This window comes from Oceanobacillus sp. B139/18 (assembly GCF_055524595.1).
Genome location: NZ_JBVFXI010000011.1, coordinates 1 through 57,671 on the forward strand (window position 1 = coordinate 1; position 57,671 = coordinate 57,671).

General features: G+C 39.9%; 56 protein-coding genes, 8 tRNA genes and 1 pseudogene (1 of these 65 running past the window's edge). 15 read left to right on the forward strand and 50 right to left on the reverse strand.

Annotation, left to right across the window (positions count from 1 at the left end; genetic code table 11):
* Nucleotides 1-711 precede the first annotated feature (711 nt).
* The 3 genes from ACZSMY_RS21235 to ACZSMY_RS21245 are packed head-to-tail and all read left to right on the forward strand — an operon-like array spanning nt 712 to nt 2,550.
* Nucleotides 712-1,032 (forward strand): PadR family transcriptional regulator, encoded by a 321-nt coding sequence (locus ACZSMY_RS21235; RefSeq protein ID WP_465148273.1) that lies wholly within the window; start codon nt 712-714, stop codon nt 1,030-1,032.
* Nucleotides 1,025-1,582 (forward strand): DUF1700 domain-containing protein, encoded by a 558-nt coding sequence (locus ACZSMY_RS21240; protein ID WP_465148274.1) that lies wholly within the window; start codon nt 1,025-1,027, stop codon nt 1,580-1,582. Before ACZSMY_RS21235 ends, ACZSMY_RS21240 begins: the two co-directional genes overlap by 8 nt.
* Entirely contained in the window at nt 1,579-2,550 is a 972-nt protein-coding gene (locus tag ACZSMY_RS21245) for a DUF4097 family beta strand repeat-containing protein (RefSeq protein WP_193065056.1), read from the forward strand. Before ACZSMY_RS21240 ends, ACZSMY_RS21245 begins: the two co-directional genes overlap by 4 nt.
* A 255-nt stretch (nt 2,551-2,805) precedes the next feature.
* Here ACZSMY_RS21245 and nikC read toward each other — a convergent pair whose 3' ends face one another.
* From nikC to ACZSMY_RS21280, 7 genes are all read right to left on the reverse strand, one after another.
* On the reverse strand, nt 2,806-3,741 hold the full coding sequence (nikC, locus tag ACZSMY_RS21250) for a nickel transporter permease (RefSeq protein WP_042532501.1): 936 nt from the start codon (nt 3,739-3,741) through the stop codon (nt 2,806-2,808).
* Nucleotides 3,742-3,754: 13 nt separating this feature from the next.
* Nucleotides 3,755-4,756, reverse strand: coding sequence for an ABC transporter permease (locus ACZSMY_RS21255; protein ID WP_042532499.1), 1,002 nt, complete (start codon nt 4,754-4,756; stop codon nt 3,755-3,757).
* A 172-nt stretch (nt 4,757-4,928) separates the two neighbouring features.
* Nucleotides 4,929-6,605 (reverse strand): ABC transporter substrate-binding protein, encoded by a 1,677-nt coding sequence (locus tag ACZSMY_RS21260; protein ID WP_256705818.1) that lies wholly within the window; start codon nt 6,603-6,605, stop codon nt 4,929-4,931.
* Between the two features lie 235 nt (nt 6,606-6,840).
* Nucleotides 6,841-7,809, reverse strand: a complete 969-nt coding sequence (locus ACZSMY_RS21265; protein WP_256705817.1) for an ABC transporter ATP-binding protein — start codon at nt 7,807-7,809, stop codon at nt 6,841-6,843.
* Entirely contained in the window at nt 7,784-8,800 is a 1,017-nt protein-coding gene (locus ACZSMY_RS21270) for an ABC transporter ATP-binding protein (RefSeq protein WP_256705816.1), read from the reverse strand. Before ACZSMY_RS21270 ends, ACZSMY_RS21265 begins: the two co-directional genes overlap by 26 nt.
* Before the next feature lie 405 nt (nt 8,801-9,205).
* Entirely contained in the window at nt 9,206-10,099 is an 894-nt protein-coding gene (locus tag ACZSMY_RS21275; protein WP_193065060.1) for a ribokinase, read from the reverse strand.
* 172 nt (nt 10,100-10,271) lie between these two features.
* Nucleotides 10,272-11,168: a DMT family transporter gene (locus ACZSMY_RS21280; protein WP_042532489.1), complete on the reverse strand. Its 897-nt coding sequence runs from the start codon at nt 11,166-11,168 to the stop codon at nt 10,272-10,274.
* A 489-nt stretch (nt 11,169-11,657) separates the two neighbouring features.
* Here ACZSMY_RS21280 and ACZSMY_RS21285 point away from each other — a divergent pair, with 489 nt between their 5' ends.
* Nucleotides 11,658-12,401 (forward strand): SDR family NAD(P)-dependent oxidoreductase, encoded by a 744-nt coding sequence (locus ACZSMY_RS21285; protein WP_465148275.1) that lies wholly within the window; start codon nt 11,658-11,660, stop codon nt 12,399-12,401.
* 173 nt (nt 12,402-12,574) lie between these two features.
* Here ACZSMY_RS21285 and ACZSMY_RS21290 read toward each other — a convergent pair whose 3' ends face one another.
* Nucleotides 12,575-13,783, reverse strand: a complete 1,209-nt coding sequence (locus ACZSMY_RS21290; protein WP_042532486.1) for an iron-containing alcohol dehydrogenase — start codon at nt 13,781-13,783, stop codon at nt 12,575-12,577.
* A 63-nt stretch (nt 13,784-13,846) separates the two neighbouring features.
* Complete coding sequence (gene betB / locus ACZSMY_RS21295) at nt 13,847-15,316, reverse strand: betaine-aldehyde dehydrogenase (protein WP_042532484.1); 1,470 nt, start codon at nt 15,314-15,316, stop codon at nt 13,847-13,849.
* 236 nt (nt 15,317-15,552) lie between these two features.
* Between betB and cudC the strand changes: the two genes are divergently transcribed.
* Together cudC and ACZSMY_RS21305 are read left to right on the forward strand one after the other, a co-directional pair.
* Nucleotides 15,553-16,113 carry a choline uptake/conversion transcriptional regulator CudC gene (gene cudC, locus ACZSMY_RS21300; protein WP_042532482.1) on the forward strand — a complete coding sequence of 187 codons (561 nt, stop codon included), beginning with the start codon at nt 15,553-15,555 and terminating at the stop codon, nt 16,111-16,113.
* Nucleotides 16,076-17,032 (forward strand): glycine betaine ABC transporter substrate-binding protein, encoded by a 957-nt coding sequence (locus ACZSMY_RS21305; RefSeq protein ID WP_226895164.1) that lies wholly within the window; start codon nt 16,076-16,078, stop codon nt 17,030-17,032. The genes cudC and ACZSMY_RS21305 overlap by 38 nt, the downstream gene beginning before the upstream one ends.
* A 68-nt stretch (nt 17,033-17,100) precedes the next feature.
* Here ACZSMY_RS21305 and ACZSMY_RS21310 read toward each other — a convergent pair whose 3' ends face one another.
* From ACZSMY_RS21310 to ACZSMY_RS21325, 4 genes are all read right to left on the reverse strand, one after another.
* Complete coding sequence (locus ACZSMY_RS21310) at nt 17,101-17,604, reverse strand: GNAT family N-acetyltransferase (RefSeq protein WP_042532480.1); 504 nt, start codon at nt 17,602-17,604, stop codon at nt 17,101-17,103.
* Between the two features lie 220 nt (nt 17,605-17,824).
* Nucleotides 17,825-17,992 (reverse strand): hypothetical protein, encoded by a 168-nt coding sequence (locus ACZSMY_RS21315; RefSeq protein WP_175297038.1) that lies wholly within the window; start codon nt 17,990-17,992, stop codon nt 17,825-17,827.
* A gap of 14 nt (nt 17,993-18,006) precedes the next feature.
* A complete protein-coding gene (locus ACZSMY_RS21320) occupies nt 18,007-19,941 on the reverse strand; it encodes an aconitate hydratase (protein ID WP_212929474.1) in 1,935 nt (644 codons plus the stop codon).
* A 191-nt stretch (nt 19,942-20,132) separates the two neighbouring features.
* Nucleotides 20,133-20,315, reverse strand: coding sequence for a hypothetical protein (locus ACZSMY_RS21325; RefSeq protein WP_042532476.1), 183 nt, complete (start codon nt 20,313-20,315; stop codon nt 20,133-20,135).
* Between the two features lie 392 nt (nt 20,316-20,707).
* Here ACZSMY_RS21325 and ACZSMY_RS21330 point away from each other — a divergent pair, with 392 nt between their 5' ends.
* Together ACZSMY_RS21330 and ACZSMY_RS21335 are read left to right on the forward strand one after the other, a co-directional pair.
* Entirely contained in the window at nt 20,708-20,833 is a 126-nt protein-coding gene (locus ACZSMY_RS21330; protein ID WP_256705811.1) for a hypothetical protein, read from the forward strand.
* Complete coding sequence (locus tag ACZSMY_RS21335; protein ID WP_193065065.1) at nt 20,833-21,465, forward strand: protein kinase family protein; 633 nt, start codon at nt 20,833-20,835, stop codon at nt 21,463-21,465. Before ACZSMY_RS21330 ends, ACZSMY_RS21335 begins: the two co-directional genes overlap by 1 nt.
* Before the next feature lie 78 nt (nt 21,466-21,543).
* On the opposite strand, the gene larC2 is transcribed toward ACZSMY_RS21335, so the two are convergent.
* From larC2 to ACZSMY_RS21370, 7 genes are all read right to left on the reverse strand, one after another.
* On the reverse strand, nt 21,544-22,008 hold the full coding sequence (gene larC2, locus ACZSMY_RS21340; protein ID WP_465148276.1) for a nickel pincer cofactor biosynthesis protein LarC2: 465 nt from the start codon (nt 22,006-22,008) through the stop codon (nt 21,544-21,546).
* 29 nt (nt 22,009-22,037) lie between these two features.
* Nucleotides 22,038-22,784 (reverse strand): nickel pincer cofactor biosynthesis protein LarB, encoded by a 747-nt coding sequence (gene larB / locus ACZSMY_RS21345; RefSeq protein WP_042532467.1) that lies wholly within the window; start codon nt 22,782-22,784, stop codon nt 22,038-22,040.
* Between the two features lie 33 nt (nt 22,785-22,817).
* Nucleotides 22,818-23,708, reverse strand: coding sequence for a nickel pincer cofactor biosynthesis protein LarC (gene larC / locus ACZSMY_RS21350; protein WP_465148277.1), 891 nt, complete (start codon nt 23,706-23,708; stop codon nt 22,818-22,820).
* Between the two features lie 248 nt (nt 23,709-23,956).
* Nucleotides 23,957-24,796: an ATP-dependent sacrificial sulfur transferase LarE gene (gene larE, locus ACZSMY_RS21355; RefSeq protein WP_042532465.1), complete on the reverse strand. Its 840-nt coding sequence runs from the start codon at nt 24,794-24,796 to the stop codon at nt 23,957-23,959.
* Nucleotides 24,797-24,914: 118 nt separating this feature from the next.
* The gene (gene larA / locus ACZSMY_RS21360) at nt 24,915-26,189 is read right to left on the reverse strand and encodes a nickel-dependent lactate racemase (RefSeq protein ID WP_332093826.1); all 1,275 of its coding nucleotides are present in this window, start codon (nt 26,187-26,189) and stop codon (nt 24,915-24,917) included.
* A gap of 168 nt (nt 26,190-26,357) precedes the next feature.
* A complete protein-coding gene (locus ACZSMY_RS21365) occupies nt 26,358-27,482 on the reverse strand; it encodes a 2-keto-3-deoxygluconate permease (RefSeq protein ID WP_256705808.1) in 1,125 nt (374 codons plus the stop codon).
* Nucleotides 27,472-28,638, reverse strand: coding sequence for a glycerate kinase (locus ACZSMY_RS21370; RefSeq protein WP_193065069.1), 1,167 nt, complete (start codon nt 28,636-28,638; stop codon nt 27,472-27,474). Before ACZSMY_RS21370 ends, ACZSMY_RS21365 begins: the two co-directional genes overlap by 11 nt.
* Nucleotides 28,639-28,786: 148 nt before the next feature.
* Here ACZSMY_RS21370 and ACZSMY_RS21375 point away from each other — a divergent pair, with 148 nt between their 5' ends.
* Nucleotides 28,787-29,881 carry a CdaR family transcriptional regulator gene (locus ACZSMY_RS21375; protein WP_042532457.1) on the forward strand — a complete coding sequence of 365 codons (1,095 nt, stop codon included), beginning with the start codon at nt 28,787-28,789 and terminating at the stop codon, nt 29,879-29,881.
* A gap of 56 nt (nt 29,882-29,937) precedes the next feature.
* Here ACZSMY_RS21375 and ACZSMY_RS21380 read toward each other — a convergent pair whose 3' ends face one another.
* Nucleotides 29,938-31,035 (reverse strand): hypothetical protein, encoded by a 1,098-nt coding sequence (locus tag ACZSMY_RS21380; protein ID WP_465148278.1) that lies wholly within the window; start codon nt 31,033-31,035, stop codon nt 29,938-29,940.
* 700 nt (nt 31,036-31,735) lie between these two features.
* Here ACZSMY_RS21380 and ACZSMY_RS21385 point away from each other — a divergent pair.
* Nucleotides 31,736-32,908 carry an MFS transporter gene (locus tag ACZSMY_RS21385; RefSeq protein ID WP_465148279.1) on the forward strand — a complete coding sequence of 391 codons (1,173 nt, stop codon included), beginning with the start codon at nt 31,736-31,738 and terminating at the stop codon, nt 32,906-32,908.
* Between the two features lie 217 nt (nt 32,909-33,125).
* Here the strand turns inward: ACZSMY_RS21385 and ACZSMY_RS21390 are convergent, their stop codons facing one another.
* Both ACZSMY_RS21390 and ACZSMY_RS21395 read right to left on the reverse strand, forming a co-directional pair.
* Nucleotides 33,126-33,986: an SDR family oxidoreductase gene (locus ACZSMY_RS21390; RefSeq protein ID WP_042532451.1), complete on the reverse strand. Its 861-nt coding sequence runs from the start codon at nt 33,984-33,986 to the stop codon at nt 33,126-33,128.
* A 332-nt stretch (nt 33,987-34,318) separates the two neighbouring features.
* Entirely contained in the window at nt 34,319-34,684 is a 366-nt protein-coding gene (locus ACZSMY_RS21395) for a winged helix-turn-helix transcriptional regulator (protein ID WP_042536035.1), read from the reverse strand.
* 200 nt (nt 34,685-34,884) lie between these two features.
* Here ACZSMY_RS21395 and ACZSMY_RS21400 point away from each other — a divergent pair, with 200 nt between their 5' ends.
* A complete protein-coding gene (locus ACZSMY_RS21400) occupies nt 34,885-35,466 on the forward strand; it encodes an NADPH-dependent FMN reductase (RefSeq protein WP_042532449.1) in 582 nt (193 codons plus the stop codon).
* A 123-nt stretch (nt 35,467-35,589) separates the two neighbouring features.
* On the opposite strand, the gene ACZSMY_RS21405 is transcribed toward ACZSMY_RS21400, so the two are convergent.
* The 11 genes and pseudogenes from ACZSMY_RS21405 to ACZSMY_RS21455 all read right to left on the reverse strand — a co-directional run bounded on the left by ACZSMY_RS21405 (nt 35,590) and on the right by ACZSMY_RS21455 (nt 38,620).
* Nucleotides 35,590-35,799 (reverse strand): hypothetical protein, encoded by a 210-nt coding sequence (locus tag ACZSMY_RS21405; RefSeq protein ID WP_465148280.1) that lies wholly within the window; start codon nt 35,797-35,799, stop codon nt 35,590-35,592.
* 143 nt (nt 35,800-35,942) lie between these two features.
* Nucleotides 35,943-36,532: pseudogene (locus ACZSMY_RS21410) on the reverse strand (type 1 glutamine amidotransferase family protein).
* 560 nt (nt 36,533-37,092) lie between these two features.
* Nucleotides 37,093-37,176 (reverse strand) — tRNA-Leu (locus ACZSMY_RS21415).
* A 14-nt stretch (nt 37,177-37,190) separates the two neighbouring features.
* Nucleotides 37,191-37,278, reverse strand: a tRNA-Leu gene (locus ACZSMY_RS21420).
* A 10-nt stretch (nt 37,279-37,288) separates the two neighbouring features.
* Nucleotides 37,289-37,364, reverse strand: a tRNA-Lys gene (locus ACZSMY_RS21425).
* Between the two features lie 93 nt (nt 37,365-37,457).
* Nucleotides 37,458-37,532: transfer RNA gene (locus ACZSMY_RS21430), tRNA-Gln, on the reverse strand.
* 7 nt (nt 37,533-37,539) lie between these two features.
* A tRNA-Asp gene (locus ACZSMY_RS21435) sits at nt 37,540-37,616 on the reverse strand.
* A gap of 28 nt (nt 37,617-37,644) precedes the next feature.
* Nucleotides 37,645-37,716 (reverse strand) — tRNA-Glu (locus ACZSMY_RS21440).
* Between the two features lie 16 nt (nt 37,717-37,732).
* A tRNA-Ser gene (locus ACZSMY_RS21445) sits at nt 37,733-37,823 on the reverse strand.
* Nucleotides 37,824-37,829: 6 nt separating this feature from the next.
* A tRNA-Asn gene (locus ACZSMY_RS21450) sits at nt 37,830-37,904 on the reverse strand.
* 263 nt (nt 37,905-38,167) lie between these two features.
* On the reverse strand, nt 38,168-38,620 hold the full coding sequence (locus ACZSMY_RS21455) for a SprT family protein (RefSeq protein WP_042532445.1): 453 nt from the start codon (nt 38,618-38,620) through the stop codon (nt 38,168-38,170).
* 445 nt (nt 38,621-39,065) lie between these two features.
* On the opposite strand from ACZSMY_RS21455, the gene ACZSMY_RS21460 reads away from it, so the two are divergent.
* The gene (locus ACZSMY_RS21460) at nt 39,066-40,559 is read left to right on the forward strand and encodes a catalase (protein WP_042532443.1); all 1,494 of its coding nucleotides are present in this window, start codon (nt 39,066-39,068) and stop codon (nt 40,557-40,559) included.
* Nucleotides 40,560-40,666: 107 nt separating this feature from the next.
* On the opposite strand, the gene ACZSMY_RS21465 is transcribed toward ACZSMY_RS21460, so the two are convergent.
* The 16 genes from ACZSMY_RS21465 to acpS form a co-directional block, all read right to left on the reverse strand.
* The gene (locus ACZSMY_RS21465) at nt 40,667-42,826 is read right to left on the reverse strand and encodes a Tex family protein (RefSeq protein ID WP_193065073.1); all 2,160 of its coding nucleotides are present in this window, start codon (nt 42,824-42,826) and stop codon (nt 40,667-40,669) included.
* Between the two features lie 131 nt (nt 42,827-42,957).
* Entirely contained in the window at nt 42,958-43,563 is a 606-nt protein-coding gene (locus tag ACZSMY_RS21470) for a PP2C family serine/threonine-protein phosphatase (RefSeq protein WP_042532440.1), read from the reverse strand.
* Nucleotides 43,560-44,351, reverse strand: coding sequence for an RNA polymerase sigma factor SigB (sigB, locus tag ACZSMY_RS21475; RefSeq protein WP_042532438.1), 792 nt, complete (start codon nt 44,349-44,351; stop codon nt 43,560-43,562). The genes ACZSMY_RS21470 and sigB overlap by 4 nt, the downstream gene beginning before the upstream one ends.
* A complete protein-coding gene (rsbW, locus tag ACZSMY_RS21480) occupies nt 44,323-44,799 on the reverse strand; it encodes an anti-sigma B factor RsbW (protein ID WP_042532436.1) in 477 nt (158 codons plus the stop codon). Before rsbW ends, sigB begins: the two co-directional genes overlap by 29 nt.
* Nucleotides 44,799-45,131, reverse strand: coding sequence for an STAS domain-containing protein (locus tag ACZSMY_RS21485; RefSeq protein ID WP_042532434.1), 333 nt, complete (start codon nt 45,129-45,131; stop codon nt 44,799-44,801). The genes rsbW and ACZSMY_RS21485 overlap by 1 nt, the downstream gene beginning before the upstream one ends.
* 132 nt (nt 45,132-45,263) lie before the next feature.
* Nucleotides 45,264-46,277: a PP2C family protein-serine/threonine phosphatase gene (locus tag ACZSMY_RS21490; protein ID WP_193065074.1), complete on the reverse strand. Its 1,014-nt coding sequence runs from the start codon at nt 46,275-46,277 to the stop codon at nt 45,264-45,266.
* Between the two features lie 183 nt (nt 46,278-46,460).
* Nucleotides 46,461-46,862 carry an anti-sigma regulatory factor gene (locus ACZSMY_RS21495; protein WP_042532430.1) on the reverse strand — a complete coding sequence of 134 codons (402 nt, stop codon included), beginning with the start codon at nt 46,860-46,862 and terminating at the stop codon, nt 46,461-46,463.
* A 3-nt stretch (nt 46,863-46,865) separates the two neighbouring features.
* Entirely contained in the window at nt 46,866-47,222 is a 357-nt protein-coding gene (locus tag ACZSMY_RS21500; RefSeq protein ID WP_042532428.1) for an STAS domain-containing protein, read from the reverse strand.
* A 5-nt stretch (nt 47,223-47,227) separates the two neighbouring features.
* On the reverse strand, nt 47,228-48,097 hold the full coding sequence (locus ACZSMY_RS21505; protein ID WP_042532426.1) for an RsbT co-antagonist protein RsbRA: 870 nt from the start codon (nt 48,095-48,097) through the stop codon (nt 47,228-47,230).
* Between the two features lie 288 nt (nt 48,098-48,385).
* Nucleotides 48,386-48,922, reverse strand: a complete 537-nt coding sequence (ssuE, locus tag ACZSMY_RS21510) for an NADPH-dependent FMN reductase (RefSeq protein ID WP_042532425.1) — start codon at nt 48,920-48,922, stop codon at nt 48,386-48,388.
* 613 nt (nt 48,923-49,535) lie between these two features.
* Nucleotides 49,536-50,249 carry an HAD family hydrolase gene (locus ACZSMY_RS21515; RefSeq protein ID WP_042532423.1) on the reverse strand — a complete coding sequence of 238 codons (714 nt, stop codon included), beginning with the start codon at nt 50,247-50,249 and terminating at the stop codon, nt 49,536-49,538.
* Nucleotides 50,250-50,748: 499 nt separating this feature from the next.
* The gene (locus ACZSMY_RS21520; RefSeq protein ID WP_042532419.1) at nt 50,749-51,111 is read right to left on the reverse strand and encodes a type II toxin-antitoxin system PemK/MazF family toxin; all 363 of its coding nucleotides are present in this window, start codon (nt 51,109-51,111) and stop codon (nt 50,749-50,751) included.
* 5 nt (nt 51,112-51,116) lie between these two features.
* Entirely contained in the window at nt 51,117-51,335 is a 219-nt protein-coding gene (locus ACZSMY_RS21525) for an antitoxin (RefSeq protein WP_374705761.1), read from the reverse strand.
* A 535-nt stretch (nt 51,336-51,870) separates the two neighbouring features.
* Nucleotides 51,871-52,908, reverse strand: coding sequence for a LolA family protein (locus ACZSMY_RS21530; protein WP_465148281.1), 1,038 nt, complete (start codon nt 52,906-52,908; stop codon nt 51,871-51,873).
* 63 nt (nt 52,909-52,971) lie between these two features.
* Complete coding sequence (locus ACZSMY_RS21535; protein WP_042532412.1) at nt 52,972-54,489, reverse strand: bifunctional ADP-dependent NAD(P)H-hydrate dehydratase/NAD(P)H-hydrate epimerase; 1,518 nt, start codon at nt 54,487-54,489, stop codon at nt 52,972-52,974.
* An 83-nt stretch (nt 54,490-54,572) separates the two neighbouring features.
* Nucleotides 54,573-54,929 carry a holo-ACP synthase gene (acpS, locus tag ACZSMY_RS21540; RefSeq protein WP_193064389.1) on the reverse strand — a complete coding sequence of 119 codons (357 nt, stop codon included), beginning with the start codon at nt 54,927-54,929 and terminating at the stop codon, nt 54,573-54,575.
* Nucleotides 54,930-55,060: 131 nt separating this feature from the next.
* Between acpS and ACZSMY_RS21545 the strand changes: the two genes are divergently transcribed.
* The 3 genes from ACZSMY_RS21545 to nagE all read left to right on the forward strand — a co-directional run.
* Nucleotides 55,061-55,846 (forward strand): rhomboid family intramembrane serine protease, encoded by a 786-nt coding sequence (locus ACZSMY_RS21545; RefSeq protein WP_042532408.1) that lies wholly within the window; start codon nt 55,061-55,063, stop codon nt 55,844-55,846.
* Between the two features lie 139 nt (nt 55,847-55,985).
* Nucleotides 55,986-56,741, forward strand: a complete 756-nt coding sequence (locus ACZSMY_RS21550; RefSeq protein WP_368901101.1) for an A24 family peptidase — start codon at nt 55,986-55,988, stop codon at nt 56,739-56,741.
* A 343-nt stretch (nt 56,742-57,084) separates the two neighbouring features.
* Nucleotides 57,085-57,671: the 5' end (the start) of an N-acetylglucosamine-specific PTS transporter subunit IIBC gene (nagE, locus tag ACZSMY_RS21555; protein WP_042532404.1), read on the forward strand. The gene runs 880 nt beyond the window's last position; 587 of the gene's 1,467 nt are visible here — the first part of the coding sequence; it begins with the start codon at nt 57,085-57,087; the stop codon falls past the right edge of the window.

The following is a 57,671-nucleotide window of genomic DNA, read 5'->3' on the forward strand; positions in this document are numbered from 1 at the left end:
TATAAGCGAACTTTTATATAGTAACACATCTTTTAAATCGATGCAATTACTTTTTTAAATATATTTTTCAATCAATCTCTCAATCGCTCGTGCAATCAATCGACTTTTAATACTATAGCATGTCCTTTTCATTGTTGCAAGAAAAAATCATCCAAAAATTATAATCAAACTATTCTTTATAAATATAAGCACTTGTTCTTTCATTAATACAGATAACTTCTGTTCCCCATCGCAGCGAAGTCACTTACCCTCCATTCATCAATTCAGCTATCTTCTATATATAGATAGTAATTTCTCCCCAAAGGAAGATTTGAAAATCTTTTATTTTTTAATACTAGTTTTTCAGAAAATGCCTTATTTGAGACCAAAAGCGCAGTAACTCGTCCCGTCAAGACCGTTGGGACTGCGATTACTCGCCCCATCAAGGTCGTTTCTATTTGAAATGGAGAGGACGATTACCGGCTGTAAAGTTTTCTGTTTAAAAACGGGGCATTCTTTTTCCTTAAACGAAGTGCCCTAAAGCCAGTTACACTGCGATTAAAAATCTATCACATCAAATTCCTTTCTATAATAAGATAATTAAAGCACTACTTGTTATTGAATAGTACTAAACAACATGCTATAGTTAAATTTATCACGGAGAATTGTCCGTAAAAAACTCGCTGAATGAAGGTTCGTTTTATCAGCTTACCTATAAAGAAGGTGACTTTATTGAATGCACAATTTAAAAAAGGGGTTCTTGAACTTTGTGTACTAGTGCTCCTTGATAAGCAAGATTTCTATGGCTATGAATTGATTAAACGGATTACGAATAAAATTGAAATATCAGAAGGATCGGTTTATCCCGTATTACGCCGGATATTGAAACAGGGGTACTGTACAACCTATCTTAAAGAGTCTACAGAAGGACCAAGCAGAAAATATTATCATTTAACGGATGAAGGCAAAGGTTATCTCCTGGAGCTTAAAGAAGCATACGAGAATTTTACACGAGGCGTTGATTCGTTAATGAAGGAGGAAAGTAATGAATAAGTTAGACTTTTTAAAGGAACTCACGGTTTATTTACAAGACTTATCGTCACAAGAACAAGAAGAAATCATTCAAGACTTTGAAGAACATTTTGAAATGGGAAGAGCAGAAGGAAAAACGGATGAGGAAATAGTTCGCTCTCTGGGTTCTCCACAGCAGATTGCGAATGAACTACAATTCACGCAGCAATTTGAAAAAGTGCAAGTAAATCATAGTGAACAGAGTCACCTCCGGAGAACAGGCATCATCATAGGACTCTTTTTCTTCAATCTGATTATTGTCCTTGGTCCTTCTGTGGGTATTGCCGGAATTATTCTGGCTGCATGGGTAACTGCTTTTTCTTTTGTTGCCCAATTGCTGATAGCGGGCGTGCAATGGATTATCCACCCTGAATCATTTTATTTATTTGAATTATTTACTTCCATTACATTTGCCGGTTCTGGATTATTCATTTTTATAGCTGCAAATTATATTACAAATGCTTTTATCCGTCTATTTTCTAAATATATCGGGTTCAATGTCCGCCTGGCGAAAGGAGAAAGCCATTCATGATAAATGTAAAACGAATTATTATTTTAGCTGTTATCCTGCTTCTTATTGGAATTATCGGGATGGCTGCTACTTTTTCCTCTTACAAGGAATCTGCTTTCAATGAAGAATCAGAATCTATCCCTTTCGATGCTGATGAAATTACTGAGATTGAAGTCGATGCAGAAAATACACAAATCCGTCTCCAGCCGGCTCATGTCGAAGAGCCAATCGCTGAATATACGACAACGGGGAGAAAGAGTGAAACGCAAGAACTCAGCACCTCAGTTAATGGAGAAAAGCTAACGATTCAAATCAAAGAAACCTCCTTTCCCTTCTTTGATTTCGATTTTATGTTTCATTCAAATGCTGCATTAGATATTTTTGTTCCTGATGACATGATGGAGAAAATGGAAGTAAAAACAACGAATAGCAAAATAAATGCTGCTGATTTACAAATCGATGCGTTACAGCTTCATACAAGCAATGGAAAAATCGAAGGAGAGAACATAGAAACTTCCTTCCTCGATATACAATCATCTAATGGAAAGATAGAACTTCAAAATGTGCAGGGCGATACTAATTTAAACACCTCCAACGGGAAGATTACTTTAGAAAATATCGTTGGTGAGGTAACAGCAAATACGAATAACGGAAAAATCGAGCTTGCTTCTATACAAGGAAATACGAATGTGGAAACTACAAATGGAAAAGTAGAAGCGCAAGATATTTCCGGGGAAATGAAAGCCAAAACGAATAACGCAGCTATCCATATCGATACTGAAAGCTTCGATACTCCAATGGACCTGCAAACCAGTAATGGAAAAATCACGATTATTTCTGAACAGAAGCCTGAAAATGCCACCTTCGATTTACGGACGAATAACGGAAGAATTCGTGTATTCGATTCAAAGGATTGGGATGTCACGTACGGTGATGGAGAAACACTGATTAAAGCACGTACAAGTAATGGCGGAATCAACATTGAATAGAACTGCTCAGTTTAAATAAAAGCCCTCCTCTGCAAGGAAAGTCACATTTTCTAGAGCAGAGGAGGGCTTTTATTATACTTTTTATAAAACGAAATTTCACTCAGTGAGAGTTTTACGAACGGTTCTCCGCATAAACATTCTTCTCAAAGGCAGCTTATATATAGCAAAAACGATAACATAATGCCTGTCATAAAATACTTCTGCTTTACACATTACCAAGCATCGTTCTTAAACAAACACGAGCAAACAGCAGCATCAATTCCTCATTTTAGGATCCAGGACATCGCGCAAGCCATCCCCAACCAAGTTAAAACCAAGAACAACAAGCATAATAGAAACTCCTGGCATAATAAGCGTCCATGGGGCCAGCTGAATAAACTCTCTGGAACTGGCAAGCATTTGCCCCCATTCCGGTGTCGGAGGTTGGGCGCCGAGTCCGAGGAAACCAAGTGCTGCCGCTTCCAATATGGCAGTTCCAAATCCAAGCGTTGCCTGCACAATAATCGGCGTGATGCTATTCGGTAAAATATGATGAAAAATAATTCTGCCATTCTTCATTCCCTGTGCCTTAGCAGCCATAATGTACTCCTCTGCCCGTAAACTAATTACTCGGGAGCGCACAATCCTTCCGAATATAGGTATATTAATAATGGCAATCGCAATCAATGCATTTTGCAAAGAAGCACCAAGAATAGCAACAATGGCAATTGCAAGTAAAATACTTGGGAAGGCCAGCAGAATATCAAATATTCTGGAGATAATCATATCCACCCAGCGGCCGAAATAGCCGGCAATAATTCCAAGAAATGTCCCAAAAACCAGAGCACCTATTACTGCAAAAAAGCCAACCTGCAACGAAACCCTTGCTCCATATGCTATTCTGGTAAGTATATCTCTCCCCAAATCATCGGTCCCCATCCAATGCTCGCCAGAAGGAGGCAGCAGCCGGTTGGCCAGGTTTTGTTCATAATAAGAGTAGGAAGTAAGAAGCGGCGCAATAAGCGCAAGTATAAGAAAAAAGAGAATAATAATCATACCAGCCATGGCAAAACGATTTTTTCTCAAGCGCCTCCATGCATCTCTCCAAGGCGAGACAGTTTCTATCTGCTCCACATCCGGTCGGTCGTCTCTATTAACGGGGCTTGTTATTTGCTGTTCGATTTCTTCCGGCTTTCGTTCATCTAATTTCATCACAGCTTCCCCCCTAATAATTAATCCTTGGATCAATGATTTTATATAGAATATCTACAACAAGGTTAATGATGACGAAAATAAATGCAACAACTAAAATGCCAGATTGAATTACCGGGTAGTCTCGATAGCTTATTGCTTCAAATACATATCTCCCTATACCGGGCCAGCTGAAAATCGTTTCGGTTAAAATAGCTCCGCCTAATAAAACTCCTGTCTGTAAGCCAATAACCGTTAACACTGGTATCAATGCATTCTTTAATGCATGCTTGTATATGACAAGAAATTGTCCGGAGCCTTTTGCACGCACTGTACGAATATAATCCGACTTCATCACCTCCAGCATGCTCGACCTCGTCATTCTGGCAATAATCGCCATCGGAATGGTACCAAGCGCGATACTCGGCAGAATTAAATGCTTCAATATCGTCCCTGCTCTGGAAAAATCCAAATGAATGAAAGAATCAAGTACATATAAATAAGTTATAGGAGCAATCGGGTCCCTGTTGTCCTGCCTGCCATAAGCCGGAAACCATCCAAGTTCCTGCGCGAAAATCCATTGCTCCATTAGCGCAAGCCAAAAAACAGGTATAGAAACGCCAATTAAAGCAAATAACATCGCAAGAAAGTCAAACCAGGAATTCTGTTTCCAAGCGCTGATAATGCCTGCATTGACTCCTATAAAAATAGCAAAAAGCATAGCGAAAATAGTTAATTCAAATGTAGCAGCGATATACGGCCAGATTTCTGTAGATATTTCCGCATTGGAGCGCAGAGAAGTTCCCAAATCCCCCTGCAGCAGGTCTTTGACATATATTCCATATTGCGTCAGATAAGGTTCATTCAGTCCCATGCTTTCTTCCAAATTTGCGATGGCTGTTTGGTTAGCGGTTTCTCCGAGTATCACCTGAGCCGGGTTTCCTGGAATCAAATGAACAATGGAGAAGGTGATTAATGTCATTCCAATCAACACGGGAACCATCATTAATAATCGTCGGATAATATAGGAAACCATTATTTCACCTCTATTCTTCTTTATGTATGTGAAATGTAAACAGGAGACTCTCTCCAGAAAAATCTGGCCTCTTTTCCAATGAATCAGAAATACCATTATGATTGCTACCTGCTGATTGTAGGAAGAGGACAGAACGTTGACTGGCGAAAGAGTCTCCTTCATTTACTGCTAATTAATTTGCTAGCTCTACTTCTGCTAACGATTCACTTGTCGATGGATGCGGTACATAATTTTCTACAGCATTTGTTGTGGCAAGCACCGGTCTGGAATGCACTAAAGGAACCATTGGTGCGTCATCAGCAATAAGTTCCTGTGCCTGCTGGTAAAAGGACGCCCGTTCATCCTGGTCAATGGATAATTTCGCTTGATTTAAAAATTCATCCACTTCATCATTATCATAGAATTCCCGGTTGCTGCTTCCGACATTATCTCCATGCAATAAGCTGCTAAGGAAGTAATCCGGATCTCCATTTGTTCCTGACCAGCCCAGCATATACATTTGATGTTCGCCATTCATTGTTTTTTCCAAATATGGAGCCCACTCTTCTCTGACAATCGTAACGGTAATACCTACTTCCTCCAGGTTGTTCTGAATAATTTCCGAAACGGTCTCTGGATCAGGCATGTACGGTCTAGCTACAGGCATCGTCCATAATTCGATTTCCAATCCATCTGCATAACCGGCATCCTCCAACAGTTCCCTAGCCGTGTCCGGATCGTACTCAAAGCTCTCTACTTCATCGTTATATCCCATATAGCTAGGCGGTAGCGGAACGGACGCAGGAGTCGCATAGCCAGCATATAAAGCCTCCGCAATAGCCTCTTTATCGATGGCATGACTGACTGCATGTCTTAAATCTTTATTATCGAATGGCTCTTTTTGAACATTAAACCCTACATAGCCAATATTATTCTCAGCCCGCTCATAAAGCTCCAGCCCTTCATCTGCTTCCACGCCTGCTGCATCATCTGGATTCAATCCATCCATAATGTCGATTTCACCAGAACGCAGCGCAATCAAACGGGCAGCATTATCTGGAATGACTTCAAATACAACGCGATCGAGCTTCGGAAGTCCCTCTATACGATAATCATCAAATTTATCAAGTACAATGGAATCATCTTTTGCCCAGCTGACAAATTCAAATGGTCCTGTCCCAACAGGATTTTCGTTAATGGCTGGACCATATTCCTCCAGTGCCGCCGGGGAAGTAATCGGAAAATAAGTCATCGCCATATTCTGCAGGAAGAATCCCAGAGGCTGGCTTAACACAAATTCGATTTCATGATCATTTACTACATTGATCTCTTCAACAACATGATTCTCATCACCTAGAAACCCGCCAAACATCGTACCGTACATGGAATAGACATAGCCGTCATCAGCAAAAGCATACTCATGATCAGGATCTGCCCAGCGTTCAAAATTGACCTTGACTGCCTCGGCGTTAAACTCTGTTCCATCATGGAAGGTTACGCCCTCCTCTAAATAGAAAGTATAGCTTAACCCATCCTCAGAAACCTCCCAGTCATGGGCTAGTCCAGGCAGAACTTCAAAGGACTCCTTATCAAATTCCAAAAGGCTTTCGTAAATTTGCTTGGTAATACGTGAGGATTCTCCATCCGTGGTGCTTGCCGGGTCAAGACTTTCTGAATCTCCGCCCCGGGCGAATATCAACACCTGATCTCCTTCCGCATCTCCAGTATCCGCTTCTGCTTCTTCTGCAGCATCTGGATCACTGCCTTCTTCCGATTCTCCCCCATTTTGTCCGCCATCACCTGAACATGCTGCCAGTACCAAGAAAATGGCAAGCAGCCAGACAATAAAAATTGAGAACTTCAACTTCATTGCTTTCCCCCCTCATATTTTGTTAATTTATCATGAAGAATCGTCCGTAAAACTCCCGCTTCAAAATAAAAAGTAAAAATAAATTTGTTCAGGCGGTAATTCACGGCCGCTAACTCCCTGGATCAATCCACTCACAGCGATTTTCGATGGAACGAGTAATTGCTGTCCCATGCAGAAGAAAAACCTCCCGCTGCATGAAGTTTCGTTTTATAAGATTCATATTTTGTCATCCCGTTTATTTATATAAATGACAGGCAACAAAATGATTATCTTCCACAGGCTGAAAAGCCGGCCTTACTTCTTTGCAGATATCCATCGCTTGCGGACACCTTGTATGAAAAGCACACCCAGAAGGCGGGTTGGCAGGACTTGGTACATCCCCCTTCAAAATAATCCTGTTCCTCGGCATATCTGGATCAGGAAGCGGCACGGCAGAAAGCAGCGCCTGCGTATAAGGGTGTTTCGGATTATCATAGAGCTTGTTTTTCTCTGTAAGCTCAACCATTCTCCCTAAATACATCACACCGATGCGATCACTGATATGCTTGACCACACTTAAATCATGCGCAATAAAAATATAAGTCAAGTTAAATTCATCCCGCAGTTTTTCCATTAAATTAAGTATTTGTGATTGAATCGATACATCCAATGCGGAAACCGGCTCATCGCATATAACCAGTTTAGGATTGTTGGCAAGCGCCCTCGCGATGCCGATCCGCTGCCTTTGCCCTCCGCTGAATTGATGCGGATATCTTTTCGCATGATAAGGACTCAAGCCTACTACTTCTAAAAGTTCGCCTACTCTGTCCAGCCGCTGCTTTGCAGATGTCATTCCATGCACCAGCAATGGCTCACTAATTATTTTTTCTACCGTATGCCTCGGATTCAGAGAAGCGTAAGGGTCCTGAAATATAATTTGCATATCTTTTCGCAAACGGCGCATTTCGCTGTTCGTTAAGCTGGTTATATCCTGATCCTGAAATTTCACTTTGCCTTCTGTCGGTTCAATCAGGCGCAAAATGGACTTTCCTGTGGTGGATTTTCCACAGCCTGATTCTCCTACGATACCCAGGATTTCCCCTTCCATCACCGTAAAAGATACATCATCGACCGCCTTTACCTCGCCGACTTTTCTCCCTATAGGTCCACCTTTAATATCAAAATATTTCTTCAGACCATCAACTTCCAATATCGGCTTTTGCATGCTTTTTTACCTTCCCTTCTGTATCCTCATGTAAAAAGCATCTGCTCTGACGTTGATTACCCAAAGCATAAAGACCTGGATTCTCCTGAAAACAACGTTCAAAAGCAAATTCGCATCTTGGCGCAAAATGACATCCGACGCTGTTCATTTTTGGCTTCGGCACCACACCTGGAATGGAATATAATTGCTGTTCTCTTTCATGCATGTTAGGAAGTGACTTAATCAGTCCTTGCGTGTAGGGATGCTCGGGGTCTTTTAATATTTCTCTGGTTGTCCCTTCTTCAACTATTTGTCCGGCGTACATCACCACTACTCTGTCGCAGATTTCTGCAACAACGCCTAAATCGTGCGTAATCAGCAAAATAGCTGTATCTTCTTCCTTATTTAAATTTCGCATTAAATCTAAGATTTGCGCTTGAATCGTTACATCAAGCGCCGTGGTGGGCTCGTCTGCAATCAATAATTCCGGATCACAGGACATCGCCATCGCAATCATCACCCGCTGCCTCATCCCGCCGGATAACTGATGCGGGTACTCCCCTGCAACCTCGTCCGCTCTGGGTATGCCAACAAGCTGCAACATATCGACCGCTTTTTTTCGTGCTTCTTTTTTTGTTATTTTTTGATGCAGCCGAATCGCTTCAATAAGCTGATTCCCTATTGTAAATAATGGGTTGAGAGATGTCATTGGTTCTTGGAAGATCATGGATATTTCATTTCCCCGCAGCTTTTTCATTCGTTTCTCGGAAGCTTTTACAAGATTTTCTCCTTTAAAATTCATTTCCCCGCTTACAATTTTTCCTGGCGGGCTGGGAATCAGGTTCATTACCGAAAGTGAAGTGACACTTTTTCCGCTGCCTGATTCTCCAACAATCCCGACGACCTCCCCCTTATGGACTTTAATACTTACGCCGTTGACAGCAGGTATTTCTCCGCTCTCCGTAAAAAAATGGGTATGCAGCTCTTTTAGTTCGAGGACGATTTCTGCCATTCGTGTTCCTCCCGTTCTCATTTATAAAGTAAAACGACATTTATTTAGCTCTCTATAAGGAATGAAAATTTGATAAATGAATTAATAAAAATTTGAAGTTGTTCAAACTCGTGGAATTATTTATACTTTTTGGAATATTGCTATCACTAATTATACTGAAAAAAGATGTTTTTGCAAGCGTTTTCAAAAAATAAAATTAATATCTTTATTTACACATTAGAAAACTTGGCTGTCACCACGCCTTTAGATGACAACCTTAGTTACACTTATGCAGTAGGAAAGTTTATACTTTTTTAACTGTCAAAAAAAGCTGTCAGCATTTTACACTAAACAGCTCGATGATCGCTTCTTCCATAGAAGAAAATAACCTCTATTCTTTTTCACTCAATCGATTGAAATTTTCGCTTACCTGTCTGCTTCCTGCATTCTTTGGACAACTGCTGCCCTGGCAGGCATCCCTTCCTGCGCACCGCGTTTTTCTACTGCCAATGATGCGGCTGCATTCGCAAACAGAATGGCTTTTTCAATATTCTTTTCTTTTGCATATTCCGTAACAAAAGCACCATTAAACGTATCTCCTGCTCCGGTCGTATCTTTCACCTCTGCTTTAAAGGAAGGAACTTTTTTCTCTTCTCCATCTGACAGGGTAAATACAACACCATGCTCTCCTCTTGTTTCAATGATTTTCCCTTTTATCAAGGAAGTATCTATCGACTGCTTCATTTCCGAGAGTTCCAAATTATTAGGTGTTAAAAATGCTGCCTTCTCTGCCACTGTCTCTGAAATATCAGCAAATGGCGCCGGATTAATAACTACAGGAATCTGATGCTCATACGCAAGGTTTACCGTAAATTCAATGGTTTCCATCGGTATTTCAAATTGCATTAAAATAATATCGCTGGACAGAATTATATCTTGTTTCTCTTGTATCAGATCAGGTGTGACATATTTATTGGCACCCGGGGCAACAATAATTCGATTATCCCCGTCCGAAACAATAATGGAGGCAACGCCGGTAGATTCATGAGGAACAGCAATAATTGCTTCGTTATCTGCACCTTCGTTTCGGAAACGTTCTTTTAAGCTTTTTCCAAAAGCATCCTCACCAACGGCTCCTACCATAACAACATCTGCTCCCAGTCTGGCTGCTGCAATCGCTTGGTTTGCTCCTTTGCCGCCGGGATAGGTTGTAAACGATTCACCAAGAACCGTTTCCCCCTGTTCAGGTACTTTATCTGTTGTTGTCACCATGTCCATATTGATGCTTCCAACAACACAGACTCTTGGACTTCTTTTCATCTCATTCACTCCTCGTATCAAAACTTCCTCGTTAGGGCGGATAAACGAAATGAAAGACTATCCGCTCACTCATTTTACCGTAGATTAACTGGTTATAAAAGCCGCGGGAAGGAAATGACACCCTATCTATCATGGTGAACCGATCGTAACCTCCGCCGAGCGAAGTTTGACTTTACAGGCTTTCCGGTTCTTTTGGTACTGCTTGTTTCGAACCGCCCTGTAATCGCAGGAAGTAAAATATTCCGGCAATAATTAGTACGCCGCCTATCATTTCCACCGAAGTAAGCACCTCATTCAAAAGAATAACAGCCAGTATGGAAGCACCGATTGGCTCTCCTAATGTACTCATTGAAACTGTTGTTGTATTAACATAGTTTAATAGCAGATTAAAAATAATATGTGCCCCGGTCGGAAAAATAGCAAGCATCAGGAAAACCATCCAATCATTCCCACTATAGCCAGTGAAAGCTATTCCGCCTATCAGATTAAACACGGCTACAGTAATCCCTGCCACCAAAAATACTAAAAAGCTGTACACCCAGTGATTGATAGATTTTACATTTCGTTGACCGATCATTAAATACAGCACTACAGAAACGACAGCAAGAAAAGATAAAATATTTCCTAGCAAGGCTCCGCTGCCGCCGCCAAAACTTCCGCCTCCGACAACAACCACGCCGGCAAATGCAATCCCCATTGCTGCCACGGTACGGATATCTATTTTTTCTTTAAAGAAAACCAGACCTCCAACCAAAGCAATTGCAGGCTGCAGTGCCAATATCAAGGTAGAGCTTGCCACCGTCGTATGATTTAATGATTCGAACCATAATCCAAAGTGACCCGCTAGAAAGATTCCGGCAAAGGAAATAGCTGCCCATTCTTTTCTTTTAATCTTTAAAAAGGATTTTCGGTATTTGTACACGATAGGAAGAATTAACAAACAAGCTAAAAACATCCGATACATTACCATAATGGTAGAAGGTGCATCCGATAATTTTACAAAGATCGCTGATAAGGATATGCAAATAATTGATACTACTAAAAGGATATTAATGGTTCCTTGTTTCAATGATTATCCCTCCTCTGAGAGTGATTTTTATTTTGTTAAGAAGAGATTCGAGTATTTCTATTTCGAAGCCGGCTCTTATATTTACAACAAAAATGAAACAATTACCGGATAATGCTAGCATGATGACATAGATATTTACTAACTACTCAACCACATAAAGTAATACATGTTTTTTTATTGACATACCTAATAAAATCAGGCGACGATTAAGTACATATCACCTGATTTTTTATAGTATTTCATATTAATAAAATTATTTAAAAACTTCGTGTTAGTATTTTCCTATACTTTATCTTATAAATAAATATTTTAAAACCTTTTTATAAAAAATTCAATAAAATTCAAAATAACGGTTAGGATTCTGCTAATATAAAGGATTCGTCTATCTGATTATTAGCCCCATCTCTCTCGGCTAAGTAGATGCATTTTTACTAATAGACAAACTGTGATAAATTCAAATAGAAAGCAATCAACATTAAAGGAGAAATTATGCCAAATTTAAAAGATCAAGTTGTATTAATAACTGGAGCAAATCGTGGGCAAGGGAAAGGTATCGTCCAACACTTCGCTTCTCTTGGTGCAAAAGTTATCGTAGGGGCAAGAAACTTTGAGGATGCGAAGGCTCTCTCCTGCGAAATGGGGCAAAGCAAGAGTCTTCCTGTCCAATTAGATGTAACAAAAGAAACAGATTGGGCAGCAGCCATTGAAACTGTTATTCAAGCCTATAATAAAATAGATGTACTGGTGAACAATGCAGGTATATTCATTAAAAAACCTTTATTAGAGACGACTGCAGAGGATTTTCATCAGTTGATCCAGGTGAATCAGCTCGGTGTCTTTATGGGGATAAAGGCAGTCGCACCCTACATGGAGACACAGCAAAAAGGATCCATTATTAATAATGGATCTATCTCTGCTTTTTCTCCAATCAATGATGCAGCGGCTTATGCAGCTTCCAAAGCAGCAGTGTCCAATCTTTCACAATCTGCTGCCATCGAATTAGGACCAAAAGGAATCAGAGTTAATTCGATTCATCCAGGTGTTATTCAAACAAATATGGTGAGTGACAGCAATCTAGAGGTGAACGAAGCTGAGGCTATCCCATTAAAAAGACTCGGTCACCCCAACGATATCGCAAAGGTAGCTGCTTTTCTCGCTTCGGATGAAAGTGCTTATTGTAATGGTGCTGAAATTGTGGTAGATGGAGGGCTTACACTGGGAACCAATATTTAACCGTTGGCTTGCAAGGAGTAATTTAAAGGGTAATGATGTCGCTTCATTCCATATAAAAACAGAGAGACTTTTCAGCTCTCTCTGTTTTCTTCAAATTACTCTAAAATATTCTGTTTTCTATGTAAAACCTCCAACGTAATCCTGCTGCTGTTGGAGGTTCTTCTTAAAAAATATTATATTGTTTTTTCAACCTGGTTGAAGCAGCGGCCATAAATCCATTTATAACCTTCTTCATTCAAGTCTCTCGGATTCCCAATTGTTTGCGGATCTTTCATTGCTTCTTTCGCAAGACGGTCGGTCATATCTGGTGATACGCCTTGTTCTTCTAGGCTGGGAACCTCTAAATCTTCTACCAATTGATAAACTTCATTCACAGCTGCTTTAGCTGCCTCTTCCTCCGTCAAATTAAATGTATTGATACCTAGCCCTTTAGCAATACGTGCAAATTTCGCTGGGTGACCTTTCCAATTATATTCCATAACAGGGCCCATCATCGCTGCGACAGCCTGACCATGCGCTACTGGAATGATTCCTCCAAGTGTTTGCGACATCGCATGTGCTGCCCCTGCTGATTCACTGCCATAGGATAACCCTGCTAACATCGCAGCTTGTGCCATCCCGTAGCGTGCTTCCAGATCATTTCCATCTGAATACGCTCGTCGAATATATTTACCGACGTATTCTATCGCAAGTAATGCTGCAGCATCTGTCACCGGCTGGGCATAATGCATGGTATAACACTCGATGGCATGTGCTAACGCGTCAATCCCAGTCATTGCTGTTACATGCGGTGGCATCGAAACATGCAGCTCTGGATCAATAATTGTTAAATAAGCAGCAATCAATGGTCCGCCTGTATTAAATTTAAATTCTCTTTCTTCATCTGTAATAACAGCCCATTGCGTTACTTCCGAGCCTGTTCCAGCTGTTGTTGGAATTGTTGTTAGCGGAGGTATGCGATTTTCTAACGGTTTTTTCCCATCCGCTGCTTCGTAATCCAGTACGCTTCCATCATGGGTCGCTTCTACACCGATTCCTTTAGCAGTATCCATTGAGCTGCCTCCGCCCACTGCTACAAGTCCATTACAGTCTTCCGATTTATATAAACTGGACCCTTCTGCAATCAAACGCACTGGAGGATTCGGCTCTACTTTGTTGAATAGAACAACTTCTATGCCGGCATTCTTCAAAGATGCTTCAATCGGCGCAGTCACACCTGCCTGATAAATCCCCGGGTCTGTTACTAATAAAGCTTTTGTAACTCCCAAGTTTTTTACCTCTTCCCCAACATGTTTTATCGCGCCGATTCCATGTTTTATCGCTGTTGGTAATTCAAATTGATGAAATTTATGCATATGCTCTACTTTCATATGAAGACTCATTGTACATTCCTCCAAAAACGTATTTAATATCTATTTCATTATCAAAATCATATTCTACTATCCTCAAAACCAATTTATCGGTTCTGGATTTATATTATGGTAAACATGCTTTGTTTCCTGATATTCTTCTAGGCCAAGTTTGCCTAATTCCCTGCCGATGCCTGACTGCTTGAAGCCTCCCCATGGAGCATGCGGAAAGTATACATTAAAATCATTAATCCATACTGTACCCATCCGCATGTTAGCAACACATCGCTCTGCTTTCGCAATATCTTTTGTCCAGACCCCGCCAGCTAATCCATAAATAGAATCATTTGCGAGACGGATAGCTTCTTCCTCATTACGAAATGTTTCTATCGTAATAACCGGACCGAACCCTTCATGCTGTACAACATTCATTTCCGTTGTACATCCAGTCAAGACGGTTGGTAAATAGAAAAAGCCATTTTGCAGTGCTGGTTCATCAGGACGAGTTCCTCCAACCGCAACCTTTGCGCCTTCTTTCACGCCATTATTTACATAGGCCATCACTTTTTCTAAATGTATTTTTGAAATTAACGGTCCCATTTGCGTATTCTTATCAAAACCACTGCCTAACCGAATCTTTCTCACACGTTCCACCAATTCCTCAACAAACGCATCGTGAATACTTTCCTCCACAATAATGCGTGTTCCTGCTGAGCATATTTGTCCTGCATGGAAGAATACCGCATTCAATGCCTGATCAACTGCGGTTTCAAAATTTGCATCAGCAAAAATAACATTGGGATTTTTTCCGCCAAGCTCTAAAGCTAACTTTTTCACATTGGAGCTGGCTGACCGCATAATACGTTTCCCTGTTTCAATCCCGCCTGTAAAAGAAATCAAGTCCACATCTTCATTGATGGCTAACTCCTCTCCAACCGTTGCTCCAGCTCCCAATACAAGATTAACCACTCCTTTTGGCACGCCTGCTTCTTCCATGAGTTCAAATACTTTAATGGTTGTTAAAGGAGTAATTTCACTCGGCTTCATAATTAATGTATTTCCTGCAACAAGCGCAGGAGCTAATTTCCAGGAAGCCTGTAATAAAGGATAGTTCCACGGAGTAATTTGTCCACATACACCGACAGGTTCTTTGACTACCTTGCTGATGGTATGCGGGACGGGTGAATCAATTATTTCACCGCCATCTTTATCTGCTGATTCTGCATAATACCGAAATACGCCGGCAATATCATCCATATCGCCTCTGCTCTCTTCCACTGTTTTTCCAGTATCGAGCGATTCTAATTCTGCTAATTCTTCCTTATCTCTTTCTATCAGTGCTGCAATATCACGAACGATATTTCCCCGTTCAGTTGCTGAAGTCGCTGACCAATCACCTTGGTCAAAAACATTTCTAGCTGCAGCAACGGCCATTTTAGCATCTTCTTCATTACCTTCTGCAACAAGCGCAATGACTTCCTGATTAAAAGGGTTAATTATTTCTCTTGTCTCTCCAGAGAGGGCAAGCACCCATTCCCCATTGATATATTGTTTGCTGGTATCCAAATGAGTTCCTCCTAACTTACGTTAACTTTGTTAAGAAAAAATTTAACGTTTTGAACAAATTTAATAATAACGAATAAAATTAATCCTGTCAAACGAACCCATTTTCTTCTTATATGTAAAAATTATATTGCTTCTGAATCCACGAATCATTTGACAAATTTATTTATTTTACTATCATTAAGTTTGTTAAGAAAAAATTTAACTTTATGGACATTGATCTGTAGGAGGTCATTATTTTGAACAATCCCCATGACGAGAGGGCAAGAGAACAAATAGAAGAGGCAAAAGATCAGGTTATTCAATCGATATCGGAAACGATGGACTTATACGGTGTAACACCAGCTGCCGGTAAAATATATGCAACGATGTATTTTGAAAATCAAATGAATTTGGATGAAATGCGGGAAGAGCTTGGTATGAGCAAGCCTAGTATGAGCACCAATGTACGCCATCTCCAGCAAATTGGAATGGTAAAAAAGAAATTCCAGCGTGGTTCCAGAAAACATACCTATACTGCGGAGAAAAATTTCTTTCATTCCTTTATGGCCTACTTCTGCCAAATGTGGGAACGGGAAGCAAATACAAATATGGAAGCTATCCATCAGGCTGAAAAACCACTTCTTGAAATTATTCATGATGAGCATGTTTCTGACAGCTTCAAAGAAGAAGCTAGACATCATTATGAATTATTAAACCAGTCCAAGGTTTATTACAACTGGCTGGATCAGTTGGTACACAGTATTCGATCCGAAGAAATTTTTGAGTTTTTACCAAAGGACACATCCCAAAAAGACTAAGAGGAGAGATACCATCTTTAACTTTCAAAAACAACCTATAAATATTCTCATTATCACAGCAATTTCGATTCTATTATTAAGTGCATGCGGCGGAAATACATCGAACGAATCCGCGGCAGAAGATGATAACCCCAACAGCCTCGATATGGGCCAAATCAGCTGGGAAGAAAATATCGCAATTACAAATATGTGGAAATTCATTCTAGAAGAAGAAGGTTATGAAGTAAACTTGCATTTATTAGATATCGGGACGCAAATGGCGGCACTTGAAAATGATGAGCTGGATATCAGTCCTGAAATATGGCTGCCTGTTCAAGATGCAGAATATGTAGCACAATATGAAGATGCTATTAATTTCTCAGAAGAAACTTGGTATGATAATGCAAAAGTTGGTTTAGTCGTACCGGCTTATATGGATTATTTGGATAGTATAGAAGATTTAAATGCGAATAAGGAAAGTTTAAATGGAGAAATAACTGGATTCGATGCCGGAGCAGGCACGATGTTAGTAGTGGAAGAAGCAATGGAAGCATACGAGCTGGATTATGAGCTCACGGCCAGCTCCGAACCCGCTATGCTGACCGCGTTACAACAGGCCATCACTAATGAAGAGGATATTGTTGTGCCGTTATGGAACCCACATCGTGTATTTTCAGAAATGGACTTAAAATATTTAGACGACCCTCAAAATATCTTTGGAGAGGCTGAAAAAATTCATCACGCAACCCGCCAAAATTTTCATGAGGATTATCCAGAAGTCGATCAATGGTTGAAAAATTGGAAAATGGATGATGAACAAATTGGTGAATTGATGAGCTACGTCAGTGAGGCTGAAAATGAAGGAAAAGAAGCGCTGGAAGGTGCTGAAAAATGGGTGAATGATAATCGAAATCTTGTGAATCAATGGCTGGAAAAATAACTCGATATGAAGCAGTCTGATGGGAATTCCAATCAGACTGCTTCATTTTATCAATGCAACTATTGATTTTAAAAGCTTAATTGATAATAAACAAAAGTAAGAGGCTTTCCTTCATAAGCCGTGTCTTCCCTGTTTATTTCCTCAAACCCTTTCTTTTCCAACACTTTCTGAGAAGCTATATTCTCTGCGGTGGTTTGCGCCTTGATCCCCTTTAATCTTAATGTTTTCTCTGCCTCCACTTTGAGAAGCTCAACTGCCTTTCCTGCTATCCCTTTTCCTGTATGAGCTTCACCAACTCGATATCCTAAAAAGCCGATTTTCTGTGAAGGACAAATATCTGTTAAGTTAACTCTCCCCAAAATTTCTCCGTCCGCATCCTTGATCAGAAAAAAATAAGATTTACTATCTGCCTGTTCCTTCAGCAATTCACGTAGTCTGTCATGAAAGTAATCCTTTTGGTAAAACGCTTCTCCACGGGAAGGAACAAATTTTTCAAAGTACTTTCTATTATGTAATTCAAATGTATAAAGCTTATCCTCATCTTCTATTTGCAGCGGAGCAATATGTATCATCTAACAGACACCCTCTTCTGTATCCGACGGTATATATGACCTAGATACTTTTTTCATATATTATTTCACACGAACACCATGTTGTCGACAGGATATGAAATCTTGTTATTCCTGAGTGGAAAGAAATATATTTTAAAATAACCGGGCTGATGATTTTATATACAAAAACAGTCGAAGCAGTGGCTGTATCAAGAAACAGCACTGCTCCGACTGTTTATTATTAATCAATGACCCTGTGGTTCTCATCGACTTGAAGCTTTTCCGTCTTCTCCACAGCGGCAACAAATCCATCACCATGACAAACGGTGCAAGTATACTGCCACTGCTCATCATCTCTTAATAAACCTGTTCCTTCACAAGCTTTACAAGCATGTTCCTGAGATCCCATTGCTGACTTCCTTTCTATTGTTTTTCTTTAATCCAATTAATAATTCCGCCGGCCAGCAGAATTTCAAGATGACGTTTAGTAAGGTCATGCTGCACAGCAATCGTACGTTCTGTCCCTTTCAGCTTAATATCAAAGGTGTGCTGATTTTGAATCGTTTGATGGATTTGGCGAAATTCGAGCACATCCTCCTGCCGAACCAAATCATAGTCTTCCTCATTGACAAACGTTAATGGTAAAATACCGAAATTAATCAAGTTCTGCAGATGAATACGGGCAAAGTCTTTAACAAGTACGACCTTTAATCCTAGATAACGCGGTGCGAGCGCCGCATGCTCCCGGCTCGAACCTTGTCCGTAGTTAAAACCTGCAACAACCATATGACCGCCGTCATCACGTTGTTTCATTGCCGTTTCGTAATAATCATCATCAATGATTTCAAATGCAAAGGTACTGATTTTTTGAATATTACTGCGGTATGGCAAGACGCGTGAACCGCCGGCAAGGATTTCATCTGTTGAGATGTTATCATTCATTTTCAGTAATATAGGAACATCAAAGTTATCCTCAATCGGATCAAAATCTGGGATAGTCGTGATATTTGGCCCTTTTTCTAAATCAATTTGACTATTATCCTTCGGCGGCACTTCCAGCATACCCTTTGTGGAAAAAGTAGTCGGTTCTTTTATTTTCGGATAAGACATATCCAATGTTCTTGGGTCTGTAATAACTCCCGTTAATACAGAAGCAGCAGCTGTTTCCGGACTGCATAGGAACACACTGTCTTCTCTTGTCCCGGACCGTCCTGGGAAATTTCGGGGTGTCGTCCGTAAACTATTCTTACCCGTAGCCGGAGCCTGCCCCATACCAATACAGCCGTTGCATCCTGCCTGATGCATACGGGCACCGGCTGCCAGCAGATTCGCAATATGCCCGTTTTCAACAAGCTGCTCCAGCAGTTGACGGGAAGTTGGATTAATATCCAGAGAAGTACCGTTTGCGATTTGCTTTCCCTTCACAATTTCACTGGCAATCGCAAAATCGCGGTATCCCGGGTTAGCAGAAGAACCGATGTAAGACTGATAGATGTCTTCTCCGGCAACTTCCATAACAGGCACTACATTCCCCGGACTGGACGGTTTTGCAATTAACGGTTCCAACGCAGATAAATCAATTTCTTCATGTTCATCGTAATCCGCTCCATCATCTGCTTTTAATTCAATCCATTCGTCTTCGCGCCCTTGTGTTTTTAGAAAATGTTTAATTTCTTTATCTGACGGAAATACTGTGGCGGTCGCTCCAAGCTCTGCTCCCATATTGGCAATCACATGCCGATCCATAGCAGATAATTCCTTCACACCTGGTCCATAATATTCAAGGATTTTTCCGACACCGCCTTTTACGCCATGGCGGCGCAGCATTTCTAAAATAACGTCCTTGGCGCTGACCCAATCAGGCAATTTTCCTGTTAATTCAATTCCCATAACCCGCGGCATTTTCACATAATAAGGTTCACCGGCCATTGCCATCGTGACGTCAATTCCGCCCGCTCCCATAGCCAGCATGCCCATACATCCATTGGCACATGTATGACTGTCTGAACCTAATAAGGTTTTCCCGGGGCGTGCCAGCTGCTGCATATGGACAGGATGACTGACACCGTTTCCAGGCCTGCTGTAATAAATGCCGAATTTCTGTGCCGCACTCCGTAAAAATAGATGGTCATCTGCATTCCGAAAATCTTCCTGAATCAGGTTATGGTCCACGTACTGTGCCGATGCCTCTGTCTTCACTTTATCAATGCCCATCGCTTCCAATTCCAGCATCACCATGGTACCTGTCGCGTCCTGTGTCAACGTCTGGTCAATTTTTAAACCAATCTCTTCTCCGGGCTTCATCTCTCCTGACAGCAAATGATCTTGAATTAATTTTTGCGCTGCATTAAGCTGCATGTTGCTTCCTCCTTATAATATACTGTCCTGATTAGAATATGCTTATATAGTAATTATTACACGTAGCAAATGAAGTTAAACTTGATGTTCCTTCCTCAAAACCTCCGATTCATACCATCTGTGAGGCGTTAACAGGCAAACACATCCTCCTTCCCTCTCTGCATATACGATTTTTGAAGCATACCCATCCTTTATTTTGATTTCATTTTCTTTTCCATCACTGGACGAAAAAATGCCCCATAAGTAAACCCTCCCATCAGAAAACCAATTATTCCATTCCAATAAGGCTCTCCTCCAAGAAGGATACTGACCATAAACATGATGACGGAGCCCGTTAAAGCATATAAAAGTCCACTGACCCAACGGTTTTTCACGGTTCGCCGCTCCTTCCAAAGTGCTTTATACGTGTTTACCCTTGAATAAAAGCCGGAAAACGATGAATTAAGGTATATAAGAAGGCTTTTATTAGCGCTGTATCACACCTATTCCTGCATAGCAAACGTATTAAAAAAAGAGAAACATGCGTGGATAATTTAAGTACGTTAAAATTTGCGCTTACGAAACAAGCCCTCTATAATAAATGTACATTCAAATTAATCCCAAAGGGGAGTAGCATAATAGCAGCTGTCGTCATTACAGGAGAAATCCTCGGCACTGCTGGCAACCGTTTCATTTCGTTGCTTGCGAGACCTTTGTCCAAAAAATATGTGGGCAAAGGTCTCTTTTTTATTAGCTTTTGCCGCACATAAGCCAAGGAGGAAAAGAAATGTCTAAACTTACGAAGCTTCTCAAGTCTAAAATGGTAAAAGAAGGAATAAAACAAGCGCAAAAACATGCCTTGCCTGTGATCAAAAAGGAATTAACCAAAAGAAAAGGCAGTTTTAAAAAATAATGAAACAATCCATGTACAATCACTATGTAACCACCGTTTTATTTACGAAGAAACACAGACGTATAAAAATACTCGGGCATCATAGTGACTTAGAGCTCTATGGGGCGGGGAGGAGTGCCGCTGTATTCAGAATAAAAAATGAGCATAAAGTGATTAAAATTTTCTACCCGTCTTTTGAAAAAACAGCAATGGAAGAAAAGCTAAATTACGAAAAGCTACATGGCAGTCCTTACTACCCAACGATATATGAAGCAGGAAGTAACTATTTAGTAATGGATTTTATTGAGGGCAAAACATTTTTTGAATGTCTGGCAGAAGGTATTCCGCTGACATCTCAACATATCAAGGATGTGGATAATGGATTAAATGCTGCGAGAGAGGCGGGATTAAATCCTTCAGATATTCATCTGCATAACCTTATCCTGACCAAAGAAGGCGCTGTGCGTCTGATTGATACAGCCCGTTTTTCTCAGGAGAAAAAATGTACGCAATGGGAAGATTTAAAATGGGCTTATGCACGATATTATCAGCGTACGAATTTCCCAAAAAAGATTCCAAGATGGGTCATGTATGCCGTATCAAAGCTTTACCGATTCTATCAGTATCTTCCTGTCAGAAAGGAAAAAAATTAGATGCGAGTTCTTTCCCTTTTTAATCACTAAATTTTAATAAAAAATACACAAACCAATTCAAATTGGTCTGTGTATTTTTTATAATTGCTTCCAAACTGACTGATATACTTGTTTCAATGGAATTCCATGTTCTTCAGCTATCGCTTTACAGTCTGCATACTCTGGTGAGCTTTGAAAGACCTCTCCATTCGAGGTCCCCTGTTTCACTGTTACTGGCCCCCATGCTGTATCCACTTGAATAAACTTTCTTTCCATGCGGTGGACAGTTAGCGGATAATAACGGATGCCTAGCGTCGTAGTTTCCTGCAACAGGATTTCCTTCATTTCAGGAAGTGCTTGATTGGAACAGAGCAATTGCAGTAATACCCCCGGCCGATTTTTTTTCATATAAATGGGGGTGTAAAATACATCATTTGCCCCAGCTTCAAATAAGCGGTCCATTACAAATCCAAGCCATTCCCCTGAAATATCATCCAAATTGACTTCCACTTTTATCATATTATCATCAATATGTTCCTGATTCGGAGGATGTTTTGGTGCCATCTAGACAACTCCCTTCTTATTGCGAAATGCTACTCCTCTTTTCCTTGAGCCAGCCGGTCAATCAATACGGCATTATATGCACCGCCGAAGCCATTATCAATATTGACCACGCTGATTCCGCTCGCACAGGAGTTCAGCATTGTCAGTAATGCCGACAGGCCTTGGAAGTTCGCACCATAGCCTACACTTGTCGGCACCGCAATGACCGGATGCGAAACAAGACCGCCGACCACACTTGGGAGCGCCCCTTCCATTCCTGCGATGACGACCGAAACCGTTGCGTCCTGAATCGCTGGAGCCTGATCTAATAACCGGTGAATTCCAGCAACTCCGACATCATAAAATCGGCGTACATTACTGCCCAATGCTTCAGCAGTAACGGCTGCTTCTTCAGCGATCCGCAAGTCAGAGGTTCCGGCACAGAGAATAGCGATATATCCTTCTTTTTTTTCTCTTTTCTCTTCTACCTTTAAGGATAGGATTTGTGCCATATCATGGTACGTCAATTCAGGATGAACCCCTAAAATTTTATCTGCCTTATCCGGTGAAATCCTAGTAATTAAAATATCATTCTGCTTCGCTTTGATTGCTTGCAGGATAGCTATGATTTGCTCCACGGTTTTTCCTTCTCCGTAAATCACTTCCGGAAAACCCTGCCGTTGTTTCCTGTGATGATCTACTTTGGCAAAACCTAAATCTTCATAAGTCGCTAGCTTCTTTTTCGCGTCCTCTATGCTTAATGTTCCATTTTGGACTTCCTTTAAAATTTCTTCCATTTACTTGTCCTACTCTCCAAACTTTTTCAATGTTTATGCCTCTTCGCCAATGATAACCCGGAGTACATTGGGGTGATTCGGAAATGTTTTCGTACCGGCACCATATCCCACTTTCACCACTTTCATAGACGGCATATCACAAAACTCCTCCGCTAACACCGCAGCAAAAGCAGCCCCAGTCGGCGTTGTCAATTCTGCTTTCAAGTCACTTTGCGCAATCGGTACTCCACGCAAAATCTCCAGCGTAGCCGGTGCCGGGACAGGATACACGCCATGATCAATATGAATTTTTCCGGATCCTGTTGGAACAGCTGCTGACTTGATTTCATCAATCTCAAGCTCTTCCAATAAAATCGCTGTCCCTACAATATCAATAATCGAATCAACAGCGCCTACTTCATGAAAATGGACATCCTCCAGCGGCACACCGTGAATATGCCCTTCTGCTTCACCAATTTTTTTAAAGATCCTCAACGCCATATCTTTCACGTCTTCTGATAAATCTGCTTCTTGAATCATATTTACAATATCACGATAGGAACGATGATGATGGCTATGATCGTGATGGTGATGATGTCCCTCATCGTGACTGTGACCATGATGGTGCTCATGATGATGGTCGTGGCTATGCCCGTGATGATGCTCATGAACATGCTTATGGCTATGCCCGTGCTCATGGTCGTCCTGTTCAGAATGATCATGGTGGGAATGTCCATGCTCCTCATTCTTCAGCACAACATCAAATTTTGTGCTTGTAATCCCATTCTTCACTACTTTATAAACATTTAATTCGTATTCATCCACTAAAGGAAGCTTCTGCAACTCGTTTTGCAAATGAGAAAAACTCCCTCCCGCGTCAAGCAGCGCTCCTATTGTCATATCACCGCTTATTCCTGAAAAACAATCCAAATATAACATCTTCATGAAAATTACTCCTTTGTTTATCTTCTTTATACTCTTTTCACGCGAAAAAGCAGTTTTTTCAACTGCTTTCCCGTAAAAGATCATGTTTAAATTTATCCGGAGAATCATCCGTAAAACTCCATCTCTAAATAGAGAGTAAAAATAAATTTATTCAGAGAGGAGATAGCGGGTGCTAACTCCCCCCCCTGAGGCACTCAGGCTAATTCCGGGGGAGAAAGGAAACAACTCCCACGGAATGAAGTTGTGTTTTAAGCATTGGCAGCGATTTGCTGTTTTGACGAAGCTGCTGGCAATACTTCATTCATGCTGCCTGTACGGTAACCGCGTAAGTCTATCGATACATAGTCAAAACCAAGAGATACCAGTTTATGTTGAACCTCTGTACGTTTTTCCAGTAATTCCACCATTTTATCAGCTGCTACTTCGATACGCGCCACATTATCATGATAACGTACACGCACTTCTTCAAAACCGGCACGTTTTAAATAAAGCTCCGCCTGATTAACCTGATTTACTTTTTGTTTGTCCAGTTTTGTACCATACGGAAATCTGGATGCTAAGCTGCAGGAAGCTAATTTATTCCATACTGGAAGCTCCAATTCCTTCGCAAGCTCGCGGACTTCCGGTTTATATAGATTTGCTTCCTGAAGGACACTGCGGATGCCTTCTTCCGTTCTTGCCTTTAGCCCCGGGCGGAAATCTGCTTCATCATCCATAATCATTCCGTCTAACACATACGGATAATCCCATTCCTCCGCCAGCTGATTCAGGCGGGTGTAAAGCAATTTTTTACTGTAATACCAGCTGTCTGGGTTATTCGCTGTAATTTGAGGCTGGTTCAATTCTTTTATTTCTGTTTGGTGCACCTTCACACCCAGATCCTCTGCTAATTGAACCGCAGCCTGAAATTCGGATTCACGGAATAATTCTGATGCAACAACAACTGCCAGCACGTTATCTCCTAACTCCTGCTGCGCTCTTTTCAAAACAACTGTACTGTCTACACCGCCTGAAAATGCCACCATGACACGTCCCATTTCCTTCAGTGTTTTCCCTAAATAACGATTTTTCTCATTGATTTCCATCATTTTATTCACCTCATTTCCCCTGACTGAAGGGGGGATTTTACTAACAAAAGGATATAAAAAACTTTCCCATTTATTGACTAAATACATTTCATTCTATTACCAGTATACTACGCTCAGCTCAGGATTTCACTTTTTCTTCAACATAAGGTATCGTCAATGGCCCTAAAGGCATCACAGCAACGGTCATCGATTCCCCATACTTTTCCTTTAACTCTTCTAACGTCTGTTCTATATCATGAGTCGGCTCTAACATGGCATTGGTTACTTGTTCGTCCGTCAGCTTGGAATAAACATAAACATCCGCCCAGACCTGAATGACAGCCTGTTTCTGAACCTGCCACTGATCAAACATTTTAAATTCCGGATTATTAATCATATCCAGCAGATCCTGCGGGCTCTTTGCCATATCAAAAATTTTCGCATAGTTTCCATGGTCAGGTAAGCCATCTGAACACTCGGATGCTACAATAATCGAACCGCCCTCTTTGACAATTTTATGGGCAGCGCTCATCCCTTTTACGGCCTGATATAAATTTTGGTCCAGCGGATAGCCGGAATTAGATGTAATCACGACATCAAACCGCTCTTCACAATGGAACATCGCGTGCTCTTTTGCATACGCACATCCTTCATCATGTGCCTGATAAAGCTCGCCAGCAAACACATTCGTAATTTCTTTCTCCCGATTTAATGTAACATTTAACATAAATTCGGGCTTACACATCCCGTTAATTTCACGGGTCATATCCTGAACCGGATTATTCTCCATATTCCCCCACGTGGAGAGCGGATCTCCAATCATCCGCGCATTATGGAAGGTCATAATCGTTTCAATCCCCGCTATTCCGGGCATGATTCCTTTTGGACCTCCAGAAAAGCCTGCGAAAAAATGCGGCTCTATAAAACCGGTTACAATTCTAAAATCAGATTCTACATAATCTTTATTCAGGTAGACATCGCAGCCAAATTTACTTTTCCCGAGATTAACAAGTGTATCCTTTTCATGACAGTGATTGTTTACAATTCGAATATTGTCTACAACCCAGCTTCCTAACATTTGAACAAATTCTTCCCTTGTCTGGTCGCGGTGTGTTCCAGTTCCATTAATAATAACAAAATTCTCTAAAGGAACATGGCTTAACTCCTCAATTAATACCGGAACCAGGATATGATTTGGTGTCGGTCTGGTAATATCACTAATGACAATCGATACCGTATCGGTAGCCTTGACAGATTCTTTCAAGGGCGCGCTGCCAATCGGATTTCGCAAAGCCTGACGGACTGCTTCCTTTTCATCTTCCATCTTTGGCAGATTGGTCGGTTCAATAAGTAAAGCGTTTTCTGGCAAATCTAAAGAAATTCCATTCTTTCCATATAGTAAATCCGTCCTCATATTCAAAAACCTCATTTCATTTAATAGCTTATATCCTGTACTTTTTTAGGTTTAAACGACATTTGCAGCAAACCGTTACTGCTGAAAAGCATTTATTTGTAAAATAACATATCATTCTATCATCAGAATAACATGATTTGTCGAATAAAACCTGCTTCTTATAACCTATCAGTCATTAACCGCATATTTCGTTTCCTGTTTATCCTCTTTTAACCCCAAATCTTCTTTTGTACCATCGATTCCTTTTTTCCGCTGATACTTGTCTATTAAAATAACACCTAAAGGACAAAGCAGCGAAGTCGTGATGGTGGATATGGAAATCTGAGCGGTCGCCATCGGAACAATACTCTGAATCGCTTCAAATTCTGCTTGTGTCATGGCTCCTGCACCAACGGCTACTGACGCTGCTGCGGCTACTGCGGCAGGTGTTGCGGCGGCGTTTCCTGCTGTGGAAGCCTCTGAGATAGGAGCAATAAAGCTTTTTTCTCTAAATAATTTAAATACAAGAATACCTGCCCCAGCTGAACAGAAAAAGGTAAGAAAAGCAAGTGTTAATCCGCCTGTAAGTACAGAGGGATTGAAGAAGTTCGCCAAATCCATGCCAGCTCCCAGAGCAAAGGCGAAAAATGGAATCGTAACCGCTTCTCCCGGCTTTAAAAACTCTCGTATTTTTGGATCCAGGTTTCCTAAAATCATTCCAATCCCGATTGGCAAAAGAACTGCAATAAATGAAATCATCGGAAATGCTGTACCTAATACCCCAAGTGCAGCTAATGTCAAAAATGGCCCGTCATTGATAGCCAGAATAGAGAGACCGCCCACATCGGATCTATTTCCAAATTTTCCTGTCAATGCAGCATACATCCCGCTATTGCTGTTTGTCATACCAGCAATTAATGCAAGGGTGGACAATCCAAATAGTCCGCTCATCGGGTCAAAGAAGAATCCAAAAGCCATCCCGACGGCTAAGCCGGCTCCATACTTCGAACCTGTAATTAAAATCCCTTTCTTTAATGCTTTTCCGCCGACTTTCAAATTCATCTGGCTTCCCACACAGAATAAGAATAAAGCAATCAATACAAGGGCACTATCCTTAAATAATTCTTGTGAAAATCCGCCAATTCTTAAAAATTCATAGTAGCCTTCCTCTGTTTGCGGTGCTCCGAGAAATTCAAGAACTCTCATCACTGCCGGTATATGCATTTGGTCAATCGTGTTTAAAGAAGCTCCTAATAGAAGTGGAACTACCATTAACCCTCCAGGTACTTTTTCAATTGTATCCTTAATTCTCATAAATCGCTCCCCCTTTGATGTGATTAAAAGCGTAAAAATAAGAACGAACCACCTGTTCAGCACTTAATTCCAATAGGATAGATGCATTTCGCATAGACTCTTCTAACGTCATTGGTTTATTGACAATACTGTGGATACTGACAACGCCAAAATCATGGAGCACTGCCGTATCGTCACCTGCCGATCCTGCTAAAATAATCGTTGGAACTCCTTGCCTTTGCGCTGTTTGCGCTACTCCCAGCGGCGTTTTACCAGAAGCAGTCTGCCCGTCTACTTTTCCCTCGCCGGTAATGACTAAATCTGTTCCTGTTAAAAATTGGTTGATGTTACTATACTCCAGGACAACATCAATTCCTCTTTCCAGTTCACATGGAAAGAAGGCCTGAAAAGCTCCTCCGATGCCGCCTGCAGCTCCTGCACCCGGCATATCATGCAGCTTGATACCTGTAACCTTTGCAACCTGATCCGCAAAATGTGCGAGATTTTGATCCAGCCGCTCTATCATTTCCGATGTTGCACCTTTTTGCGGGCCAAAAATATGAGATGCCCCATTTAATCCAATCAACGGATTCTCTACATCAGAGGCGATTAAAAATTGACAATCTTTAATTCTGGGATCAAATGAATCGATTTCTATGGAAGCAATTTTACCTAATGCGTCTCCTCCATAACCGATTTCATTTCCTTCTGCATCTAAAATCCTTAGCCCCAGCGCCTGCAGCATGCCGGCACCTCCGTCATTCGTAGCGGAGCCTCCTAATCCCACAACAAAAGAAGTAAAACCATCATCCAGAGCCTGTTTAATCAGCTGCCCTGTCCCATAGGTTGTTGCTGCCAATGGGGAAAGTTCTTCTTCAGATAGTAAAGTGAGTCCTGAGGCTGCTGCCATTTCAATGACACATGTTTTCTTATCTCCTAAAATTCCATATCCAGCTTCGACCTTATTCCCCAATGGATCTGTGACAATGACATGCTTCATCTCTCCTTCTGTAGCAGTAACAAGTGTTTCTAATGTTCCTTCGCCTCCATCAGCAACAGGGATCAAGACGGTTTCTGCGTCTGGAAAAGCTTTTTTGATTCCTTTATCTATGGCATTAGCTGCTTCGACTGCACTTAAACTTCCTTTAAATGAGTCTGGAGCAACGATAATCTTCATTCCATCACATCCTTTAGTAAGCGTTTTCTTTTTTATCTGTAGTTTAAATTATACGAATATTGACTTATATTGTATATGGCTATATCATACAAAAATAAGAGGAATATATAGTTTAATATTGTAGGGTATAAACAAAGGAGCTTGAATTATGGATATGTTGACAAAAGAAATTGCGAATGCCATCGTCAGAGAAACCTCCCTCCGTTTAAATCGAAACGTAAATATTATGGATATGAACGGAGAGATTATTGCCGCTCTGGATGAAACTAGACTGCATACTGTTCATGAAGGGGCTGTAGAAGTGCTGAGCAGCGGAGAAACACTCTCTATTTATCCTGAACAAGGGGATTCCTGGCAAGGCTCGGAGCCTGGAATCAATTTACCTATCGTCTTTCAGGACACTATCATCGGGGTGATTGGGGTTACCGGCAATCCGGATGAGATGGAGGATATCGGGGAGCTGGTGAAAATGACTACAGAGCTGATGATTGACCAAGAATTTATTACTTCACAGCTGGAATGGAAACAGCGTACAAAAGAGATGGTTATTGACCAGCTGTTAAAAAGCAATGCCTCTTATAAAACGATCCAGCAAGGGCTTGATATGCTGAAAATAGAATTAACGCCTCCATTCATGGCATTCGTCATTCAAATAGATACGCTCACTATCCAAAAACAAGAATTGATTCAAAAAATAGAGCGGTTATTTGGTAAGCGTCCTGCTATTGCCGGATTTATAAACCTTAATCAGCTGTTTATTGCCGTGTCTGAAATGGAAGAGACCGAAGCCGTGCGAAAAGTAGAAGCGCTGCAAGCACTATTTCATAAGCTGGGTATTACCTTCAGAATAGCCAATAGTCTGGCTTTTCATGAACTGAAACATTTTTATCAGGCTTATTCCGATTGCGAGCTCGCTTTAAAAATCAGTGCACCGGAAATCGAAGTAATTTCATTCAGCCAGATTGAAGTACGGGCATTGCTTTATCAGCTTGACCAGACGCTGAGAGAAAGGTTCTCCAGGCGAATTCTGAACGGTTTAGATGAAACGCAGGCAATGACATTAAAAGCATTTTTTGCACATGATTTAAATATCCAAAAAACAGCTGATGCCCTATTTTTACATCGGAATACATTGCTTTACCGGTTAAATAATATCACAAGGGAAACAGGATATAATCCGAAAATTTTCAATGATTCTCTTATTTTGCAGGTGGCCTTATGGATTCAGGAACAAAATAAATAAGGCAAGGGAAGTTTGATACACTGCTTATCAAACTCCCTTGCCTTTCAATCCATTCTCTACTCTTCGCTTTCCACATCCGTGTGCCGGTATCCGCTGATCTCATTTTCACGATTCACATATACAATGATGGATGCCGGCTGTTCCGAAAACTCCACATCATATACAAACGAATAATTTCCAGCAGAAGGACCATAATAGTCTTTTTCATGATTCAACTCAAAACGAACCCATTCTCCATACTCCCGCTCAACATTATTACGCCACCTTTCCAAATCTTCAGGAGAGGCCTCTGCTTCAGCATCATCTAAGAGATCTGCCGCCCCTTCATAATCTTCAGCAGCAATAAATGTTAAAAAATCCTCGGCTGTCTGATGCGCTTCTTCCGGATAGATGTAATTCTCTTCTTCATCATAGCTGCGGGAATAATAACCTGTAATTGCATTGTCCTCATTTACATAGATATTAAAAAGAACCAGCTGTTCCCCAAACGTTGCAGCATAAATAAGAGAAGAATCTCTGGAAAACGTCTGTTCATCATAAAGATGAATATCTGCGAATTCCCCATTCGTTTCCTCCAGCCGGCTCCAATCAGACGCAATATCTGCCGGTGCTATATCTGATTCCATATCATCTTCCACTAAGTCAGCCGCTTCTTCAAAGGCACCCTCCCTCGCAAATTCTAAAAATCCTTCCGCAACGTCATGGGTCTTTTCTGAAAACTGTAATTCTGGATCAATGTTTGTCCGAAAATTAAATACTTCATTATTTCTGTTAATACCGATATAAAAGAGCGCCTTACGCGCACCAAATTTGCCTTCATAAACAAAATTAAAGATGGACGAATATGTATCTTCCTCTTCCTCCATTAAATCAATACTACTTAATCCACCATAAATTTCAGCTGTTGGAACAAATAAATCTTCAAAATCTTTTGATGTCCATTCACTGATAGAATTATCACTCAGAGAGGATGCCGCTTCTTCAAATTCTTCCTCGCTTAAAAAGGATAAAAATTCTTCTGCTGTTTGCATCGCTTCATCTCTGGCTTCCTCTCTAGTCTCTCCTTCTGATTCAGAATCAGTTTCCCCACATGCAGAGAGTATCAAACCAAGTAAACTGACTGTTAATAGAATGGTTAACTGTTTGAACTTCAAATTTTATGCTCCTTTACCCTGATTATTTCCTTGCCGGTTAGCAGCGGATTCCTCCCTGCACAACGATGTTTTTCAAAATCGACTTATTATGTATCTATTAAACTCCATTTGCGAAAATACGCTTAATCTTTTCATATCGTACCATATGCCAGGGAAGCTTGCTAGTACTCTAATAGATGAGAAAGTTTCTATCAGAATTTCACTTTCATATCCCTTCAAACAAGGTTCATCGTGTCATCTTTTCAACTGCATTGGAAATGCTGCTTCGTATTAATCTTGTTTAACAACAATGAGGAAGAAACTACAGCCTTAAAGAAAGGTTATTATCGAAAATTTTCACCTGCTATGAAGTGAGAAAACAACAAAAAATAGCAATACCAAAGACGTTTTACCCAATGGCAGTGCCATTTTTGGTGTATATTTTTTACAGCGTGCATATCATCGGATATTTCCAATTGTTCTTTCTGTCATTACTTTATGACTCCCCCGCTTAATTCCTGTCATAATCTCTAAAAACACATGAATGCATAGCCTGTAAAATGACTCAGCCTGATAGCTCCCATTCTCCAGTTAGATCACTAATTCATCACCATTTTACAATTCATTCACTATCCTTTCGTTCAACCTCTTTACATCTGCCCCGTATCAGATATAATGTCCTTTGTATCAAAATGCACCAACATAGAAGGAGTTTCGAAAAATGCATGATTCAAACACCAAAATATGGTCATTATCCTTTATCTTTATCGTGGTTTCCAACGGTTTAGTTTTTATGATTTTCGAGATGCTGCTTCCCACGCTTCCTCTCTTTATTACTGCAATTGGAGGCGGCGCCAGCCAAGTCGGCATCGTCACAGGAATATTTATGTTATCTGCTATTCTGACTCGTCCTTTTGCTGGTCTTCTAGCAAGTAAAATGGACAAAAAATTCCTCTTAATCCTAGGTATTTTAATTAATGCCTTGGCGACTGGAGCCTATTATCTTTCAAGTGATATCACTACGCTATTGATTATTCGGCTTTTTCATGGAGCAGGGTTTGGGTTGATTACGACATATTTCGCTACATTAGCAGCCGAAATCATTCCTAAAAAGCGGCTCGGAGAAGGAATTGGATATTTTGGTCTGGGTGAAACGATTGCTATTTCTGTCGGTCCCATGATAGGTATCTTAACGCTGGAATTATATGACTTTCAGCGCTTATTCTTAGGCGGAATGGCAGTATTGATACTGGCTGTAATCATGGCCATATTGATTAAACGCGCACCAAATGGAAGAGAATTAGATAGAACAGCCAGTGTAAAGACAAAAATTCTTGAAAAGAAAGTTCTCTTCCCTGCCCTTCTGATTTTATTAGTCGGAACGGCAGCAGGAGGAATCATGTCATTCTTTTCTTTATATGCCTTGGAAAAGGATTTTTCTCATGTAGGATTGTTTTTCTTCGTTATAGCGGCAGCCAGCTTTGCAGTACGATTGGTTTCTGGCAGGCTGTTTGACTTGCACGAACCAGCCGTCATCTTGATTCCAGGTTCTATCTTTGCAATCATTGGATTAGGTCTTTTATATATTGCCAATACAGACACGGTCTTTTTTACAGCAGCAATATTTTACGGTCTAGGTTTCGGAGCATTGCTTCCTGCTATACAAACCTGGTGTATCAACCTAGTCGATAAACAGGAGCATGAAGATGCCATGGCCTCTTTCTTCAATTTTTTCGATATTGGGATAGGCGGCGGCTCATTGGTACTGGGATTAATAGCAGAAGCAGCGTCTTATCAGACTATCTATATTGTATCTGCCTTCGTATACGTCTTATTTTTCATTATGTATGTAGTTTATTTACTTATAAAAAAACGTTCAAAAGAATTAGTTTAAGTGGAATATCAAGGGTTTAATACCCTTGATATGATTAATTGAAAAAGCAGCCATGCACTTACTTTTTTCTGCTGCTGCACATGCCAGGAAGTATTTTTAGATTCCCGCTTTGATTCTCAGAAAACCGCTTATACCCCGGTTTCTCGATTTCATAGATGGCAATTTTGCCTTCTTTATTAAAATGAAAACTTCTTCAGTAAAGCAGAAGCTCATAAAGTTAATTACTTTCTATAAAGGGAGATTCCTCTAAACCCGTCCACTGAAGACTTTTAATATATAAATCTTTTTGGCGTTCTTCATTATACGAAACAGGGGAAGTCTGTTCTATTTTATTATCTTTAAAAAACTTCCCTGTAACATCTTTCACTTCATTGGATGAAGCCAAATAAGCAGGCAAAGTGGCACCTTGCTCTGGATTTTTTGAAAATAACTTCATAACTGGTCTTAAAAACTTCGGTGCCATTCGGGTTGCCTGAGGGGTATAAATAAATCCTGGGTGCAGTGCATTGACGGTCACACCGCTGTTTGACAAGCGCTCACTCAGATAATACGTCATCATCAGAACAGCGGTTTTTGCAGTTTTATATGCCTGCATTCCCGAATAATCAGAAGCAGTTTGATTTACTGCATTATCCGGCTCAAACTCTTTGTCTTCCATGACAGATGCGATATTAACCACTCTTCCTGAACCGGAAGCCTTCAATTGATCAAGCAGCAGATGAGTTAATAAAAACGGTGCTAAATAATTAACCGCAAAAGTCATTTCAAAGCCGTCGTTATTGACTTGATACTGACCGAATACACCGCCGGCATTGTTTATGAGAACATCTAATTTGGAATAGCGCTTCTGAACCTGCTCTGCCAGCTTTCTAATCTCCTGCTGTGAGGACAAATCAGCGATCAGTAAATCTATATCCTTATTATCAGCAGCAGCTAATAATTCTTGACGTGCTTCTTCCCCTTTTTGCTTATTTCTGCATACTAAGACGATACGACAGCCTTGCCTGGCTAAAATAGCAGCTGTTGCGAATCCAATTCCTGAATTAGCTCCAGTTATCAAAACCGTTCTCCCTTCCATTCATCTCGTCCTCCTAATATTTAAGTCAAAGCATCCTTCATATACTTGAATCAGTTTGGTAATTTCAATAATATAATTTATAAAAATACAGGGGGTTACAAGCAGAGGCAGATATGAGACGGTAGCATTGCAGGCAATTGTCCGTGATATACTCTCTACTAATGTAACCCTTCTTTGATCAAGACATTTTATAACCTTGTTATACATCCATAAATGATTTATACTTTTAAAGCACAAAAGTATCCAAGCTTAATCAGCATACTATTACTGGACAACAAAGTGAGTAATTCATAGAAAACACCATTCCGCTTCGTATTACAACTTATCGGGAATTATATTTGTTCCTTCTGCTCTTCATTATCTTTTCCATATAATTTCTCCAAATGTTCCAGATGCTCCGTCCCCCAGCTTCTCATTGATACTAATAACGGTTTTAAACCATGACCGTACGGTGACATAGAATACTCCACTTTTGGAGGCACCTGCTGATAAACCTTGCGATGAACAATATCGTTATATTCTAATTCTCTTAATTGGGAAGTTAACATTTTTTTAGTGATTTCCGGAATAGCCCGCTGCAGTTCACTAAAACGCAATTTTTCGTTTTCCATAAGGTGAAATAAAATAATCGGTTTCCATTTTCCTACAATAATATCTAACGCAACTTGAAGCTCTCCACAATTTTCACCTGTCGTTATATTCTTCACTTTTCAACCGCTCCTTTATAAATATATGCATGAACCCCTTATATATCAAATGGTTTCCTAAAAGTAACTAGGTATAAATAAAGTGCCTTCTTCTCAAAAAGGCACTTTAGGTTTATTATAACTCTTGTAATCAAATTAATACAAACTTATTATTTGATTCATTACATCTAAATTTATACGGAGGTTACAGCATGACAAGAATTGGTATTATTACAGGAAGCACACGTGATGTACGTGTTAATTTACAAGTTGCAGAATGGGTTAAAGATTTTGCAGATAATAAAGATATAGACGCAGAATTTGAAATTGTTGATATAAAAGAAAGTGGTCTTGGACGTTTCAATGAAGCAATCCCCCCGCTTATGACAAATAAAGAATACGCAACAGAAGAACAGCGTGCATGGTCAAGAAAAATTGATTCGTTTGACGGGTTTATTTTTGTTACACCGGAATATAATAAAAATTTCCCTTCGTCCCTTAAGGATCATTTAGATTATTTAGGTTCAGAGTGGCATCATAAAGCAGCAGGCATCGTAAGCTATGGCTCTACGCTTGGTATTGCAGCTTCCCTTGCATTACGTACAACGTTATCCAATTTAAAAGTAGCTACAGTTGAACCACAAGGTGCATTCAGCTTATTTAATGACTTTGAGAACATGGCAACTTTCGCACCAATGGAAGTGCATAAACCAAGATTTGGCGAAATGATTGATGATGTTGTCGCTTGGTCCAATGCCCTTAAATCTGTGAGAAAAGAAAAGAGCCTTGTGTAAGTTATATTATCCAACAGTTTATAAAATAGAATAATTCCACTAAAAAAAACAGACACCCTTTCCATTATTGGAATAAGTGCCTGTTTTTTTACAACGGACCAAAACATTATATAGATTTAAAAATTAATATTTCTCCTCTTTAGATTTAGTTACAAGGTACACTAGCGGTCCGCCAAAAATCAATCCTCCTGCTCCTATGCCTAAAAAAACAGCCGTGTATGAGATGAATTCCATTTCCCTGCCTAAAATAAAATCAATTATCATACGGCCAATGGTGATTATTGCAGGGAAAGCAAGCGACCAAAGCAAGATAATTTTTAATCCTTTTGACACGTTATCCCTCCACAAATCCTTCTAGCTATTCTGATACAACCTTTTGTCATATTCATTTCAGGACAATTCTCCCCAATCTCTATACTCAATTCTACTATAATCATAATTTTCATTTTATTTCAAGCGAAGATTATCTAAGAAGATTATCTAAACGGATTCCCATATTTTTCACAGTATTTATAAAATCCATGCTTATACATATACATCATTTTTTTAATATTTTCGGAGGTATCAAATTCAATCAACTCTAAAATCAAATGTGTAAATTCAATCGGAGCTGTTCCGTTTGCAGTGACTAAATTTTTATCTGTTACTGCTTGCTGCTGAAAAAAACTGCTCTTAGCATGATAATTTTCATAGCCCTTCCAAGCATCAACAGAGTTACCCGTATGATTATAATGATTTAGAAAACCGTTTTTCGCTAAATAATCCACAGCTCCGCATATAGCTCCAACAGGTATATTATTTTGAAATGCCGTTTTGATTAGATGCAAAAGCTTTTTATTATCATTATTCCATGTATTCCCGCCTACCGTTACCAATAGATGAGCATCCTCAGGTTCAGAACCAATGATTTAATCGACAGCAGTTCTAAAACCGCCAATGGAACTTACCGTATCCTCCAAAGAAATCGTATGAACCGACCAATCCTCCCTCTGATTTAATGTTGTTGATAAGTAAGCACCTTCCCAATCTGGTATTCGTCCAGGATAAGAAATAAAGCCTGTTTCATAAGCATCACACCACCTGTTAATAATTTACAACCTTGCAGTGATTGCCTCATTTAACTCATTTATAAAATCACTACATTCTTATTTATTAAAGTAATTATACCAAAAAAGATTTATATTATGAATATTATAAATCTTTTATTGAGCTGGTTTATTGGGTTTACATTCTTTCAAGTCAATATGTTCCAGCAACTAGAGATATTTTTAACAGGCTCATCGAAAAATTGGTGAACACGTTAACCTTGAAGCTATCTACTGACATGATTTAAGGTATTTTCCCGTTGCTTTACTAGTTCCTCAAAGCGAAGAACACGTAACCTTTAAAGAACGCCTGGGGCGCTCATCCATTACTACGATAATTAATGTTTAGTTGTTCTCTAGTAAGCAAAGAGAAACTGCTGACAAATTGGATGATTTATTCTAAATCCGAACATTACGATTTTACCATATATTTACATGGCATCAAAATGGCATCAGTAAAACAAAAAAGCACCCATAAAATGAGTGCATAAAAAAATATCAAAGGTCTGCAACCCTTGATATGACTGGTTTGTACATATGATGCGGTCGGTGGGATTTGAACCCACACGGGTTATTCACCCACCAGGCCCTCAACCTGGCGCGTCTGCCATTCCGCCACGACCGCATAATATAAAAAAATGGTGCGGATGAAGGGAGTCGAACCCCCACGTCCTTAACGGACACTGGAGCCTGATTCCAGCGCGTCTGCCAATTCCGCCACATCCGCAAGATAAAAATGGTGAGCCATGAAGGATTCGAACCTTCGACCCTCTGATTAAAAGTCAGATGCTCTACCGACTGAGCTAATGGCTCCTATATATGACAGGTCATTATTTATAGTCCCTATCAATAAAAAAATACTATTATCTGTAATAGTATTATCATGTATTCCTTCTAAAAAGAAAATGGCTGGGCCACCAGGATTCGAACCTGGGGTACACGGGATCAAAACCCGATGCCTTACCGCTTGGCTATGGCCCAACTATAATGGCGGTCCGGACGGGACTCGAACCCGCGACCTCCTGCGTGACAGGCAGGCATTCTAACCAACTGAACTACCGGACCAATTATTTATTTTGATTTCTTAGAAAGATGACCCGTACGGGATTCGAACCCGTGTTACCGCCGTGAAAGGGCGGTGTCTTAACCGCTTGACCAACGGGCCATTATGAAAATTAAAATGGCGGAGAAGGAGGGATTTGAACCCTCGCGCCGCTTACACGACCTACACCCTTAGCAGGGGCGCCTCTTCAGCCACTTGAGTACTTCTCCAAATAATGGCTCCACAGGTAGGATTCGAACCTACGACCGATCGGTTAACAGCCGATTGCTCTACCACTGAGCTACTGTGGAATATAAAAGTAATCAGTCACTATCTATGTAATATCCTAATTACGCAACAACAAGAAATATCATACAATATATCCTGTTTTTTGTCAACAAAAACTGTTGAATTTCTTAAAAAGTTTTTTTCGCTTAGAAAGTTATTCAAAAATCCAAGCCATTCGACAAAGCTGCTGAACAGGTCATTCGCAATGAATGAAAACTGTCATTTCATATCAGCTACATTAATTTATCATGGATCATATTATTCGTCAATACTTAATTGAAAAAAATTAAATCAGATGTAATCTCCCCCTGCATTTTCCACATCGATACCTGGATACATCTACTTTCCTTACTCTTTTATAAACCATTTTACATTTTTGGCATTCATATATATGCTGGTAGCGCTGCTGATTCGAAGGAAGCTGTTTACAATGACGGGGAGAGCCCGTTTTTGCAAGCAATTCTCTAAAATCTTTATCTCGATGCTGGTACCCTTTTCCTTCAATATGCAAATGGTAATGACAAAGCTCGTGCTTAATAATCCCGTGAAACTCTTCCTTATCAGATTCCAGTACATATTTGGGATTCAATTCAATTAATCGTTTACTTGGGATATATCTCCCTCCAGTTGTCCGCAGACGGGAGTTAAATCGTACTTTGTCCATAAACGTTTTATTAAAGAAAGCTTCTGACAGCTGATTAACTAACTGGTACAATTCTTCCTCCGGCATTGGGTCCATCTGTTTCAACCTCCAATATATAAAGAAAGCTTCATTATTTTAATGTTCTTCTTACCTTCCTGACAATTCAAAACATACTTCTTTATTATACGCCATCAGAAATTCCCAAAAATTGTTTAACTGATGACAACTCATTTTAACATAAAAAAGAAGCTGTCGGAACTTCTATTCTCTATCTTATATTTCAGTTATACTAAGAGTTTTATTCTCATTTAAAAAACTTAATTGAGAATTAGTAGAATCACTTATCTAATATATTATTTTATTCTAAAAGAAAACAACACTTTACTAACATTTGCTTAAAAATACGATACCCACCGTCAAGAAGGACTTCTATATCAAAATAAAAAAATGTCATTCAAATTAAACAAGAATATTAATAGCAATCTACTATTTATTATGTTATTATAATAATTGTATTTAATATATAGGAGGGAAACTATCTATGAGTGAAAAAAGAAAAATGACCACTGCATTTGGAGCTCCTGTTCCAAATGATGATGATTCTAAAACGGCCGGTAAACGTGGTCCATTATTAATGGAAGATTTTTGGTTTCTTGAAAAGCTTGCACACTTTGATCGCGAAGTAATTCCTGAGCGCCGTATGCACGCAAAAGGATCCGGAGCTTATGGAACATTAACGATTACTAACGACATTACTAAATATACAAAAGCAAAAGTCTTCTCTGAAGTCGGGAAGAAAACAGACATGTTTATCCGTTTCTCTACCGTAGCTGGTGAACGCGGAGCTGCTGATGCAGAACGCGATATCCGCGGTACTGCGATGAAATTCTACACAGAAGAAGGAAACTGGGACTTAGTCGGTAATAATACGCCTGTATTCTTTATGAGAGACCCTAAACGTTTCCCAGATTTGAACCATGTTGTAAAACGTGATCCAAAAACAAATATGAAGAATGCTGATGCAAACTGGGATTTCTGGTCTAATTTACCAGAAGCACTTCATCAGGTAACTGTTGTTATGTCTGATCGCGGGATTCCAAAATCTTACCGCAACATGCACTTATTCGGAAGCCATGCATACAGCTTATATAATGAAAATAACGAGCGCGTATGGGTGAAATTCCACTTCAGAACACAGCAAGGTATCGAAAACCTTACAAACGAAGAAGCTGCAAAAGTTGTCGGTGAAGACCGCGAAAGTCACCAACGTGATTTGTACACTGCTATTGAAGAAGGAAACTTCCCTAAATGGAAAATGTACATTCAGGTTATGACTGAAGAAGAAGCTAAAAATATGCCTTACAATCCATTCGATTTAACAAAAGTATGGTACAAAGATGAATTCCCGCTTATCGAAGTTGGCGAATTAGAACTGAATAAAAACCCGGAAAACTATCATGAAGAAGTAGAACAGGCTGCATTTGCTCCTACAAACATTGTTCCTGGCATTGGTTTCTCTCCAGATAAAATGTTGCAAGGCCGTCTATTCTCTTATGGAGATGCACAGCGCTACCGTTTAGGCGTGAACCACTGGCAAATCCCTGTTAACTATCCGAAAAACGCGAAAAACTTCCACCCATATCATCGTGACGGCGCAATGCGTGTTGTCCCTTACACTGGCGGACAAGTCAGCTACAGCCCGAACCAATATGGAGAATGGGAAGACAGCAAAGAGCATCAGGAGCCTGCATTACAGCTGGGTACAGATGTAGATGCTGATTACTTTGATTTTGATGAGGACGATGCGCTTTACTACGAACAGCCAGGTAAGCTATTCCGCTTAATGTCTGATGAGCAAAAACAAGCTCTTTTCCAAAATACAGCGGATGATATTGCTCCAGCAACAAAATCAGTAAAACTTCGTCACATCAACAATTGCTATAAAGCTGATCCAGAATACGGAAAAGGCGTTGCAGAAGCAATTGGCATCTCTCTTGATGAAGTGGAAGCTGCAAACGAAGAATCTGTAAAATAATAGAAAAATAAAAAAAGACCTCTCCTTATCTAATGGTGAGCGTCTTTTTTTATGGTTGAAAAAGAGGGAACTTCCCAGCATGGAAGCTCCCTTATCTTATTTATACATTATTGAATCATTGAAAGCGCAATTCTTCCTTTTTGGACATTCACATCATCGACCCAGACGGTGACTACATCACCAACAGAAGCGACATCCATGGGATGCTTGACGAACTGCTTGGACATCTTAGAGATATGCACAAGACCGTCCTGTTTAACACCAATATCAACAAAGACTCCAAAATCAACCACATTTCGCACCGTTCCCTGAAGCTCCATGCCAGGTTTTAAATCTTCCATATTCATGACATTTTTCTTTAATAACGGCTGTGGAAAATCATCACGCAAGTCACGTTCCGGCTTGCTTAATGCCTCCAGAATATCTTCTAATGTCGGCAGTCCAATCTCTAATTCTTCCGCGACAGCCTGCTTGTCTATTCCTTCTATCTTTTGCTGCAAAGGCGCTGTCCCCAGAGCTTGTTCATCAAACTTGAGCTTGTTTAATAATGCTTTCACATGTGGATAGCTTTCCGGATGAATAGGAGTACGGTCAAGCGGTGTATCCCCATCTACAATTCTCAAGAAACCGATCGCCTGCTCATATGTTTTCGCCCCAAGTCTCGGGATTTTCTTTAATTGCTTCCGGCTGGTAAATTTCCCTTCCTCTTCCCGTTTTTTGATCACATTATTTGCAACGGTTTTACTTAAACCAGATACGTACTGCAAAAGAGAGGAAGAAGCTGTATTCACATTAACACCGACTTGGTTAACCGCTGTTTCCACAACGAATGTCAACGAATTGGACAGCTCTTTTTGACTGACATCATGCTGATATTGCCCAACGCCGATGGACTTCGGATCAATTTTCACCAGTTCCGCTAATGGATCCTGTACCCGTCTTGCAATAGATACAGCACTTCTTTCCTCTACTTGTAGATCAGGGAATTCCTCTCTTGCTAAAGCGGAGGCAGAGTACACACTTGCTCCTGCTTCATTTACAATAATATACGGAATATCCAGCTTGTTATTTGTTAATACATCTGAAATAAATTGCTCTGTTTCCCGTGATGCTGTACCATTTCCAATCGCAACCAGCTCTACATTAAATTGATTTATTAAGCTGATAACCACCTTCTCTGCGCCCTTCACATCTTTCTTTGGAGCAGTCGGATAAATCACATGGATTTGATGGACCTTCCCGGTTTCATCCACAATCGCAAGCTTACAGCCAGTACGGAAAGCCGGATCCACTCCTAAAATGACTTTCCCTTTTAATGGCGGCTGAAGTAATAGATTCCTTAAATTTACGGAGAAAACTTCAATCGCCTGTGCTTCCGCTTTTTCTGTAAGTGCACTGCGGATTTCTCGTTCCACGGAGGGTTCAATCAACCTTTTATAGCTATCCTCTACAGCTGCTGTTAATAATTCCTTCATATGCTGCGGGCACGTTTTTTTAATTACCTTTTTCTCTAAATAGGCAATTATTTTATCAACAGGCGGTTCTACCTGTACTTTTAAAATCCCCTCTTTTTCTCCGCGGTTAAGTGCAAGAATACGATGGGAAACTAATGAGCGAACCGTTTCACTATATTCATAATACATCTCAAAAATCTGTTTTTCATCTGCTGCTTTATTTTTCTCTTCAGATTGGATAGTTCCTTGCTTCATCGTGGCATTGCGAATAAATTCACGGTAAGCCGGTTCATCAGAAATCCATTCTGCAATGATATCATTTACTCCCTGAAGTACCTCTTCTACGGTGCTTAGCTCATGCTCTTCAGAGAAATATTGTGTGGCTTCCTGTTCTAACTCAAGTGATTCGCTCTGCTCCCAAATAGCTTGGGCAAATGGCTCTAATCCTTTTTCCTTTGCGATAGTAGCTCTTGTACGGCGTTTTTGTTTATAAGGGCGATACAGATCTTCTACTTTTTGAAGCTGCGTCGCTTTTTCAATGTCGTTTCTTAATTCATCTGTCAGCTTACCTTGTTCTTCAATGATACGAAGTACTTCTTGTTTTCGTTCAGACAGGTTAAGGACATATGTCCACCTATCCTGTATCTCTTTTATTTTTACTTCATCCAATCCGCCTGTGGCTTCTTTTCGATATCTTGCAATAAACGGAACGGTATTCCCTTCATTTAAAAGAGAAATCACTTTCGAAACAGTGTTTCCTTGAATATTGGTATCTTTTGATACGATTGCAATTAATTTTTCATCTGCACTCACTGTTGCTTCTCCTCCTTACTCTACGTTCTATTGTATCAAATTAAACGTGTCAATGCTTTCTGACACAACAAAAAAGATTGATTTATAATCAATAATAAATGAATCCATGTTCATGTTATTGTGATTATAAATCAACCTTTTTCTCCTTTGTATCTAATTGCCAGTAACGTTGTATCATCCTGCCTGGTACCGTCACTATGCTGCGCATAAGTATCCGTAATCTGCTCTACATTGTAGTCTTTAAAATAATACGCAGATAACTCTTTATCTTTTACGCCGTCTGAAAATACAATGAAATTTGTTCCATCGGTTAATTTTTCCGTCATAGCCTTTACGCCTCGGTAACGAGATCCCAAATATCCAGAGCTTGGAATATTTCGCTTTTTCTTACAGCCTCGCTCCAAAATAATAATCCCTATATTTCCAATGGAGGAAAAAGTAAAGGTCTGATCGATGAAGTCTAATTTTAAAATCCCCATCACTGCACCACGCATGCCAAGCAATTTTTTATTGCATAAATCAACAATTTCTTTTACTGTTTTAAATTTATGCTCCTTCACAATATCGATTACTGCCTGTGAGGATTCTTTTGCAATTGCCCCGCTTCCAAGACCATCCGCGAGCACTCCTAGAAACATATGGTCTTCTTCTATAAAAAAGTAACTGTCTCCACATAAATGATTACCCTTTTTAGATTGTTGATAGACGGAAACATCGACATATTTACCGGAAATCAATCGAATACCTCCGTACTTTCTGTTTGCATTGTTTCTCGCAATTTACGGAGTGCTCGTCTTTGAAGCCGTGACACATGCATTTGAGAAATACCCAGCATTTCACCTGTTTCTTTCTGGCTCATGTTTTTAAAATAGGTGCATTCTAAAATAAGCTGCTCCCGTTCTGATAAAACAGGAAGAACTTTTTCAAGAATCATTTTTTGCTCCAAGTTTTTAAGACTATTGTCTTCGTTACCAATTAAGTCCAATATAGCAACAGTGCTGCCGTCTGAATCAGCTTCAATTTTATGGTCAACTGATAAAGCTTTATAGCTTTTACTCATTTCCATTGTTTCTAAAACTTCTTCTTCCGGTACACCAATGTGTTCTGCAATTTCTTGTATGGTAGGAGATTTTTGATTTTTAGTCGTTAGTTCATCAGCACTTTTGCGGATTTTTGGTCCCAATTCTTTAATACGACGAGGCACATGGACACTCCATGTCTTATCTCGTATAAATCGCTTTATTTCACCAATAATGGTTGGGATAGCGAAAGACTCAAACGACTTACCATATGACGGATCGTACCTCTTAATTGCCCCAAGCAATCCAATCATGCCGACTTGTACAAGGTCTTCATGAATAGCGCTATTTTTGGAGTACTTCCTGGCAATAGATCCAACGAGATTCTGATAAGTTAAAACAATCTTTTCCTGTAATTCTTCATTTGTTGGATCTTCCTGAAGTGTACTTATCCATTGGTAAACCTCATCTCCCCCTCTATTGAATGGTTGAGATTTGGTCGTCATCCATGTCCACCTCTTCTTCTCTATTGTATTTAGTCATAATAACCATTACGCCATATTTATTGTTGATTTTTACTTCGTCCATGAGTGCTTCAATCAGGAATAGGCCAAACCCTCCTTCCCGGATTTTTTCAACAGGTTCATCGGATTGATATGGCCCTGTACCGTTCTTTACTTCTTCTAAATCAAAGCTTCCTCCGCGATCAGCTACCATAATTTCCATCCGGTCTTCATACAGGCCGAAGCCAACTGTAATTTCACCAGATTCTTTTTCTTCATAAGCATGCTCTACAGCATTTGTAACTGCTTCAGAGATAGCTACTTTTAAATCTTCAATCGCATCATAGGAAAAGCCCATCCGGTTGGCAACCCCCGATAGAGTCAGACGCATTACTCCAATATACTCCGCTTTCGCCGGTACTTTCATCTCTATATAATCAAATGCTTCCATCACTCATTGCCACCTCGAATCGCTGCTTTGATCTCTATAATCTCACTAAGTCCGGTAATCTCAAAAATACGAAAAACCCGATCCTGCACATTTTTCAACGTATAATGGCTTCCGCTTTCCTTAGAGGCTTTCAAAGCGCTGACAAACACTCCTAAACCGGTACTGTCCATATACTGCACATTTTCTAAATCTACTTCGATTTCATTGCCGCTCTCTCTCATCAGCGGCATTAATGTTTCTTTCAGCTCCGGAGCTGTGTATGCATCAATCTCTCCGCTCACTTCTAAAACTTTTACATTGCTGTCTTCTTGTACGTTTACTGATAAATTCATAATAACCCCCTCTGCCATCCAGATATAAGATTAGATGACTATACATTATAAATTCATTTTCTCTATAACATTTGAAACGAAATTTATTTAACTAGAATAAACTATTATATTGTATTCCCTGCATTTATTTCTTTAAACCTCTTTACGAAGAACAATTAATGTAAAATCATCCCTCAATTGAAAATCCTGCAGTTTTTCAAAATACTGATACACATTTTCTACCAGCTCCTGTGCCGGTAAATCAATATATTTTCGGATGACTTCCAACAATTCTTCTGTTTCAATAAACCGGTCGCCGTCTCTGCACTCGGAAACACCATCTGTCAGAAAGATAATCAGGTCATCCTTCTGAATTGCTAATTCATATTCCCGATAAGTAGCATCCGGCATCACGCCGAGTACAATCCCTTTCGCACGAACCTCTTCAAATTCTTCCGTTTCTGCACGGAAAATATATCCCGGCTCATGCCCTGCGGAAGATAATCTTAATTTACTTTCCGCCGGCAAATAATGTGCATAACACATCGTAATAAACATACTGGGATCAATATTTCTTTCTACTACACGATTCAGGTTTTCTAATACTTTATTTGGTGACATTGTCGCTTCTGGATAACTGTCCATTGCATATTTGATCATCGACATACACAGTGCTGCCGGTATTCCTTTTCCAACGACATCCGCAATGGCAATCCCGATTGTCCCATTGCTTCCTTTGGTGAAATGATGATAATCTCCGTTCATCTGATGAGCAGGAACACTAATCACGCCGATATCTAATCCGCTTACTTCCGGCCTTTGCGTTCCAAGCAAGGTCTTTTGCATATTCGCCGCAACAGAAATTTCAGAAGTCAGCACATCTTTTTCCTGTCTTAAATAATCAACTTCCTGCAATGCCAATCCATAGAAAACCGTAGCTTCTAATAAAAATTCCATCGACAGCTTATATTCCTCCAATAATTGAGGATAAATCCGCTCCATTGCCTGAATATGCAAATTGATTAATTCTTCCGGCAAGATATTCTTTTTAATAAAAGCTTTGCTGATTAATTCAAGGTCATACAATGATTTCTCATCTTGTGTTTCAATATATTTTTGTAATAATTTCTGGTATTTTACAGTATTTTTTCTGATCGTTTCTTCCACTGTGGTTACTCCCCCCTTATTTCAAAGAACCTTTTATTCTTTTTTAAGGCTTTCCCCGAGCTGGTAAACCGGTGTTTCGTGATTTTTAAACACAACTGTTTTCTCTTTCTTTTTTTCTCACCTGGATTACCAATGGCATGTACTGGATAAAATAAGGAAGGGTGCTAAAATAAAAGGATTATATTATCTGATCCATTTAATCGCTTTGATTTTAGTTCCTTCCCCCGCTGCGGATTCTATATCAAATTCATCCATCAAGCGTTTTACCCCGGGCAGTCCAGCACCAAGCCCTCCAGAGGTCGTATAGCCATCTTGCATGACACGGCTTATATCTTTTATTCCTGGACCAGTGTCCACAGCTGTCATTAAGATTCCTTTTTGACTGTTCGTATAAATGTACTCAAAACAAACCTGTCCATTTTTAGCATATAAATAAATATTGCGAGCTAATTCAGATACTGCGGTAGCAATCCTTGCCTGATCAACGGTTCCAAAGCCAATTTCTTTTGCCATTTCCCGTCCGAGCTGTCTTGCTCCAACAATATCCCACTCTTTATGAATGTTGACACAGGATCTTGGGTTCATATATTAACCTCCCAATTCCTGATGTAACTTCACTAAACCTTGTTCTAAATCTAATGCTGTCGGGACATTTTGCAAGTGTATTCCCAAGTCAATTAATGTCATTGCAACAGCTGGCTGAATTCCAGTTAATACAACACGCGCCCCCATTAAATCCGACATGGACACAACATCACCAAGTACTTTTGCAATAAAAGAATCAATGATATCAACAGATGTCAAATCAATCACAACACCTGTTGCACCTGTTTTATGAATTTTTGCTAATAAATCTTCCTGAAATTTAATAGCCGTTTGATCATCAATCTCCGTCTGAATAGAAATCAGCAAATAATTGTGCAACTTTAAAATAGGTATCCGCATTTTCTCTATTCCCCCTTAAGAGCATTCATTATTTCATCAATGCCTTGGTTTTTAGAAGGCAAATCCACAACAGTTCTTCCAGTTATTTCAAGCGCTCTGGTAAAACCTTTTTTCAAAGAGCTTCTGGTAGGGAATTTACTTAAATCAATCCCTATATTTATAATCGTTTGAGCAATTTCCGGACGGATGCCTACAAGAATACATGTAGATCCAATCAGTCTGACCGCTTCCGCTGCCTGAATAATATGATGTGCTACCATGGTGTCCACAACAGGAACACCCGTAATATCTATTAAGACAACTTCGGAGTTATGCTTGATTGCCCCCTCCAGTAAATTCTCCATAATCAATTTCGCTCTGTCCGTATCAATGGTTCCAATCAACGGCATGACGGTTATCCCTTCCATAACAGGGATCAACGGTGCGGATAGTTCCTGTAAAGCTACCCGCTGTAAAGATAAAATATTTTCCCAGCTTCCTGAATACTCATTGACGAGCTGTCGAATCAATGGTTCTATCCATTCATCTACGCTTGTTAAGACATTTGAAAAATGACTGGAATCTACTTGGTCTGCTTGCTTCAGTAAAAATTCAATGGTAACACGACGAAAAACCTGCAGCCCATCGGTTATATAACTGAGCGGCCAGCCAAGGTTGATCATTTTCTCCGAAAACTCTTCTACTACTTTCGAAGACCCCTGATTTTGGATACTTGTAAAAATAACATTCACAAATTCGCGGTTGGTATTCTCATAGAGTTCATCAGATATACTCGCTGTATAATTCCCTGATTTTATTCTCCCTACTTCATCCATCCAACTATCAACAATAGAATCACTATTACTGATCATTAATTCTTTCAGATTTGCATCCATCCCCTGATACCTCCAAATTCTAAACATTTTTCCATATTAATACAAACTTCTACAAAACTCCAGTCAAAATACTTTTGTATCAGCCTCTTCTAAGTATACAGAAACTACTATTCCCATTTTACCTCAATTGTACCATATATCAAATAAACACAGCATTTTTTCAAGTTACACTATCCACTCCCCCGCATACATGCTTCTATTATTTTCTCATTTTATTGACAAAAGCTCCCTCATTAAAAAAAGGCCTGCTTAGCTGCAGACCCTTTTATGTATTGAAAAAAGAACCAGTTAAACAAATTCTTTTCGTTTTAAATTCCCCAGGAAATAATCCAACTGTTTATGTGTCCGAGTAATCATGGCTTCATCCAGGATTGGATTATCCTTGGTTTTATCAACTTCACTATCCTGAAAATATAACCCTTTTAAGGGTTGGCTTTTTAACGTAGCAAGCAGCGGCTTTAAGGCATAATCCAATGCTAATAAATGCGAGAGGCTCCCCCCTGTCATAACAGGCAGTGAAACCGTCCCCCGTAAAACATCCTGGGGCATTAAATCAAATAATGACTTTAGGATGCCTGAATAGGAGGCTTTATAGACAGGACTCCCGACGATGACCCCGTCTGCCGCTTCCAAATCCCCGGCAATCTCTTTGATTTTCGGACTTTGGAAGTTCGCATACAGCAAATCTTCTGCTTCTACATCTCTGACGGATATATGCTTTACACGAAACCCTTGCTGCTCCGCCAATTCACCTAAATAATAAAGAACGCGTTCTGATCTGGATAATGTTGAAGGACTTCCTGATATAACAACAATTGTACTCACAAATATTCTCCTTCCTTTATACAGCATAACCCTACGAAACCAATATACTTCTAATCAGCCTTCCCGATTTGCCGTTTCTTTTTTATTACGATTGGAAGAAATATTAACGCCAAAATTTCTACTGAGCACATCATATGCATATTCACGACGAAAAAATCCTTCCCTCGTAATTTTTAAGCTTTCTTAGATCTCTCTTTCCTTCTATCCATCACCTAACAGATATTTTGAGTTTTTTAAATTTTCATTTTAGAAAAACCTATTTTTTTGCTGAATAGTGTACTATTTTCCATAGTTGCAGCGTTCTTTTCTCACTTATATTTGAGTATCCCGAGTATTTTACAAAGATTTATAAATTGAATATTAGTATATCATCCTATTCCTCTCACTACAATAGGTATTATTATAAATAATTTATGTAAGGACTTATTCTTCGTGTCCAAAAAGACCGATAATCAGAATCAAGAAGTTTGGCATATCATTATATAGAAAATTTCAATATTCACTTTGAAGCAGTATCCTTTACCGGAATACTTCCCTTGAGTTTACACAAAAAGAGCCTTGAGGAATCCCTCAAGGCTCTATATGATGAAATTACTTTCATTAACCTAATCCATTATGTGCTTAGCGTCTCTTCCCGAAAAAATGTATATAGCTCTGCTGCACTGGTTACTGTTTTATCTGCTTTTATTCTTCCTTCCGGTTCTTCCCTCTGTCGATGGTTCATCCAGACGGCATGCCAGCCTGCCTGTTTGGCACCGACAATATCATTAGCAAAGGAGTCGCCGACATACACTGTATTTTCTTTCTTTAAACCCAGCTTGTCCTCCATGAATTGAAACGCTGCTGTGGATGGTTTCGCATGCCCTATTGTTTCAGAAATAAATAAACGCTCTTCCGGAATCCACTTGTTCAGCTTTAACTGTTTGATTTTCATTGCCTGATGTCCTTCCGCACCATTTGTCATTACAGCTAATTGCTTCTGACTCGCTGAAAGATAATCCAGGAGCTCCACCACTTCATCAAATAACTCTATTTTTCCTTGTTCTTGGACGTAGCTGTCCTGAAATTCTAAAGCCTGCTCTGCTGTTATCTGTATTCCTATTTCTGCGCAAGCATCTTTGATTCGCCGGATATGCATTTCTTCCATTGTAATTTTACCTGCTACCTGATCATCAAATAGCGCATCGCTATGTTTGCGACTTAATAGATAAAGATGATTTAACTCCGCTTCCGACAAAGCCACGTTCAACATTTTTTTACATGTTTTTCGAAATGTCGCAGCCTGGTCATATAATGTATCATCCATATCAAAAATGATTGTATCCATCGTTATCAACCTCCACCTTCATTCCTTTTCATTTTACTATATCTTTTAACGAAGGAGAATAATTTCTTAAAACATCGGTATTCTTGCCAAGGAGAGGTCTGTTACAACGGTCTTATTACTATCTGCTTTTATCAAATAAATCCCTGCAGAAAAAACGAACTTCTATTTTATCCTCTGGGCATAAGTGCGACTTTAGCTCTGTCTGCGCCTGTCGGCTTGCCAATCGCTAAGTCTTCTTTTCACCCTCTGGGCATAAGTGCGACTTTAGCTCTGTCTGCGCCTGTCGGCTTGCCAATCGCTAAGTCTTCTTTAAAGGAGAGGAGCTCGGGATCTATGGAAAACGGAGTATTTTTTTGAGACTTGAGATTATTCACCCTATGGAACCCGTTAGAGCTTCCTCCTCCAACTTTTTATATGATTTCCTTTCTTTCTCCGATGAACCTTCATTAAAAAAGACCGCCCTAATATAAGGACAGTCTTTTTACGCATCAGAAAAGTATTAATTATTACTGTAGACATCTCGTAAGCCAAGGCTTATTTCTAATGATTGATTGATTTTTTCCATCATTTCTTTATCTAATTTTGTAATTTTATCCGTTAACCGCTGCTTATCTAACGTGCGAATTTGTTCCAGCAGAATAACTGAATTCCGGTCAAACCCATAACGTTTTGCATCAATCTCTACATGCGTTGGCAACTTAGCCTTCTGAATTTGCGCGGTAATGGCCGCCACAATCACAGTCGGACTAAATCGGTTACCTATATCATTCTGGAGAATAAGAACCGGTCTCACACCGCCCTGCTCTGAGCCAACCACAGGGGATAAGTCAGCAAAATAAACCTCGCCTCTTTGAACGATCACAAGTGTTACACCCCGATCACAGAGCGCTCTAGAGTAATTTCAGCCTCTTCTTCAGCTTGAAAAGCCTCTGAAGCAATCGTTAGATTAATTCTTGCCATTTCCTCATATCCGCGCTGCATCGTTTCATGAAAACGCTGGAGGTGTTCTTCTTTTTTATGGTTTAAATAAATTTGAGTTGCTTCACAAATGAAATCACTTAAGTCAGAGCTATTCTCATATTTCATTAATCCATCCACCTCACTCAGCAAATTTTTCGGTATTTTCACTAAAATTTCTTCTTTATTTTCAGCCAAAACCAAGCACCCCCGCCAACAATTAACGTTCGTTATTCAATTTAATATTATGATAGCATTGTGAACATACTTTTGCAAAGGGGTTATGGCGAATTTGTAAAAAAATCATGTAAATTTGTCGTTTTAAACCTTAAATTTTGTGGTATCTATATTATTTGAAGTGTTAAAAATGAGCGTTTTTCCCTTACGCTGCTTTCCTCCCGGCTTCCTGACTGCCGCTGAGGAAAATACTCCGTTAAACAATATTTTTCTTCATTAAATTTTCATTTTATGTTCAAAAATGAAAGAACGTTCACCAAGCCTTGAATTTTTCATTCGATTTTTATCCTTTAGCTGATTTATGCAACGAAATAAATACCTGTCTATTAATTATATGCCAATATGTTAAAATCATACCTCTAAACTGGAAATGGGACATACAAAAGCAGACTCCGTTTTCAGAGAGCCTGCTTTTGTATTAACCGTATCATTTTGTTAACTGTCCTTGGACAGATTGTGCTACTTCAATCATTTCTTCCTTCGTCAGCTCTGTACTTGCCAATTGATAATCAACACCCTGATAACTCCATTTTAAAACATTATCTTCCAACCCAGCAACAGTAGCTCCCAGATTCACAATATCTCCATTGACTACATCTGGAGCTGAGCTCACTGGAGCTGTTTCTCTGATTTCCTGAACAAGTGTAAAGTTTTTCTCTCCCTCAAAGGTTGTAATAATTCGCTCTCCATCCTCCAGGGGAACCTCTTGCTTATCCGCCATTTCTGCTCCAGCTGTAAACGTAGGATACAACTCCCGTACTTCCTGCGCAGCTGTTTCTACAGCTGCTCCCTCTTCTGCACCAGCACTTTCCTCATCTGTTTCCTGCTCCATGTTCTTCTCCATCGTAAAATCATCTTCTGCAAATGTTGCATCTAAATCAAAACCATGAAAAGTGACATTAACCAGCGGTTCCCCATCTTGATTTAACACATTGACCATTGCTGGTGTATAACTGGATTTGTCAAAGTAAATTTCTTGAGCCGGTAAATTATTGTTGCTTTGATAATTTGTTTTCGTCTGGAAAATATAATGGTCTTCCGTTGTTTCAAATTGCGCTTCTGGATCGTTTAATACATCATTGACCAGTGATTGAAGCAAATATGGCTGACTGCTATTCTCTGGCCAATCCGATTGGAATTTGAAACTTTTTTCCAAAGCTGGCGTTAATACAAAAACACCATCCATATTTTTCAAAATGACTTGACTTTCATTCTGCTCAGCTTCATTTTCCAGCTTCACACGATATTGATCATCAGCCTGATACCATATATCAATCAAAAATGTTTGTTCCTGCTCTCCTGTATTCATCGTCATATCCGCAGTGGCTTTATACCCCTCTAGATCGGCAACTGTCTCCTGCAATTCCTCCACAACATCTTCCTGCGTTTTTTCTCCACATGCTGCCAGCACCAGACTCAATGCACCTAATAGTAAAACGACACTGAAAAAACGTCTATTTATCATCAGCATATCTCCCTTGTCTCATTTAACAAAGGGAACGATTTGTTAACAGTACGTCACACCGTTTTATGAAGAAAATGTACGGATTGCCTTTGGAATGCCTTGAATCACATCCCCCGCCAGCAAATCCTGTTCCGAGTGTTCTTCTTGGACTAATAAGTCTGCAGATTTTCCGTGCAAGAAGCAAGCGTTATTTATTCCTGCAAAAATCGATTTGCTCTGCATCACCGTTGCTAAAATCATACCGGTCAGCACATCCCCGCTGCCTCCTTTAGCAAGTCCAGGGTTCCCGCTTGATTCTACGGTCTGGTTACCATCCGGATCGGTAATGATGGTATGCTTTCCTTTTAACACAAGGTAGCAGTTCAACCGCTTGGCAAAATCAGAACTATGCCGGAAAGGCTCCATAAGTAAGTCCGAGACAGATATATCCATTAAAGCAGCAAGTTCACCTGGGTGAGGTGTTAAAATCAGCGGAGCCTGTCTTAACTTAAAATCTGCTGCATAGGCTCTCAGATGAAAAAGACCATCTGCATCGATAACGATTGGTCCTTTATACTTGAGCAATGCCGGAAAAATGCCTTTGGCCGTTTCTTCTTTTCTGCCCAGACCAACGCCAACAGCAATCGCATCAAAACCAGACAAGTCAATGTTATCGATTCCCGTGATACAGCCATCTGTTTCGGATGCGCCAATATACATAGCCTCCGGATTATTTCCAGCAATCATGGAAATTACATTTTTCACAGAAGCCGTTGTTAATAACCCTGCTCCAGTCCGCAAGGCTGCTTTTGTTGTCATCAGAACGGATCCCGGCATCGGCTCACTTCCACCAATAATCAGCCCTTTTCCATGATCTCCTTTATGAGAATTGACGCCCCGCTTTGGAAAAGCTTCCTGAAAATCTGCTGTTGTCCACAAGCGTTTTTTTGTGTGCGCTTGGAATAATTTTTCAGGAAAACCAATATCCGCTACAATCCATTCACCATAATAGGAAGACGTTTGCTGACAGACAGCCGATTGTTTTACTGCTCCTATCATAATCGTTGCATCTGCTTCAATAGCCTGAAAATCCGCGAAGCCTTCCTCTGCCGGCAGCCCAGTTGGTATATCGATGGAAATCACATACGCATCTTGTTTATTCACCTGTCTCGTTACAGTTAAGATATCGCCTCTTAATCCGCCGCGCACACCGATTCCAAGCATCGCATCAATAATCACATCAGCCTCTGAAAGAACTGTATCTGCCGTCCCTTCATTATAATCCGCCACCTGGCCGCCAAATTGACGATAAATCTTCTTATGGCGAGCTGCATCACCTGTAATTTTCTCGTCCGGCGCAACCTGGATCACCTTGATAGCGTAACCTGCTTCTTCAAGCACACGGGCAATGACAAAACCGTCTCCGCCATTATTTCCGCCGCCAATTAAAATAACTGTCTTATCTTCTTTAGTTATCCGCTTTTTTATTTCTCTGCTCGCTTCTCTCCCTGCATTCTCCATGAGTATCTTTCCATCAAGGCCCATCGTTTGAATAGTTTCTCGGTCAATCTTGTACATTTCTTCCGCGGTAACAATATACAAATTCGTTCCCTCCTACCGCAATAAAATATATGAGACAAACTATGCGATTATGCATTTTTAGAATGCTGTCATTTTACTTTATCCTATCTCTCTTCTAATAAAACCTGTGCTACTGCATACTCTCTGCTGTGAGATATAGACACGTGGATAGATATATCCTCCATCCCCTCTGCCTGCATTTCCGGCGCTCCATTGGCATGATTTCTAATTTCGATTTGTTGAAAGCTCAGTTTTCCAATCCCAGTTCCATTTGCTTTAGCCAGAGCTTCCTTTGCAGCAAAACGCCCTGCTGCATACTCCACGCGCCGATGAAGAGCTAACTGCCCTGCTTGTTCCATCTCTGTGCTGGTTAATACACGTTCTAAAAAACGATTATTTTTTTCAAGTAATCGTTTGATTCTTGCTAATTCAACGATATCCACACCGATTCCAAGTATCATGGTCACTGCTCCTAAAATTTTTCTATTTATAGTAACACCTTTATAATGGTCATAATCTGTATTATTTCTTATTATTATAGTATATAGGACAACTTATTTCATTTAAAAGCATTGGCTATGGGAGGCACAATATGTTTATTAGGACAGAACGGAGCATCAGAGAATTCTTTGAATTATATCCCGTGGTAACCATCATTGTCGGGATCAATATATTTCTGTGGTTTATTATTGATTTTTTAAATTTACAAATTGGCACTTACATAAGAGATTATGGGGTGGGAATCAACTATTGGATTGGAGAAGGAGAATGGTGGAGATTATTCACCCCTATTTTTCTTCATGCCGGGGCCATGCACATGCTGTTTAATTCCTTTTCCCTCGTGCTGTTCGGTCCTGCACTTGAACAAATGCTCGGTAAATTCAAGTTTATTTTAGCCTATATCGGCACTGCTGTGACAGCAAATATTGTTATTTACTTTATTGAATCTCCTGCCTATGCTCATTTAGGCGCATCCGGAGCAATCTTCGGTTTGTTCGGAATCTATGTTTATATGGTCTTTTTCCGAAAAGATTTAATCGATCAATCCAGCAGTCAAATCATTGGTGTCATTGTAGCCATTGCGTTGGCCATGACATTTTTACGAAGCGGCATTAGCATATTGGGACATTTATTTGGTTTTTTCAGCGGTTTTACCTACGCTCCGCTTCTCTTAGCCGGCGTAAAGAGTTATTCCCCCTGGTCGCGCAACCGGCCGCGAAAAAGAAAGTATGCAGATGATGACGACGGCCCGCAATTTGATCCGGATCGATGGAATAAAAAACGGAAAATGCCAGAGGCTATCCGGAAAAATATGCTATGGATTATTGTCGGTATCATTGCTGTTCTATGGCTATTAGGACAGGCAAATATTTTATAAGAATAATGAGCTGGTTGTGAATTTTTCATAACCAGCTTTTTATTTCGTGAAAAATGAATACAATATAAAACGGGCCCGGCTTTATGCTATAATAAGAACACTTCGCAATTATCCTCAAAATTAAATAAGGAGGTTTCTTATGGAAATCTATACTTCATTCATCTTTTTCCTGTTTGGCACCATTTTTGGTTCATTTTTTATGGTTGTCGGCATTCGTCTCCCGCAAAAAATTTCTTTTTCCAATGAACGTTCCAAATGTCCCGCCTGCCATTATCAGCTCGCATGGTACGATAATATCCCCATCCTGTCTTATCTTCTTCTGAAAGGCCACTGCAGAAAATGCCGCTATTCCATTTCTTATTTATACCCGCTGACAGAAGCTACCACAGGCTTTCTCTTTACCCTTTGTTACTGGCATGCAGCCACTCCTACAGAAGTGCTTCTCTCTCTTTTATTTATATCCCTATTAATTCTTATCATCATCACTGACCTCTATTATATGGTCATTCCAAATAAGCTATTAGCTCTTTTCCTTTTTGCTTTTATTCTCGTACGGCTGATAGAACCGCTAAACCCTTGGTGGGACTCTGTAGCAGGAGCTCTTACTGGTTTTTTGATTATTTTTATCGTCATCTTATGGAATAAAGAAGCAATGGGAGCAGGAGATATGAAATTAATGGCCGTACTCGGTGTTGTATTGGGTTTCTCTCATATTATTGCAACCTTTCTGCTGGCTTGTATTTCTGGAGCAGTAATTGGAATTGTTTTACTTCGTTTCGGTATCATTCAGCGGAATAAGCCATTTCCTTTTGGCCCTTTTATCGCTTTGGGCGCGCTGCTCTCTTATTTTTCAGGCGATATTCTGATTCACTGGTATTTGAATTTATTTACCTGATGTAAAAAAACTGCTGGTTTTAAATAAACATAAAACGAATCATTATTTCATACAAATACACAATTGTATTCCCGCTCAACCTGGAAAAATCTAAATACTTTCATAACAAATAAAACAAATTCAATCATTGATATTCAAATTCAGTTATTAATTTTATATCGCCCTTTAAATAACTGATAATACACACAATTCTTCATAATATTTGTAATTACAAATATTAAAAATTATACTTTCAAGGTGTTTTATTATAAGTATTTCATTTTTCTATCTCAAAAATGTATGTACAATTTGTATTCTTTTCGTCTATAATTGTATTAAATATTATTATAGGAGGATACAAATTATGATGAAATATTTACAGAACCTTGGTAAATCACTGATGTTACCAGTTGCTGTATTACCTGCAGCGGCGGTTCTTATGGGAATTGGTCATTGGATAGACAGTTTCTTTGAAGCTGACAGCCGTTTTGCTGCTTTTCTAATCAGCGGCGGGGATGCTATCCTTTCCTCCCTGGCTATTCTTTTCGCAGTCGGGGTCGCAATAGGAATGACAAAAGCAAAGGACGGAGCCGCAGCGCTCAGCGGGCTGGTTGGCTATCTCGTTATTACGAAGGTATTGGAATCAGAAAGCGTCGCTAGTTTACTGCAGATTGATTTAAGTCAGGTAGACATGGCTTTTGATAATATCGAAAATGTTTTTATTGGAATTTTAGCCGGGCTTATTTCTGCAGCGCTTTACAATCGCTTCAGTCATGTTTCATTGCCAGACGCATTTGCTTTCTTCAGCGGGAAACGTCTTGTACCTATTTTAACAGCGGCAACTATGCTGCTCGTTTCCATCGCTGTTCTTTTTGTTTGGCCGGTTGTTTATGGCTGGCTGGTGAGCTTCGGAACAATGATTAGTAATTTAGGCGCTGCCGGCGCAGGTCT

Coding starts and splice junctions, on each gene's coding strand:
- ACZSMY_RS21240 (WP_465148274.1), top strand. CDS start 1,025: ATGAATAAGTTAGACTTTTTAAAGGAACTCACGGTTTATTTACAAGAC.
- ACZSMY_RS21245 (WP_193065056.1), top strand. CDS start 1,579: ATGATAAATGTAAAACGAATTATTATTTTAGCTGTTATCCTGCTTCTT.
- nikC (WP_042532501.1), bottom strand. CDS start 3,741: ATGAAATTAGATGAACGAAAGCCGGAAGAAATCGAACAGCAAATAACA.
- ACZSMY_RS21255 (WP_042532499.1), bottom strand. CDS start 4,756: ATGGTTTCCTATATTATCCGACGATTATTAATGATGGTTCCCGTGTTG.
- ACZSMY_RS21260 (WP_256705818.1), bottom strand. CDS start 6,605: ATGAAGTTGAAGTTCTCAATTTTTATTGTCTGGCTGCTTGCCATTTTC.
- ACZSMY_RS21265 (WP_256705817.1), bottom strand. CDS start 7,809: ATGCAAAAGCCGATATTGGAAGTTGATGGTCTGAAGAAATATTTTGAT.
- ACZSMY_RS21270 (WP_256705816.1), bottom strand. CDS start 8,800: ATGGCAGAAATCGTCCTCGAACTAAAAGAGCTGCATACCCATTTTTTT.
- ACZSMY_RS21275 (WP_193065060.1), bottom strand. CDS start 10,099: ATGAAAAGAAGTCCAAGAGTCTGTGTTGTTGGAAGCATCAATATGGAC.
- ACZSMY_RS21285 (WP_465148275.1), top strand. CDS start 11,658: ATGCCAAATTTAAAAGATCAAGTTGTATTAATAACTGGAGCAAATCGT.
- ACZSMY_RS21290 (WP_042532486.1), bottom strand. CDS start 13,783: ATGAGTCTTCATATGAAAGTAGAGCATATGCATAAATTTCATCAATTT.
- ACZSMY_RS21310 (WP_042532480.1), bottom strand. CDS start 17,604: ATGATACATATTGCTCCGCTGCAAATAGAAGATGAGGATAAGCTTTAT.
- ACZSMY_RS21315 (WP_175297038.1), bottom strand. CDS start 17,992: ATGGGATCTCAGGAACATGCTTGTAAAGCTTGTGAAGGAACAGGTTTA.
- ACZSMY_RS21320 (WP_212929474.1), bottom strand. CDS start 19,941: ATGCAGCTTAATGCAGCGCAAAAATTAATTCAAGATCATTTGCTGTCA.
- ACZSMY_RS21330 (WP_256705811.1), top strand. CDS start 20,708: ATGTCTAAACTTACGAAGCTTCTCAAGTCTAAAATGGTAAAAGAAGGA.
- ACZSMY_RS21335 (WP_193065065.1), top strand. CDS start 20,833: ATGAAACAATCCATGTACAATCACTATGTAACCACCGTTTTATTTACG.
- larC2 (WP_465148276.1), bottom strand. CDS start 22,008: ATGGCACCAAAACATCCTCCGAATCAGGAACATATTGATGATAATATG.
- larB (WP_042532467.1), bottom strand. CDS start 22,784: ATGGAAGAAATTTTAAAGGAAGTCCAAAATGGAACATTAAGCATAGAG.
- larC (WP_465148277.1), bottom strand. CDS start 23,708: ATGAAGATGTTATATTTGGATTGTTTTTCAGGAATAAGCGGTGATATG.
- larE (WP_042532465.1), bottom strand. CDS start 24,796: ATGATGGAAATCAATGAGAAAAATCGTTATTTAGGGAAAACACTGAAG.
- larA (WP_332093826.1), bottom strand. CDS start 26,189: ATGAGGACGGATTTACTATATGGAAAGAATGGAATTTCTTTAGATTTG.
- ACZSMY_RS21365 (WP_256705808.1), bottom strand. CDS start 27,482: ATGAGAATTAAGGATACAATTGAAAAAGTACCTGGAGGGTTAATGGTA.
- ACZSMY_RS21370 (WP_193065069.1), bottom strand. CDS start 28,638: ATGAAGATTATCGTTGCTCCAGACTCATTTAAAGGAAGTTTAAGTGCA.
- ACZSMY_RS21375 (WP_042532457.1), top strand. CDS start 28,787: ATGGATATGTTGACAAAAGAAATTGCGAATGCCATCGTCAGAGAAACC.
- ACZSMY_RS21385 (WP_465148279.1), top strand. CDS start 31,736: ATGCATGATTCAAACACCAAAATATGGTCATTATCCTTTATCTTTATC.
- ACZSMY_RS21390 (WP_042532451.1), bottom strand. CDS start 33,986: ATGGAAGGGAGAACGGTTTTGATAACTGGAGCTAATTCAGGAATTGGA.
- ACZSMY_RS21400 (WP_042532449.1), top strand. CDS start 34,885: ATGACAAGAATTGGTATTATTACAGGAAGCACACGTGATGTACGTGTT.
- ACZSMY_RS21455 (WP_042532445.1), bottom strand. CDS start 38,620: ATGGACCCAATGCCGGAGGAAGAATTGTACCAGTTAGTTAATCAGCTG.
- ACZSMY_RS21460 (WP_042532443.1), top strand. CDS start 39,066: ATGAGTGAAAAAAGAAAAATGACCACTGCATTTGGAGCTCCTGTTCCA.
- sigB (WP_042532438.1), bottom strand. CDS start 44,351: ATGACGACCAAATCTCAACCATTCAATAGAGGGGGAGATGAGGTTTAC.
- rsbW (WP_042532436.1), bottom strand. CDS start 44,799: ATGGAAGCATTTGATTATATAGAGATGAAAGTACCGGCGAAAGCGGAG.
- ACZSMY_RS21485 (WP_042532434.1), bottom strand. CDS start 45,131: ATGAATTTATCAGTAAACGTACAAGAAGACAGCAATGTAAAAGTTTTA.
- ACZSMY_RS21495 (WP_042532430.1), bottom strand. CDS start 46,862: ATGAACCCAAGATCCTGTGTCAACATTCATAAAGAGTGGGATATTGTT.
- ACZSMY_RS21500 (WP_042532428.1), bottom strand. CDS start 47,222: ATGCGGATACCTATTTTAAAGTTGCACAATTATTTGCTGATTTCTATT.
- ACZSMY_RS21505 (WP_042532426.1), bottom strand. CDS start 48,097: ATGGATGCAAATCTGAAAGAATTAATGATCAGTAATAGTGATTCTATT.
- ACZSMY_RS21515 (WP_042532423.1), bottom strand. CDS start 50,249: ATGGATACAATCATTTTTGATATGGATGATACATTATATGACCAGGCT.
- ACZSMY_RS21525 (WP_374705761.1), bottom strand. CDS start 51,335: ATGAAATATGAGAATAGCTCTGACTTAAGTGATTTCATTTGTGAAGCA.
- ACZSMY_RS21530 (WP_465148281.1), bottom strand. CDS start 52,908: ATGATAAATAGACGTTTTTTCAGTGTCGTTTTACTATTAGGTGCATTG.
- acpS (WP_193064389.1), bottom strand. CDS start 54,929: ATGATACTTGGAATCGGTGTGGATATCGTTGAATTAGCAAGAATCAAA.
- ACZSMY_RS21545 (WP_042532408.1), top strand. CDS start 55,061: ATGTTTATTAGGACAGAACGGAGCATCAGAGAATTCTTTGAATTATAT.
- ACZSMY_RS21550 (WP_368901101.1), top strand. CDS start 55,986: ATGGAAATCTATACTTCATTCATCTTTTTCCTGTTTGGCACCATTTTT.